The following is a 55,106-nucleotide window of genomic DNA, read 5'->3' on the forward strand; positions in this document are numbered from 1 at the left end:
GGGCCGAAACTGGAGTTCGATGCTCCGAAAATAGGCACAAAAAGCCGCATGTTGCCCGCCCGATTTTTTCGGCAGGAAAGTGCTTTAGTTAGCCGGTGCCTGGCTGGCTTCGGGGATGATGTGCGGGACTTCGTCGAGGCTGTAACCGAGCCCATGCGTCAGCCCGTAGAAAATGCCCATGACGACCGCCGTGACGATGGTGGTGCGGATCACGGCGCGCAGCATATGCGGCCCGCGCGGGGCGCTGGCAACCGTGCCCAGCGTCACGTCGTGATCGTCATCCTGCGTGTGCACCGAAAACGGCAGCACGATGAACAGCATCAGCCACCAGGTGATGAAGAACAGCGCGGCAAACGAAATCCAGCTCATGCCTGCTCCAGTTCGACCAGCGTGCCGAAGAAATCCTTGGGATGCAGGAACAGCACCGGCTTGCCGTGGGCGCCGGTTTTGGGATTGCCGTCGCCCAGCACGCGCGCGCCGCTCGCCTTGAGATGATCGCGCGCGGCAAGAATATCGTCGACCTCATAGCAGACATGATGCATGCCGCCCGAGGGGTTCTTCTCCAGAAAAGCCGCGATCGGCGAGCCCTCGCCCAGCGGCTCCAGCAGTTCGATCTTGGTGTTGCCGACATCGACGAACACCACCGTCACGCCGTGCTCCGGCAGCGCCTGCGGAGCGGTGACCTTCGCGCCAAGCGTGTCGCGATAGGCGGTAATCGCCGCTGCCAGATCCGGCACGGCAAGCGCGACATGGTTCAGGCGTCCCAGCATGAAACCTCCAGCTTCGATGTTTGGCGTCTTACGGCAAATCGGCCGACATCAATAGCCTTTGCCGAGGCGCGCAAGGTCGCACTTCCGTGAACCGTCGGCCTGTTCTAATCGATGTCTGCGAAGTACAAACGGCCATGCCCGATCTCCGCCCCCGCGTTTTCAGCTTCGATCTTGGCTCGTTCAGGGTTGCCGCCCTGCTCGACGCCGTCGATGCCAGAGACAATCTCGCGGCTGCCTTCGCCCCTGGACAATCGCCGGGCGCGGTGCGGGAACTTGCCATGTCGAACTTCATCGATCCCAACCGGTACGAGCATTGCTTCATCCCGACGCTGATCGACACCGGTGCCGAAAAGATCCTGTTCGACACCGGATTCGGCGACGAGGACAGTTCGCTGCTGCAATGCCTGCAGGACCTTGAGCTCCAGCCCGGCGACATCGATTTGGTGGTCATCACGCATGGCCACCCCGACCACATCGGGGGCCTCGTCCGCAACGGCGAAGCCATTTTCAGCCGGGCGCGCTATGTGTTCGGTGCGGCAGAATTCGTCTTCTGGACCGAGGCCGATACGGTGCGCGAAGCCAGGCTGAGCAACCGAGACCTGTTCCTGCGTGTCTGCGCCGGCCTTGCCGACCGCTCAACATTCGTAGCGCCCGGAGACGAAGTGGTGCCGGGCATCACCGCCATCGACGCCGCCGGCCATTCTCCAGGGCTGCTGGCGTTCCATATCGAAAGCGACGGGCACCAATTGCTCATCTGGTCGGACGCCTTCCTGCACTCTGTCGTATCGATCCAGCGGCCTGAGTGGCATGCCGATCTCGACGACGAGAAGGAGCAGGCCGTCGAGACCCGCAAGCGCCTGCTGAACATGGCCGCAGACCACCGGCTGCTGGTCGCCGGCTATCACATGCCGTTTCCAGGTCTCGGGCACGTCGAACGGTTGGACGGGACGTTTCGCTGGCGCTCCGCCACCAGTTGAATTCCAGCGAATGGCTTCGCCCTAGCGGGTGACGAACACCGTCACCAGCGGCTTCTTGCCCCAGGCTTCGTTGGCGGCGCCACGCACGGCGCGCCGCACCGCTTCCTGCACCAGATCGAGGTCCTTGCGGCGCTGGCGGGGAATGGAGTCCACCGCGCCGACGGCCGCGTCGAGCATCAGATCTTCCATGTTCTCGCCACGGGCATCCGCTTCGGCGACGCCGATGGCGACCAGGTCGGGATCGCCGGCCAGCTCATATTTGTCGTCGAGCACGACATTGACCGCGACATGGCCGGCAAAGGACAGCTTGCGCCGGTCGCGTATACCCATCGCCTGGTCGGTGCCGATCAGGCGGCCATCCTTGTAGATGCGGCCGAACGGCACCTGGTCGATGATGGTGGCCGGACCGGGCGCCAGCCGCAGCATGTCGCCGTCGCGCACCTGCGCCACCTGGCCGATGCCGGAGGTCGACATCAGCGATCCCTGCGCCACCAGATGCGCGGCCTCGCCATGCACGGGAACGCCGATCTGCGGGCGCACCCATTCGTACATCCTGCGCAGTTCGCTGCGGCGCGGATGGCCGGAGACATGCACCAGCGCGTCGCCGTCCTCGATGATCTTGATGCCGAGATCGATGAGCCGGTTCTTGATTTCGAGGATCGCCTTCTCGTTGCCGGGAATGGTGCGCGAGGAAAACACCACCGTGTCGCCGGCCGTCAGCGACACCGACTTCATCTCGTCACGCGACAGCTTCGCCAGCGCCGCCAGCGGCTCGCCCTGGCTGCCGGTGCAGATGATGACCAGGTTCTCGCGCGGGATGAAGCCGAAATCCTCTTCGGCGATGAATTCCGGCAGCCCATCCATGTAGCCAAGTTCACCGGCCACATCGATGACGCGCTTCAGCGAGCGGCCGAGCACCAGGCACTGCCGGCCGGCATCGCGCGCCGCCCTGGCGATCGAGACGATACGCCCGACATTGGAGGAGAAGGTGGTGACGGCAACGCGGCCGACAGCACTCTGGATGACGCCTCTCAGCCCCTCACCCACCGCCACTTCCGACGGCGATTCGCCTTCCCTGAGCGCATTGGTCGAATCGCAGATCAGCGCCAGCACGCCCTTGTCGCCATAGGCGCGGAAGCGCGCCTCGTCGGTCTTGGGTCCGATCGTCGGTTCGGGATCGATCTTCCAGTCGCCGGTGTGGATGACGGTCCCGGCCGGCGAGGTGATGGCCAGCGACATCGGCTCGGGGATCGAATGCGCCACCGGAATGGCCTCGATCTCGAACGGCCCGACGGTGAACTTTTCGCCCGCCCGGTAGATCGTCACCGGGATTTTTGGCGCGCCCTGTTCGCCCTGGCGCTTGGCGTCCAGCAGGCCGGCGCTGAAAGGCGTCATCCACACCGGCGCCTTCAATTTCGGCCAGGTGTCGAGCAGCGCGCCGTAGTGGTCTTCATGCGCATGGGTGATGATGATGCCGCGCAGATTGGCGAGGTTTTCCTCGATGAAGCGGGTATCGGGCAGGATCAGGTCGACGCCCGGATGCGCCGCGTCGGGAAAGGTCACGCCGACATCGACGACGATCCATTCGCGCGCAGTGGGCGGCCCGTAGCCGTAAAGGGCGAAGTTCATGCCGATCTCGCCGACGCCGCCGAGCGGCACGAAGACGAGTTCGGCGTTTTGCGCTTTCGCCATCAATTTTCCCTTCCCGGCCCTTGCGGCCAGCCCCTTAAGCAATTCCAGGAAAAGTGTGTAACGGTTTTCCCACAGGAATTGCGCACAACAATCAGACTCTTGCCGACGCGACCGCGCCGAAATGCACGTCGCCGGCGGCCACCGTCACAACCGACCCCTCATCATCGCGGATCACGAAACGGCAGTCCGCGTCAATGGTCTCGAAGGTACCGCGCACCACATTCCCGTCAATCCTGACAGCAACCTCGCCGCCGAGCCCCGCCGCGCGCGCCAGCCAGCGCCGCCGGATGGCATCGAGCCCGCGTCCTTCATCCCACAGCCGCGCATTGTCGGTCCACGCATCCGACAGCGCCAGAAACAGCGTTTCGGCATCGCACGTCGCGCCAAGCGCCTGCAGCGATGTCGCCGGATACGGCATATCAGTGGGATGTGCCACCACATTGACGCCGATGCCGACCGCCACCGCGAAACGGCCGCCGTCGAGAATAGCCGATTCCAGCAGAATGCCGGCCAGCTTGGCGCCGGAGGCCAGCACATCGTTCGGCCATTTCAGCTCGAAACGGTTTTGTCCCTGGCTGGCGCCATCGAGGCCGATGGCAATCTTGCCCTTCGGTACGACGGCATCGAGCGCATCGGCCAGCGACAGGCCAGCGACGAAGCCGAGCGTCGCGGCAAGACGAAGCTCACCGCCGGTGATCACGAGCAAGGTCGCTGCCAGATTGCCTTCGGGAGACACCCAGGCACGGCCACGCCGGCCGCGGCCGCTTTCCTGCTTTTTGGAAACGACCCACAATTTGCCGGGGTCGCCTGCCCTTGCATGGTCCAGCGCCACAGTGTTGGTGGAGCCGATACTGTCATGGGCCTCGAGCCGGAATCCTTCCGTCTCAGAGGTTGGAGCCAGCCGAAATGCCATCCGCTCAGAAAAATGTCTTGGCGGCGGCTTCGGCGTAGGTCGCGATCGGACCGCCGATCAGCACATAGAACAGCACGAAGGCGCCGGAGACGCCGAGCACGAGGCGCAGTTCGCTGGCCATCGGCACGAAGCCGCCGGCCGGTTCGTCGAACCACATGATCTTGATGATGCGCAGATAGTAATAGGCGCCCACGACCGAGGCCAGCACGCCGATGATCGCCAGCGCGTAGAGGTTGGCGTTGATGGCGGCGAGGAAGACGTACCACTTCCCCCAGAAGCCGGCGAGCGGCGGGATGCCGGCCAGCGAAAACATCAGGATGGTCAGGATCGTCGCCATGATCGGGTTGGTCGAGGAGAGACCGGCGAGATCGCTGATCTGCTCGACATTGCCTTCCTTGCGCCGCATGGCGAGGATGAAGGCGAAAGTGCCGAGCGTCATCACCAGATAGATCAGCATGTAGATAGCGACGCCGCGCACGCCGGCCTGGCTGTTGGCGGCAAGGCCGACCAGCGCATAGCCCATATGGCCGATCGAGGAGTACGCCATCAGCCGCTTGATGTTGGTCTGGCCTATTGCCGCGAAGGCGCCAAGCGCCATCGAAGCGATCGAAATGAAGACGATGATCTGCTGCCAGTCGGAAGCGATCGGCTTGAAGGCGCCCATGGTGACACGCACGATCAGCGCCATCGCCGCCATCTTGGGCGCTGCCGCCAGGAAGGCGGTGACCGGCGTCGGCGCGCCCTCGTAAACGTCAGGCGTCCACATATGGAACGGCACCGCAGAAATCTTGAAGGCAAGGCCGGCCAGCACGAAGACCAGGCCGACGACGAGGCCGAGCTGGCGCTCGCCACTACCCAAGGCCGAGGCAATTTCCTGGAAGCCGACATTGCCGGTGTAGCCGTAGACCAGACTGATGCCGTAGAGCAGCATGCCCGACGACAGCGCGCCCAGCACGAAGTACTTCAGGCCGGCTTCGGTCGAACGCAGATTGTCGCGGTTGATCGCGGCCAGCACGTAGATCGCCAGCGACTGCAGTTCGAGGCCGAGATAGAGGCCGATCATGCCGTTGGCCGAGATCATCAGCATCATGCCGAGCGTGCACAGCAGGATCAGCACCGGGTATTCGAACTTGTCGAAATGCTCCTGCTTGGCAAAGCGCATCGACATCACCAGCGTCACCGCCGAACCGATCAGCGACAGCACCTTCATGAAGCGGGAGAACGGATCCTGGATGAAGGCGTTGCCGTAGGCTGCGCCCTGCCCTGTGGAGGAGACCAGCCATAGGCCAGCGATCACCAGCACGGCGACGGCAAGGCCGGTCACCAGGTTGACGCTGTTGGCGCGCGAATAGGCGCCGACCATCAACAGCGCCAGCGCGCCGATGGCGAGGATCAGCTCCGGCGTAGAGAGCGAAAGGCTGGAATAAAGGTCCGGCGTCATGGTTCGCAAAACCTCTGGTCAGTTCGCCGCCGCGGTCTGCGCGGCGCCGATGGATGCGGTGACATTGGTGACGAGCGCCTTGACCGACTGGGCCGTGGCATCGAAGACGGGAGCGGGATAGACGCCGAAGAAGATGACCAGCACGACCAGCGGGTAGATGATCGCCTTCTCGCGCGTCGACAGATCAAGCAGGCCCTTCAGGCTTTCCTTGGTCAGCGCGCCGAAGATCACCCGGCGGTAGAGCCAGAGCGCGTAGGCCGCCGACAGGACGACGCCGGTGGCGGCAAAGAACGCCACCCAGGTGTTGACCTTGAACACGCCGAGCATGGTCAGGAATTCGCCCACGAAGCCTGAGGTGCCGGGCAGGCCGACATTGGCCATGGTGAAGACCATGAACACGGTGGCGTATTTCGGCATGTTGTTGACCAGGCCGCCATAGGCGTCGATCTCGCGCGTGTGCATGCGGTCATAGATGACGCCGACGCACAGGAACAGCGCGCCCGAGACCAGGCCGTGGCTGAGCATCTGGAAGATCGCGCCCTGAACGCCCTCCTGGTTCATGGCGAAGATGCCCATGGTGACGAAGCCCATATGGGCGACGGAGGAATAGGCGATCAGCTTCTTCATGTCCTCCTGCATCAGCGCCACCAGCGAAGTGTAGATGATGGCGACGACCGACAGCGTGAACACCAGCGGCGCGAACATCTCCGACGCCAGCGGGAACATCGGCAGCGAGAAACGCAGGAAGCCGTACCCGCCCATCTTCAGAAGGATGGCGGCCAGGATCACCGAGCCCGCCGTTGGCGCTTCGACGTGGGCATCCGGCAGCCAGGTGTGCACCGGCCACATCGGCATCTTCACCGCGAAGGAGGCGAAGAAGGCCAGCCATAGCCATGTCTGCATGCTGGCGGGGAAGTTGTGGGTCAACAGCGTCGGAATGTCGGTGGTGCCCGACTGGAAGAACATCGCCATGATGGCGAGCAGCATCAGCACCGACCCGGCCAGCGTATAGAGGAAGAACTTGAACGAGGCGTAGACGCGGCGCTTGCCGCCCCAGACGCCGATGATGATGAACATCGGGATCAGGCCGGCTTCGAAGAAGACGTAGAACAGCACGATATCGAGCGCACAGAACACGCCGATCATCAGCGTTTCCAGGAGCAGGAAGGCGATCATGTAGGCCTTGACGCGCTTGTCGATCGCTTCCCACGACGCCAGGATACAGAGCGGCATCAGGAACGTCGTCAGGATGACGAACAGCATCGAAATGCCGTCGACGCCCATGTGGTATGAGATGCCGGAATCCAGCCAGGCATATTTCTCGACGAACTGGAAGCCGGCCTGCGAATTGTCGAAGCCGGTCCAGATGGAGAGCGACACCAGGAAGGTGACCGCCGTCGTTGAGAACGCGATGGCGCGGACGTTGCGGCGCGCATTCGGGCTGTCATCCCTGATCGGCAGGATCAGCAGCACACCAACCAGCGGCAGGAAGGTGACCAGCGAGAGGATTGGCCAGGCGGTCATCAGAGCATCATCCAGGTGACGAGTGCCGCCACGCCGATCAGCATGGCGAAGGCATAGTGATAGAGGTAGCCGGTCTGCAACTTGACGACCCGGTTGGTGACGTCGACGACACGCGCCGAAATGCCGTCCGGACCGAGCCCGTCAATGATGGTGCCGTCGCCGGTCTTCCACAGGAACCGGCCGAGCGCCTTGGCCGGGCGCACGAACAGGACGTCGTAGAGCTCGTCGAAATACCATTTGTTGAGCAGGAAGGCATAGAGCAGGCGATGGTTGGCGGCGACACTCCGGGGCAGTTCCGGCGAGCGTATGTAGAACTTCCAGGCGACGGCAAAGCCGATGACCATGGCGACGAACGGTGCCAGTTCCACCCACAGCGGCAATTCGTGGATCTCGTGCAGGATGTGGTTGTCCGGCAGCGTGAACAGCGACGCCTTCCAGAACTCGGCGTAGCCTTCGCCGATGAATGCGCCGTGGAAGATGACGCCGGCAAACAGCGCGCCGGCGGCCAGGATGAACAGCGGCACCAGCATCACCGGCGGCGATTCATGGACATGGTGCATGACGTCGTGGCTCGCCCGCGGCTCGCCGTGGAAGGTCATGAAGATCAGCCGCCAGGAGTAGAAAGAGGTGAAGCAGGCGGCGATGACCAGCAGGATGAAGGCGAGGCCGGCGACCGAATTGTGCCCGGCAAAGGCAGCCTCGATGATGGCATCCTTGGAGAAGAAGCCGGCGGTGCCGATGACTGTCACCGGAATGCCGACGCCGGTCAGCGCCAGCGTGCCGATCACCATCATCCAGTAGGTCTTCGGAATGAGCTTCCGCAGGCCACCCATCTTGCGCATGTCCTGCTCGTCGGAGACAGCATGGATGACCGAGCCCGAACCGAGGAACAGGAGCGCCTTGAAGAAGGCGTGCGTGAACAGATGGAAGATGGCGGCGCCATAAGCACCGACGCCGAGCGCCACGAACATGTAGCCAAGCTGCGAGCAGGTCGAATAGGCGATGACGCGCTTGATGTCGTTCTGGACCAGGCCGACGGTCGCCGCGAAGAAGGCGGTGAAGGCGCCGATGAAGGTCACCACCGTCAGCGCCGAATGCGACAGCTCAAACAGCGGCGACAGGCGCGCCAGCATGAACACGCCGGCGGTGACCATGGTGGCGGCATGGATGAGCGCGGAGACCGGCGTCGGGCCTTCCATGGCGTCCGGCAGCCAGGTGTGCAGCGGCACCTGCGCCGACTTGCCCATGGCGCCCATGAACAGCAGCAGGCAGACGATGGTCATGGCTGCGTGTTTGTCGAGCGCATAGCCAAGGAAGGTGAGAACGGCAGCACCGTGCTCGGCGCCTTCGGCTGGAATGAACGTCGCGGCATTGGCGAAGATGGTGCCGAGATTGACCGAGCCGAACAGCACGAAGACGCCGAAAATGCCGAGTGCGAAGCCGAAATCGCCGACGCGGTTGACGACGAAGGCCTTGATGGCAGCGGCATTGGCCGACGGTTTTTTATACCAGAAGCCGATCAGCAGGTAGGAAGCGAGACCCACCCCTTCCCAGCCGAAGAACATCTGCACCAGATTGTCGGCCGTCACCAGCATCAGCATGGCGAAGGTGAACAGCGACAGATAGGCAAAGAAGCGCGGCCGGTTCGGATCGTGGTGCATGTAGCCGATCGAATAGATGTGAACCAGCGCCGACACGGTGTTGACCACGACCAGCATGACCACCGTCAGCGTGTCGATCCTGAGCGCCCAGGAGGCGTCGAGCCCGCCCGACTGGATCCAGCGCAGCACCGGCACAGTGAACACCTCGCCCTCGCCGAAACCGACGCTGAAGAAGGCGACCCAGGACAGCACGGCCGAAATCACCAGGAAGCCCGAGGTGATGTATTCCGATGCCTTGGCGCCGAGCGAATTGCCGAACAAGCCGACAATCAGGAAGCCGAGCAGCGGAAGGAAGACGATCGCTTGATACATGTTAGCCCCGTCAACCCTTCATCTGGTTCACGTCTTCGACCGCGATCGAGCCGCGGTTGCGGAAGAAGACGACGAGAATGGCAAGACCGATGGCCGCCTCGGCGGCGGCGACCGTCAGCACGAACAGCGCAAACACCTGTCCGACGAGATCGCCGAGCGCCGCCGAGAAGGCGACGAAATTGATGTTGACCGCCAAGAGGATCAGCTCGATCGACATCAGGATGACGATGATGTTGCGGCGGTTGAGGAAGATGCCGAACACGCCGAGCGTGAACAGGATCGCCGATACGGTCAAATAATGTGCGATGCCGACGATCATGGCCAGATCAAACCTTTCCCGGCATTTGTTGAATCATTGAACGTGCAGATACGATGGCGTCCAAAAGGCTGTCTATGGCAGCAGGCTCGAAGATAACTGTTGCATCATTCCGGCCTGCCCCCTGAACGTATGTGAAATCTTCGCTCTTGATGTTCAGCGTAAGATTCCCGTCGCGATTCCAGACGAATACCCAGGCCTTTTCAGTCGAATCAACCCGCCAAGAGGCAACCTGCTCTCCCCAGTATTTTTTCTTCAAACGACCGAACATCGTCAGAGCCCCTCGCCTGACTTGACCTTGCGGATTTCCATGCCCGTTGCCGGCGTGCGGCCGACCTGGGCAGCGATCGACTGCCGCTTGACCCCTTCCTTGTGGCGCAGCGTCAAGACGATGGCGCCGATCATGGCGACCAAAAGCACGAGGCCCGAAATCTGGAAGTAGTAGAGGTAGTCGGTATAGAGGATGTCGCCCAGCGCAGCGGTGTTGGTCCGCGCGGCGAGATCCGGGATGGGCTTCGACACCGTCGAGGCCAGCTGCGGCGCGAACGTATAGCCGCCGAGCACGATGATCAGTTCCGCCGCCAGGATCAGCCCGACCAGCGCGCCGATCGGTGCATATTGCAGGGCGCCTTCCTTCATCTCGGCGAAGTCGACATCGAGCATCATGACGACGAACAGGAACAGCACCATGACCGCGCCGACATAGACGACGAGCAGGATCATCGCCAGGAACTCGGCGCCCGTCAGCATGAACAGGCCGGCGGCGTTGAAGAAGGTCAGGATCAGGAACAGCACGGAATGCACGGGGTTACGCGACGAAATGACCATGAAGGCCGACGCCACCGCGACAAAGGCGAAGAGGTAGAAAAAGGCCGCCTCTAGTCCACTCAGCATTGGGGATCCCCCGGGTTCCTGTCCGAAACAGGACATCCGTCCTGTTCGATGTTTGCGACCGCCTCCGGCCGGCAAGTTGCGTGTTCCTTAGACGAGGCCCCTCGCCCCGTCCATGCGTCAAATGTCAGCGATAGGGCGAGTCCAGCGAGATGTTGCGCGCCAGTTCGCGCTCCCACCGGTCGCCATTCGCCAGCAGCCTGTCCTTGTCGTAGTAAAGCTCCTCGCGGGTCTCCGTCGCGAACTCGAAATTCGGCCCCTCGACGATGGCGTCGACCGGGCAGGCTTCCTGACAGAAGCCGCAATAGATGCACTTCACCATGTCGATGTCGTAGCGCACGGTGCGGCGTGTGCCGTCATTGCGGCGCGGGCCGGCCTCGATGGTGATCGCCTGCGCCGGGCAGATCGCTTCGCACAGCTTGCAGGCAATGCAGCGTTCTTCCCCATTGGGATAGCGGCGCAGCGCATGCTCGCCCCGGAAGCGCGGGCTGATCGGCCCCTTCTCGTGCGGATAGTTGATCGTCTCCTTCGGCGCGAAGAACTGGCGCATCGACAGGAAGAAGGCGCTGACGAAATCCTGCAGCAGCAGCGATTTGGCGGCTTGGCCGAGAGCGGACATCACGCAAACCCCGTGATCTTGAGGAAGGCAGCGACGATTACCACCATCGCCAGCGAGATCGGCAGGAAGACTTTCCAGCCAAGGCGCATCAGCTGGTCGTAGCGGTAGCGCGGCACGAAAGCCTTCACCATCGAGAACATGAAGAACATCAGGCAGATCTTGAGCACGAACCAGATCACGCCGGGCACCCAGGTGAAGGGCGCGAAGTCGAAGGGCGGCAGCCAACCGCCGAGGAACAGGATGGTGGCCAAAGCGCACATCATCACCACGGCGACATATTCACCGAGGAAGAACAAAAGGAACGGCGTCGACGAATATTCGACCATATGGCCGGCGACCAGTTCCGACTCGGCTTCCACCAGATCGAAGGGCGGGCGGTTCGTCTCGGCCAGCGCCGAGATGAAAAAGATGACGAACATCGGGAACAGCGCCAGCCAGTGCCAGTCGAGGAAGCTGTTGGGCAGGCCGAGCTTGGTGCCCAGCCCGTCCTGCTGCGACATCACGATGTCCGACAGGTTGAGCGAGCCGACGCAAAGCAGCACGGTGACGATGACGAAACCGATCGAGACTTCGTAGGACACCATCTGCGCCGCCGAGCGCAGCGCGCCGAGGAACGGGTATTTCGAATTGGAAGCCCAGCCGCCCATGATCACGCCATAGACCTCGAGCGAGGAGATGGCGAAGACATAGAGGATGCCGACATTGACGTTGGCGATCGCCCAGCCGGCATTGACGGGAATGACCGCCCAGGCGGAGATCGCGAGCACCGCGGACACCAGCGGCGCCAGCAGGAAGACGCCCTTGTTGGCGCCGGACGGAATGACCGGCTCCTTGAAGACGAATTTCAACAGATCGGCGAAAGCCTGCAGCGTGCCCCAGGGGCCGACGACGTTCGGGCCGCGGCGCAGCTGCACCGCCGCCCAGATCTTGCGATCGGCATAAAGCAGATAGGCGACCCCGATCAGCAAAACGACGATCAGCACGACCGACTTCAAAATGATGATCAGCGCCGGCAGCACGTAGAAGGAGAAGAAAGTGTCCATGTCTACTCTGCCGCCTGCCTGAAGCCGTTTTTCGCCAGCGCCGAGCATTCCCCCATGACGGCCGAGGCCCGTGCGATCGGGTTGGTCAGATAGAAATCCTGGACTGGCGAGGTGAAAGTGCCCTTGTTCAGCCGCCCGCCGAGCTTCGCCACCTTGGCGATATCCTCGGCATTGCCGGCCTCGACATGGTCGATGCGGGCGAGATGCGGGTATTCGCCATAGAGCTTGGCGCGCAGCTGCTGCAGCGAATCGAACGGCAACTTCTTGCCGAGCACATCCGACAGCGCCCGCAGGATCGCCCAGTCTTCGCGGGCATCGCCCGGCGCGAAGCCGGCGCGGTTGGTCTGCTGCACGCGTCCCTCGGTGTTGACGTAGGTGCCCGACTTCTCGGTGTAGGCAGCACCCGGCAGAATGACATTGGCGCGGTGCGCGCCGGCATCGCCATGGGTGCCGACATAGACGACGAAGGCGCCGCCGGTCTTGCCCATGTCGATCTCGTCGGCGCCGAGCAGGAACAGCACATCGCTCTCGCCGAGCATGCCGGCGACATTCTTGCCGCCCTCGCCCGGCACGAAGCCGACATCGAGGCCGCCGACACGGGCAGCTGCATTGTGCAGCACGGCAAAGCCGTTCCAGTCGGCGCGGGCGGCGTTCACAGCGCCGGCAAGCTTCGCTGCCTGGCCGAGGACCGCAGAGCCATCGGCGCGCGCGAGTGCGCCCTGGCCGACAATGATCAGCGGATGCGTCGCCTTCTTCAGCACCTGGAAGAACGTGCCGTTGCCGTCGGCCAAATCCTTCAGCGATTCCGGACCGGCACCGAGCTGTTCATACTCGTAGCGTGTGTCGCCGACCTCACCGATGACGCCGACCGGCAGGTTGCCGATGCGCCAGCGCTTGCGGATGCGGGCGTTGAGCACCGAGGCCTCGAAGCGCGGATTGGCGCCGATGATCAGCACTGCGTCGGCCTGCTCGATGCCTTCAATGGTCGGGTTGAAGATATAGCTGGCGCGACCGAGCGCCGGATTGAGTGCGGCGCCATCCTGACGGCAATCGGTGTTCTTCGAGCCCAGCGCAGCCATCAGCTGCTTGAGCGCATAGATCTCTTCGACAGCGGCCAGATCGCCGGCAATCGCGCCGATCTTCTCGGGCGAAGCCTTGGACACCGCATCCTTGATCGCGGCGAACGCCTCGGCCCAGCTGGCGGGCGCCAACTTGCCGTCCTTGCGCACATAGGGGCGGTCGAGGCGCTGCGTGCGCAACCCGTCCCAGATGAAGCGGGTCTTGTCGGAAATCCACTCCTCGTTCACCGCCTCGTTGACGCGCGGCAGGATGCGCATCACTTCGCGGCCTCTCGAGTCGACGCGGATCGCCGAGCCGACCGCGTCCATCACGTCGATGGATTCGGTCTTGGTCAGCTCCCACGGCCGCGCCTGGAAGGCGAACGGCTTCGAGGTCAGCGCACCGACCGGGCAAAGGTCAATGACATTGCCCTGCAGTTCCGAGGTCATAGCGCTTTCGAGATAGGTGGTGATCTCGGCATCCTCGCCGCGGCCGATCAGGCCAAGCTCGGAAATGCCGGCGACTTCCGTGGTGAAGCGGACGCAGCGCGTGCAATGGATGCAGCGGTTCATCACCGTCTTGACCAGCGGGCCGATATACTTGTCTTCGACCGCGCGCTTGTTCTCGTGATAGCGCGAGGAATCGACGCCGAAGGCCATCGCCTGGTCCTGCAGGTCGCATTCGCCGCCCTGGTCGCAGATCGGGCAATCCAGCGGATGGTTGATCAGCAGGAACTCCATCACGCCTTCCCGGGCCTTCTTGACCATCGGCGTGTTGGTGAAGATTTCCGGCGGCTCGCCGTTCGGGCCGGGGCGCAGGTCGCGCACGCCCATGGCGCAGGAAGCCTGCGGCTTGGGCGGCCCGCCCTTCACCTCGATCAGGCACATGCGGCAATTGCCGGCGATCGACAGCCGCTCATGGAAGCAGAAGCGCGGCACTTCCGCACCGGCGTCCTCGGCCGCCTGCAGCAGCGTGTAGTGGTCGGGTACAGTGATCTCTTTCCCGTCGACCTTGAGCTTTGCCATCAATTGCCCCCGGCGGTTTTCGCCGTCTCATATGCCTGAAACAGATCGCTCAACTTGATGCCATTGATCATCATGCCGGCGACTTCAGCGTTTTCTATCTTCACGTTGCTCATATTCACGTCGTTGAAAGATGCGTTCGAAAGATCCGCATCCTCCACCAGGGCCGCCGACAGGTTGACATTGCGAAACTGTGTGTTCGACAGGTTCACATCGTCAAATCTGGAGTTACTGACGATGGCATTGCGTACATCGAGAACTTCGCTCCTGTCGTGGACATCCATGCCTGCCCCCTACCTCTTCGCCTTGGCGGCCAGCGTCAGCGCCGCCGCCTGGCGGGTCCACTCGTCGCGGCCGATACGGCCCGTGAGCGACAGGTAATCCTCGACCCAGGCAATCTCTTCCGGCGTCCATGCGGCGATCTGGGCGTAGGTCCAGATGCCGAGGCCGTTCAGCACTTTTTCGAGCTTCGGCCCGATGCCCGTTATCGCCTTGAAATCCGACGGCTTGGACGGGCGCGCAATGGTCTTGGGCTGCCTGAAATCCTCCGGCATCAACCCGGTCGTTGCGTCTTCGGCGACCGGATCCGCCTTCTCCGGCTCGGCATCGACGGTGCGGGCGGCAATATCGGTCACGTCCTGCGCAAAGGTCTGCGCCTCGGCGATCAGGGTCTTGGTCGCCGCGCGTGCCTTGGTGGCGGGAGCGGTCTCCGAATAACGCTCGGCGCGCTGCTCGAAATCATCGATGATCGGCTGGAAAATCCGCTGTGATGTCTCGACGGCCCCCGACCATGCGCCGAGCCAGACGCCAAAGGCGTGGTTGGCGAGGCCGAAGCCAAGCGCCGACATGGCGGCGGCACCGGCGACAGGATGCGCGAGAAGGTTGACGGCGCTGGCCATCTCCCTCGGCATCATCCTGGTCAAATCCCGGTTCATTTTCTCAAGCTCATCCATTTTGGGCATCAAAGGGTTCGAATACGGCGCCATAGACATCTCCTGGTCGTTTCTTCGTCTGCCCCGCCCCGCATGTTCAGTCCCGGGCTTCACGCCCGTATTTCAAGTCGTCGTCTATTCCGCCGCCACCATCACCGGCTCGGCCCGGTGCGCGTTGCGCGAAAACTCGTCGATGCGCCGCTCCACCTCGCCGCGGAAATGCCGCATCAGGCCCTGGATCGGCCATGCCGCCGCGTCGCCCAGCGCGCAGATCGTATGGCCTTCCACCTGCTTGGTGACGTCGAGCAGCATATCGATCTCGCGCTTCTGCGCCTCGCCGCGCACCAGCCGCTCCATCACCCGCCACATCCAGCCGGTGCCTTCGCGGCACGGCGTGCACTGGCCGCAGCTTTCATGCTTGTAGAAATAGGAAAGCCTGGCGATCGCCTTCACGATATCGGTCGACTTGTCCATGACGATGACAGCCGCCGTGCCGAGGCCGGATTTGAGATCGCGCAGCGCGTCGAAATCCATCGGCGCATCGATGATCTGCTCGGCCGGCACCAGCGGCACTGAAGCGCCGCCCGGAATGACCGCGAGCAGATTGTCCCAGCCGCCGCGAATGCCGCCGCAATGCGTCTCGATCAGCTCGCGGAACGGGATCGACATCGCCTCTTCGACGGTGCACGGATTGTTGACGTGGCCGGAGATGCAAAACAGCTTGGTGCCGACATTGTTGGGCCTGCCGAAGGACGAGAACCAGGCAGCACCCCGGCGCAAAATGGTCGGCGCCACCGCGATCGACTCGACATTGTTCACGGTTGTCGGACAACCATACAAGCCGACATTGGCCGGGAATGGCGGCTTCAGCCGCGGCTGGCCCTTCTTGCCTTCGAGGCTTTCGAGCAGCGCTGTCTCCTCGCCGCAGATGTAGGCGCCGGCACCGTGATGCATGTAGATGTCGAAATCGTAGCCGGACGTGTTGTTCTTGCCGATCAGCTTGGCCTCATAGGCCTCGTCGATGGCGCGCTGCAGCGCCTCGCGCTCCCTGACGAACTCGCCGCGCACATAGATGTAGGCGGCGACCGCGCCCATGGCGAAGCCGGCAATGAACGAGCCCTCGACCAGCGTGTGCGGATCGTTGCGCAATATGTCGCGGTCCTTGCACGTGCCGGGCTCGGATTCGTCGGCATTAACAACGAGATAGCTCGGCCTTCCGTCGCTCTGCTTGGGCATGAACGACCATTTCAGCCCGGTCGGGAAGCCGGCGCCGCCACGGCCGCGCAGGCCCGACGCCTTCATTTCGTTGACGATCCATTCGCGCCCCTTGGCGATGATGCCAGGCGTGTTGTCCCAGGCGCCGCGCGCCATGGCGCCGGCCAGCGACTTGTCGAAGAGGCCGTAGATGTTGTTGAAGATGCGGTCTTGATCCTGAAGCATGTTTCGTCCCTCAGACCGGCTTCTTGCCGAAGACGCGGATGTATTCGGCGACGCCGCCCTTGGCGAGCGCCTTGGCTTGGCCGACCCAGTCGTCGCGGTCGATGCGGCCGTGGAAGGACAGATAGCCGTCCACCCACTCGCGCTCGGCCTTCTTCCAGGACGCCACCTGCGCGAAGGTGAAGATGCCCAGCGAATGCAGCGTGGTCTCGATCTTCGGGCCAACACCCGAGATCAGCTTGAGATCGTCGACCGCGGCCGGCCTGTCGATGCCGGCCGGACGGTTCTTGTCCTCGAGCGACGGTTTTGCCGGCTTAGCGGCAGCCTTGCTCGGCGCAGGCGTGGCCGCTGGAGCCTTGGCTTCCGGCGCCTTGAAGGCGGCTGCCGGCGCGGCCGTGGTCTTCGGGCCATTGCGCTGCTTGGCGACTTTCTCGACTTCAGGCGCCGCCGTGTTGGCGTTGGCGGCCGAATGCAGCGGCGCCGAGACGCTCGCCGCTTTTTCGGTCGCCGGTGCAACTTTTGCCGCCGAAGGCGACTTGAGCGCCGGACTGGTTTCCGGCGCATCGGTCTTCGGCTTGCCGGCATTGGATGGCGCAACCGGAGCGGCTGCCGGCGCAGCAGAGGCCGCAGGCGCTGCGGTAGCTGCCGGCGCAGCAGAGGCCGCAGGCGCTGCGGTAGCTGCCGGGGCGGCGGAGGCTGCCTGGGCAGCCTTGGTCGCCGCTTTGGCTTCCTTGTCGCGCGTCGCCTTGAGGATCGCCTTTTCGCTCTTCAGCGTCGTCAGGCCGGGGGCCGGCTCCGAGCCGGTGCGGCCGTTCTGCGGTCCCGTGGGCACCGAGGCACCCTTGCCCGCATCGTAGAGATCGATGATTTCCGCCAGCCGCTCCGGCGTCAGATCCTCGAACGTATCCTTGAACACCATGACCATCGGCGCGTTGACGCAGGCGCCGAGGCATTCGACCTCTTCCCACGACAGCGTGCCCTTGTCGTTGGTGTGGAACTGGTCGTGGTGGATTTTCGAGCGGCACACATCCATCAGCGCTTCCGAGCCGCGCAGCATGCAGGGCGTGGTGCCGCAGACCTGGATATGCGCGCGCGTGCCAACCGGGTTGAGCTGGTACTGCGTGTAGAAGGTCGCGACCTCAAGCCCGCGAATGCGCGGCATGCCGAGCATGTCCGAAATGGTCTCGATCGCCGCCTTGGTGACCCAGCCTTCCTGCTCCTGCGCAATCATCAGCAAGGGAATGATCGCCGACTGTTCGCGGCCCTTCGGATATTTCTTGATCCATTGCTTGGCCACCGCCGCATTCGCCCGGTTGAAGGCGAAGGAGGCTGGCTGGACGCTGGCTTCTGCGAGACGGCGGACTGACATTTAGCGATCGACCTCACCAAACACGATGTCGAGGGAGCCGAGAACGGCGGTGACGTCGGCCAACATGTGGCCGCGGCAAAGGAAATCCATGGCCTGCAGATGCGCGAAGCCGGGGGCGCGCAGCTTGCAGCGGTACGGCTTGTTGGTGCCGTCGGAGACGAGATAGACGCCGAACTCGCCCTTAGGCGCCTCGACGGCGGCATAGACCTCGCCGGCCGGCACGCGGTAGCCTTCGGTGTAGAGCTTGAAATGATGGATCAGCGCTTCCATCGAGCGCTTCATCGCCTGACGCTTGGGCGGCACCACCTTGCCGTCGAGGTTCGACACCGGTCCGACGCTTTCCTTGCCGAGCAGCAGATCGACGCACTGGCGCATGATCTTGGCCGACTGGCGCATCTCTTCCATGCGCACGAGGTAGCGGTCGTAGCAGTCGCCGTTCTTGCCGATCGGGATGTCGAAATCCATCTCGGAATAGCATTCATAGGGCTGCGACTTGCGCAGGTCCCAGGCAGCGCCCGAGCCGCGCACCATGACGCCGGAGAAACCCCAGGCCCAGGCATCGGCCAGCGACACCGTGCCGATATCGACATTGCGCTGCTTGAAGATGCGGTTGCCGGTCAGCAGTCTGTCAAGATCGTCGAGCGACTTCAGGAACGGATCGATCCACTTGCCGATGTCTTCGACCAGTTTTTGCGGCAGGTCCTGGTGCACGCCGCCCGGACGGAAATAGGCCGCATGCATGCGCGAACCCGAGGCGCGCTCATAGAACACCATCAGCTTTTCGCGTTCGACGAAGCCCCACAGCGGCGGCGTCAGCGCGCCAATGTCGAGCGCCTGCGTCGTCACATTGAGGATGTGCGACATGATGCGGCCGATCTCGCAATAGAGCACGCGGATCAGCTGGCCGCGCTTCGGCACCTCGATACCGAGCAGCCGCTCGGCAGCGAGCGCGAAGGCATGCTCCTGGTTCATCGGCGCGCAATAGTCGAGCCGGTCGAGATAGGGCACCGCCTGCAGGTAGGTCTTGTGCTCGATCAGCTTTTCGGTGCCGCGGTGGAGCAAGCCGATATGCGGATCGACGCGATCCACGACCTCTCCGTCCAACTCAAGCACCAGGCGCAAAACACCATGCGCTGCAGGGTGTTGAGGTCCGAAGTTGATGTTAAAATTGCGGACGGAGGTTTCGGCCATTCTGGCGCCTCAATTCGTCTTGGCTTTTTCGTCCCCAGGCAGCACGTAGTCGGTGCCTTCCCACGGGGAAAGAAAATCGAAATTGCGGAATTCCTGCTTCAATTCCACCGGCTCGTAGATGACGCGCTTGGCTTCGTCGTCGTAGCGGACTTCGACGAAACCGGTCAGCGGGAAATCCTTGCGCAGCGGGTGGCCCTCAAAGCCGTAATCCGTGAGGATGCGGCGCAGATCCGGATGGCCCGAGAACAAGACGCCATAGAGATCGTAGGTCTCGCGCTCGAACCAGTCGGCGCCGGGATAAACTGATGTCAGCGACGGCACCAGCGTCTCTTCGTCGGCCTGGACCTTGATGCGGATGCGCAAATTCTGCTTCGGCGACAGCAAGTGGTAGACGACGTCGAAGCGCTTGATCCGCGACGGATAGTCGGCGCCGCAGACATCGATGATCGAGATGAACTGGCAACCTGCATCGTTGCGCAGGAAGGTTGTCACGTCGATCAGGTCGCCGGGCTCGACCGAGATCGTCAGTTCGCCATAGGCCAGCACCGCGTCATGGACGCGGCCCGGCAGCTTTTCGCCGAGATAGGTCGACAGTTCGCTAAGGGATGCGGCCATGGATTTACCGTTCGATCGTGCCGGTGCGGCGGATTTTCTTCTGCAGCAGAAGAATGCCGTAGAGCAGCGCTTCGGCGCTCGGCGGGCAGCCGGGCACATAGATGTCGACCGGCACGATGCGGTCGCAGCCGCGCACCACCGAATAGGAATAGTGGTAGTAGCCGCCACCATTGGCGCAAGAGCCCATCGAGATGACGTAGCGCGGCTCCGGCATCTGGTCGTAGACCTTGCGCAGCGCCGGCGCCATCTTGTTGGTCAGCGTTCCGGCGACGATCATGATGTCGGACTGGCGCGGCGACGCGCGCGGCGCAACACCAAAGCGCTCCGAATCGTAGCGCGGCATCGAGGTGTGGATCATCTCGACGGCGCAGCACGCCAGACCGAACGTCATGAACATCAGCGAGCCGCTGCGCGCCCAGGTGATCAGCGCCTCGGTCGAGGTGACCAGAAACCCCTTGTCGGCGAGTTCATTGTTGATCTCGAGGAAGAACGGATCGTCAGAACCGACCGGACGTCCGGTATTGGGGTCGATCAGGCCCTTGGGCTTCGGCGCGACGAGTGTGCCGGAACTGTCGTTCAATCCCATTCCAGCGCTCCTTTTTTCCATTCATAGGCGAAGCCGATGGTCAGCACCGCCAAAAACACCATCATCGACCAGAAACCGAGCATGCCGATCTTCGAGAACGACACCGCCCACGGGAACAGGAAGGCCACTTCCAGATCGAAGATGATGAACAGGATCGACACCAGGTAGAAGCGGATGTCGAACTTCATGCGGGCATCGTCGAAGGAGTTGAAGCCGCATTCATAGGCGGAAAGCTTTTCCGGGTCGGGACTGCGGTAGGCCACCAGGAACGGCGCAATGATAAGCGCCAAGCCGACGACTGCCGCCACGGCGATGAAGAGGACGATGGGCAGGTACGAACTGAGCAATGCGTTCATGCTGCGGCTTTCCGTTGGCGGCCAATCCACTTTGATTACAGCAACCAACCCTAATGCGGAAGCGTGACAGTTTAACCGCTGAACCGTTTTAGGTGCCTATGCTGCAACGCGGCGAGGGTTAGCGCAGGGCTTTGAGCGAAGCAAGTCAAACCTTGTTCAAAACGCAGTGCTGGACGGCAGGTCGGGAAAAACTGGTCCGATCTCCTCCTGTTTGATTTCCTTCATTTTTTACTCCACTTTTGTCTCCTGACATGTCTCCCGCCACAAGCCTGCTAGCATCGCCGGAATCACCGGCTAGAAATATGAGAACAGGACCAGGCAAAGGCATCTTGATGAAGGACAAAATATCGCTCGCCATGGCCAGGCGGATCGCGCTCGCCGCGCAGGGTTTTACCGATCCGCGTCCGGGCGGCACACCCGACCGCCGCCACCTCGCCCGCGTACTCTCGCGCACCGGCCTGCTGCAGATCGATTCCGTCAGCGCCGTAGTTCGCGCCCACTATATGCCGCTCTATTCGCGCCTTGGCCCCTACCCGCTGGCCTTGCTCGACAATGCCGCCGTCACCCGCAAGCGCACCGTGTTCGAATACTGGGCGCATGAGGCCTCCTTCCTGCCGGTCGAGACCTGGCCACTGATGCGCTGGCGCATGCAGCGCGCCGAGAGCGGCGACGAAATGTATCTGGGGCTGGCCAAATGGGGCCGCGAGCACGCCGCCTATATCGAAGAGATCTACCGCGCGGTCGCCGAGCGCGGCCCGATCGCCGCTTCGGCGCTCGAAGGCCAAAAGGGTTCGGGCGGCTGGTGGGGCTGGAGCCACGCCAAGCACGCCTTCGAATGGCTGTTCTGGGCCGGCCGCATCACCACGGCCCACCGGCGCGGCTTCGAGCGCTTCTACGACCTGCCCGAGCGCGTGCTGCCGCAGGCGATCCTCGATCTGCCGGTGCCGGCGGCCGAGGACGCGCACCGCGAATTGCTGCGCATTTCCGCCCGCGCCCATGGCATCGCCACCTCAGGCGACCTGCGCGACTATTTCCGCCTGTCGCCGGCCGATATGAAGGGTCGGCTTGAGGAACTGGTCGAGTTGGGCGAATTGCTGCCGGTGCGCGTCGAAGGCTGGGACAAGCCGGCTTACCTCCACAAGGACGCTCGCCTGCCGCGCCGGATCGAGGCCCGCGCTCTGCTGGCGCCGTTCGATCCCGTCGTCTTCGAGCGGTCGCGCAGCGAGCGGCTGTTCGATTTCCACTACCGCATTGAGATCTACACCCCTGCCGACAAGCGCCAATACGGCTATTACGTCCTGCCCTTCCTGCTTGGCGAGCGGATCGTGGGCCGAGTCGACCTCAAGGCCGACCGTCCGGCCAGCGTGCTGCGCGTCCATGCTGCCTATTCGGAGCCCGGCGCACCGCCCGAAACAGCCGCGCAACTCTTCGAGGAACTGAAGCAGATGCAGGGCTGGCTTGGGCTTGAGCGCATCGAAGTGACGCCTGCCGGCGATCTTGGGCAGCCCCTGGCCGACATCGCCATGTCGTAGCCGTGCGTTGACACCGCTGCCTGCAAAAGCCTAAATCCGCTGCAGACGGTCCCCTGCCCGCAACGGCTGGGGCTAAGAGGGAATGCGGTGCGGGATGAAATCCCAAATCCGCGGCTGTCCCCGCAACTGTAAGCGACGAGCCAAGGCCGAATGCCACTGGGTAACACCGGGAAGGCGGCTAACCAAGGCGACGACTCGCGAGCCAGGAGACCTGCCGTCTGCGACAGAAGAATCCGATCGCCTGGCGGGTTTCCGGGCAAGGAGCCCGGTTTTTGGACCAGAACAGCAGTTTTTCGGCTGGCACAGCGGATGTTTCGTCCGCCGATGGCGATGCCTTGGCCGGCGTGACCGTCATCGTCTGCGCCTCCTGCCGCGACGAGACCGGCTCCGACGCGCATCCTCGCGCCGGCGCAGTGCTGGCCGAAGACACGCGCCGCGCAGCTGCGGCTGACAATATCCGTGTCCGCACAGTCGAATGCCTCGGCAACTGCAAGCGTCGGCTCAGCGCCGCCATCCTGCGTGACGGCTGCTGGAGCTATGTCTTCGGTGACCTGACCGCGGCCAGCGGCGCCGACCTCGTCACCGGCGCCAAACTCTTCGCCACCTCGACCGACGGCCTCATCCCCTGGCGCGGCCGGCCCGATAGCCTCAAGCGCGGCCTCGTTGCCCGCATCCCGCCCCTCGATATGCTGAAGGACTGACCATGAACGCTCCAAATCCGGCCGGCAATCTCTCCCGTGTTCCCTGCACGGTCGTCACCGGCTTCCTCGGTGCCGGCAAGACGACGCTGGTCCGCCATCTCCTGGAAAACGCCGGCGGCAAGCGCATCGCCATCATCGTCAACGAGTTCGGCGACATCGGCATTGACGGCGAGATTTTGAAAGGCTGCGGCATCGACACCTGCCCCGAGGAAAACATCGTCGAACTGGCCAATGGCTGCATCTGCTGCACCGTTGCCGACGATTTCGTGCCCGCGCTCGACAAAATCCTCGCGCTGACGCCGAAGGTCGACCATATCCTGATCGAGACCTCGGGCCTGGCGCTGCCCAAGCCGCTGGTCCAGGCCTTCCAGTGGCCGAGCGTGAAAAGCCGCGTCACGGTCGATGGCGTCATCGCCGTGGTCGACGGTCCGGCGCTGGCTGAGGGACGCGTTGCCAACGACATGGACGCCTTGCAGGCGCAGCGTGTCCAGGACGAGACGCTCGACCATGACGATCCGGTCGAAGAGGTGTTCGAGGACCAGATCGCCTGCGCCGACCTGATCATCCTGTCGAAGAGCGATTTGATGGACGCCGCCGGTTCGGCCCGTGCCAACGCCATCATCGGCGAACATTCCGCCCGCGCCGTGAAGATTGTGGCGACGGCGCACGGCAAGGTCGATCCCTCTGTCCTGCTCGGCCTCGGCCTCGCCGTCGAGGACGACATCGAGAACCGCAAGTCGCATCATGATGGCGCGTTCGATCACGAGCATGATGATTTCGACACATTCATTGTCGACATTCCCTCCATCGCCAATCCGGATGAACTGGCCAGGCGCGTCGCCACCGTCGCCGAGGAAGAGAATGTGTTGCGCGTCAAAGGCTTCGTCGATGTCGGCGGCAAGCCGATGCGGCTTTTGCTGCAGGCCGTCGGCCCGCGCGTCAATCATTACTATGACCGCGCCTGGACAGCCGACGACGACCGCCGCTCGCGTCTGGTCGTCATTGGCCTGAAGGGGCTGAACCGCCCGGCGATCGAGCGTATACTCGCCGGCTGACCCAGCAGCAATTCCAGGAAAAGTGTGAAACGGTTTTCCGTCCGGAATTGCGTAAAAACAAGGAGATAGAGCGGTTCGCCGTTTCCGTGAAACGGTGAAACGCGATAGGCCGCAATGCACATACTCACCACGACTTCCGCCTCGCTCGACGATCTCGCCGAGCCAGTTGATCTCAGGCAGACGCCGGCGGATATCGTGGCGCTGTCCTTCACCGACAGCGACCTCGCCGGACTGGCGGCGGCTTGGAAGGCCGATGCCGGCCGCCTGCCCTCGATGCGGCTGGCGGCGCTCCGCGACCTGCGCCATCCCATGTCCGTCGACCTCTGGGTCGACAGCGTCGCCCGCCACGCCAAGGTGATTTTGGTGCGCATCCTCGGCGGCTACGACTGGTGGCGCTACGGCTGCGACCAGCTCGCCGCGACCGCCCGCGCCCACGGCATCAAACTGGCGCTGCTGCCCGGCGAAAGCCACGACGAGGACCTGCGCCTGATCGAAGCCTCGACGCTGCCGCGCCAAGAGCTGGACGGCCTGCTGGGTTATTTCCGCGAGGGCGGCCCGGCGAATATGAGCGCGCTGATGCAGAAGTTGGCGGGGTTGGCTGGGGCCGATGTGGCGGCAGTTGGGCCGGTCGCGGTACCGAAAGCCGGCTACTACGAACCAGGCCGCGGCGTGGTCCCCCTTCCCCTTGAGGGGAGGGTCCGGCCGCAGGCCGGGGGTGGGGTCGCCGGTGAAGTGCGCCGACGCTTTGAGGCGCCGCAAGACAAAGCGTCGAATCCAGTCGAACCGACCCCACCCGGCCCTGCGGGCCACCCTCCCCTCAAGGGGGAGGGAAAGGTCATGCCGATCCTCTTCTACCGCTCGATGCTGCTGGCTGCCGATGTCGCGCCCATCGACGCGCTTGTCGAAGCACTCCGCCGGCGCGGCATCGCCCCTGCCCCCATCTTCGTCTCCAGCCTGAAAGACCCGACGTCCCTCGCCTTCGTCGAAACCGCGCTGGCCTCGCTGAACCCCACCGCCATCATCACCGCCACCGCCTTCGCTTCCGGCGCCGAACCGGGCGTCGAGACCCTGTTCGACCGTGCCGGTGTGCCCGTCTTCCAGGTCATCGTCGCCACCACACGCCGCGACGTCTGGGACAAGAACCAACGCGGCCTGGCACCTGCCGACCTTGCCATGCACGTCGTGCTGCCCGAGCTCGACGGCCGCATCCTTGCCGGCGCGATTTCCTTCAAGGGCGAAAGCGAGACCGACCCTGCGCTCGGCCACCGCGCCTTCGCCAACCGGCCGGAACCGGATCGCGTGGCACAGGTGGCGGATAGGGTAGCGGCCTTCATTCGCCTGCAGGAGACACCGCGTGCGACGCGCAAGCTGGCGATCTTGATTCCCGACTATCCGAGTGCCCCCGGCCGCACCGGCTATGCGGTTGGCCTCGACGTACCGTCCAGCGTGCTGGCTATGCTGCATGACCTGAAGGAGCAGGGCTATGCGGTTGAAGGGATTCCGCAATCGCCGCGCGAGTTGCTGGATACGTTGAAGAGGAGTGGTGATGGGCTGGGGTTGAAGGAGTATCTCCACTTCTCGAAGGGTCTGCCGGTTGGGGCAATGACTGCTGTCGAGGCAGCATGGGGAAAGGCGGAAAAGACAGGTTTGTCCGAGGCACCCCCCTCTGTCCTGCCGGACATCTCCCCCTCGAGGGGGGAGATTAGCGGTTCCTCCGACGACGCCATTCCTGCAGCGCTGGTGATTGGCGAAGGCCGAGGCGAAGGAATAATCTCCCCCCTTGAGGGGGAGATGTCCGGCAGGGCAGAGGGGGGTGTTCAAGCGCCGACCTCGCCGCACTTCCCCTTCCGCGCCGCCACCTTCGGCAACGTTACCGTGGCGCTAGCCCCCGACCGTGGCCGCTCGGCCGACCGCCGCGCCGATTACCACGACCCGACGCTCCCTCCGCGCCACGACCTCATCGCCTTCGGCCTGTGGCTGCGCAAATCCCTCGGTATCCAGGCCCTCATCCATGTCGGCGCCCACGGCACGCTGGAGTGGCTGCCCGGCAAGACCGTCGCGCTGTCGCGAGCCTGTTTTCCCGAGATCGTCACCGGCCCGCTGCCCGTCATTTACCCCTTCATTGTTTCCAACCCCGGCGAAGCCGCACAGGCGAAGCGCCGCATCGCCGCCGTCACGCTCGGCCATTTGCCGCCGCCGCTGGCCGGCGCGGGACTGGACGAGGAGCAGCACAAGCTCGAGCGACTGGTCGACGAATACGCCCAGGCCGACGGCCTCGACCGCCGCCGCCGCGATCGTCTGGCCAAGCTGATCGTCGACACCGCGCAAAAGACCGGCCTTGCGTCCGAAGCGGGCGTCGCCAGAACCGACGCGCCCGACGAAGCGCTGCGCCGCATCGACGCCTGGCTCTGCGACCTCAAGGATTTCGCCATCAAGGACGGGCTGCACATCTATGGCCGCGCACCGGATGGTGAGCCCGACCCGATCCGCCGCCAAAGCGCCGACGCCGAGAAGGCGGCGTTGCTTGCTGCGCTCGACGGCCGCCATATCAAGGCTGGCCCGGCTGGCGCACCGGCGCGCGGACGCTCCGACGTGCTTCCCACCGGCCGCAACCTCTTCACCTCGGACCCGCGCACCATGCCGACACCAACCGCCTATGATCTGGGCCGAGCGGCTGCGGAAGAGGTCGTGCGCGGCTATATGCAGGCACATGGCGACTGGCCGCGCTCGCTGGTCATCGATCTCTGGGGCTCGGCCTCGCTGCGCACCGGCGGCGAGGAGATCGCGCAAGGCCTGGCGCTGATGGGCTGCCGGCCGCAATGGGATACTGCCACCGGCCGCATCACCGGCATAGAGGTGCTGCCCCCGGCCACCCTCGGCCGCCCGCGCGTCGACGTCACCTGGCGCATATCGGGCCTGTTCCGCGACATGTTCCCGACCCAGATCGCGCTGATCGACGCCGCCGCCAACGCCGTTGCCGCCCGCGACGAGGAGGATTCGGAAAACCCGCTCGCGGCCCGGACCCGCGCCGATGGCAAGATCAGCCCGCGCATCTTCGGCACTTCGCCCGGCACCTACGGCGCCGGCGTCGAGGACCTTTTGTCCAGCGGCGACTGGGGCGCACGCGAAGAGATCGGCCGTGCCTATCTCGATGCGACATCGCATGCCTATGGCGGCGCCGAGGGCGAAGGCATCGCCTCCCCCGGCGCTTTCGAGACCCGCATCGCCGAGGCCGATCTTCTCGTCCACACCGGCGACGACCCCGGCCGCGACATTCTCGAAGGCTCCGCCGACGTCGCCTTCATCGGCGGTTTTTCGGCCGCACTCGCGGCGCTCGGACGAAATGCCGATGTCATCGTGCTCGACACCACCGATCCGCAAAAGCCAAAACCGCGATCGGTCAGCGAGGCCGTCTCGCGGGTGGTGCGCGCGCGCGCCGTCAATTCCCGTTTCATCGCCGGCCAGATGCGGCACGGCCCGCGCGGCGCTTCCGAATTCGCCGAGACGGTCGACCGCCTCATCGGCTTTGCCGAAACCACGCACGCCATATCGGGCGCGCTGATCGAAGCCGTGCACGACGCCTATGTCGGCGATCCCCTGGTTCGCGCCTTCATCCTGCGCGAAAACCCGGCCGCAGCCAAAGTCATCGCCGAACGCTTCCTGTCGGCGCGTAGGCGTGGCCTCTGGCATCCCTTGCGCAACTCGATCGACGACGATCTTGCAGCACTCATCGCCGAGGCCGAGGCGCTCGGGGTCGCGGCATGAACGCCTTCTCAAGGCGTGGCGCCTGCCCGGCTCTGTCGGCGCCGATGCAGACAGGCGACGGCCTGCTGGTGCGGTTGAACCCGGTTGCCGGAGGATTGGCGCCGAAGCTGTTGATCGGACTCTGCGAAACCGCCTTGCGCCACGGCAACGGCATCATGGAAGTCACCGCACGCGGTAGCCTGCAGATCCGCGGCCTGACAGTGGAGAGCGCACGGCTTCTGGCTGGGGAGGTCGATGCGCTGGGCATTGCGGTGCGCACCGGCGTGCCAGTCGAGACCGGGCCGCTGGCGGGTATCGATCCGCGGGAGATCGCCGATCCCCAGCCGCTGGCTGAGCGGATCAGGGCGGCGGTTGAGGACGCCGGGCTGACGGCGAGGCTGGGACCGAAGGTTTCGGTGGTTGTCGACGGTGGCGGGCAGCTGGCGATGGATGCGGTTACGGCCGATGTGCGGCTAAGGGCGGTGCGGGCCGGTGCTGGCGTCGTTTGGAACGTGTCGCTTAGCGGCGACGGTCGAAGCGCGACGCCGCTCGCGACGACCGACGAGGATGCGGCGAGGGATATCGCGGTGGCTGCGCTCAGGATGGTCGCGGAGAAAGGGCGCGAAGCGCACGCTCGGGATTTATCGGAGAGACAACTAGCTTCTCTCGCAGCTTGGCATTCCGTCACACCCCCCTCTGTCCTGCCGGACATCTCCCCCTCAAGGGGGGAGATTGAGCTCTCATCTCGGCTTTTGCCAATCGCCAACGTTGAAGGTGAAGCGCCAGCGCCCAAACTGCCAATCTCCCCCCTTGAGGGGGAGATGTCCGGCAGGACAGAGAGGGGTGTGCAGGATCGCCGGCCTATCGGTCTTTTCCTCTTGTCAAACAACACCTCTGCCCTCGGCATAGCCTTGCCCTACGGCAGCATGCCCGCCGACAAACTCATCGCCCTCGCCGAAACCGCCCTCACCCTCGGCGCCACCGAAATCCGCCTCGCCCCCGGCCGCGCCTTGCTCTTCCTCGGCCAGCCACCAGTCGCCCACCAGCCCCTCCAGGCCACCGCCGCCGCCCTCGGCTTCGTCACCTCCGCCACCGACCCGCGCACCCGCATCGCTGCTTGCCCCGGCACCCCCGCCTGCGCCTCCGGTCAGATCGCCACCCGCGACATCGCCGAGACCATCGCCGCCGAAAACCCCGACATCCTCGACTTCACCCTGCATATTTCCGGCTGCGCCAAGGGCTGCGCACATCCCGGTCCGGCGGCGCTAACTCTCGTCGGCGGCGAAAACGGAGCCGGACTTGTCGTGAACGCGACGGCAAAGGGCCTTTCTGCGGGCTACAGGCCGGGCTATGACGCCGCGCGCGGCGTCAGTCGCGTCGCAGCAATGGTCCGCAGCGCACGATTTCAGGGCGAGACCGCCGCCGCCTGCCTGGCAAGGCTCGGGCCGGCGGCAATCGCCAAGACCTACCGACAGGAATAAGCATGGCCGCCTACGACTACATCCATGACGGCAACGCAATCTACGAGCGCTCCTTCGCCATCATCCGCGCCGAAGCCGACCTGTCGCGCTTCTCGGAAGCCGAGGCCGATGTCGCCATCCGCATGATCCATGCCTGCGGCCAGGTCGAGGCCGCCAGCCATTTTGTCTTCTCACCTGATTTCGTTTCCGCCGCGCGCGCTGCTTTGGCGGCCGGCGCGCCGATCTTCTGCGATGCCGAAATGGTCTCGCATGGCGTCACCCGCGCCCGCCTGCCGGCCGGCAACGAGGTGATCTGCACCTTGCGCGACCCGCGCACGCACGACATCGCCAAGGATATCGGCAACACCCGCTCGGCCGCCGCGATCGACCTGTGGGGTGAGCGCATGGCCGGTTCGGTCGTGGCCATCGGCAATGCGCCGACGGCCCTGTTTTATCTGCTGGAAAAACTGCGCGACGGTGCGCCGAAGCCGGCAGCGATCATCGGCATGCCGGTCGGTTTCGTCGGTGCGGCCGAATCCAAGGACGCGCTGGCCGAGAATTCCTATGGCGTGCCCTATGCCATTGTGCGCGGCCGGCTGGGCGGCAGCGCCATGACCGCCGCCGCGCTGAATTCGCTGGCGAGGCCCGGCCTGTGAACGCGCTTCTAAAAGGCCGCCTATTCGGCGTCGGCACCGGTCCCGGCGACCCCGAACTGCTGACGCTGAAAGCCGCGCGCATCCTGGCCGAGGCCGATGTCGTCGCCTACTTCGCCAAGCGCGGCAACAACAGCAATGCGCGCGCCATCGTCGAGGCGCGCTTCCGTCCGGACATGCTGGAACTGCCGCTGCTCTATCCCGTCACCACAGAGATCGACAAGGATCACGACGACTACCGCTCGCAGATCACCGATTTCTACGAGCAATCGGCCGAGCAAGTCGCCGAACACCTCGAAGCCGGCCGCATGGTGGCCGTGCTCTCCGAAGGCGATCCGCTGTTCTACGGCTCCTACATGCATCTGCATGTGCGCCTTGCCCATCGCTTCCCGACAGAAGTCATCCCCGGCGTCACCGCCATGTCCGGCTGCTGGTCGCAGACCGGTGTGCCGATCGTCCAGGGCGACGATGTGCTGACGGTTCTGCCCGGCACGATGAGCGAGTTCGACTTGACCCGCCGGCTGGCCGACACCGATGCCGCCGTCATCATGAAGGTTGGCCGTAACCTGCCCAAGATCAGGCGGGCGCTGGAGGCGACCGGCAAACTCGCCCGCGCCGTCTATGTCGAGCGCGGCACCATGGCCGGCAGCGTCTCGATGCGGCTCGCCGACAAGCCGGACGACAAGGCACCCTATTTCGCCATCGTGCTGGTCGCCGGCTGGTCCGGCCGGCCTGGTGTCATGGGAATGGGAGCCAAGCCATGAGCGGCCGTCTCACCGTCATCGGGCTTGGGCCCGGTAATGCCGATCAGGTGACGCCGCAAGCCAGTCGGGCCGTGGCCGAGGCAAAATTCTTTTATGGCTACAAGCCCTATCTCGACCGGCTGGACCTGCGCCCCGACCAGACGCGGGTCGCCTCGGACAATCGCGAGGAACTCGCCCGCTCCAAGGACGCGCTGGTAAAGGCCTCCGAGGGCCATGACGTCGCCGTCGTCTCTGGCGGCGATCCCGGCGTGTTCGCCATGGCGGCCGCCGTCTGCGAGGCGATCGAGGCCGGCCCCGCCGAATGGCGCACCGTCGATGTCGCTGTCGTGCCCGGCGTCACCGCGATGCTGGCTGTCGCCGCCCGCATCGGCGCACCGCTCGGCCATGATTTCTGCGCCATCTCGCTGTCCGACAATCTGAAACCATGGGATCTGATCGAACTGCGCCTGCTTGCAGCGGCAGGCGCCGGCTTCGTCATTGCGCTCTACAACCCGATCAGTAAGGCCCGCCCCTGGCAGCTTGGCCGCGCCTTCGAATGCCTGCGCGCCATCCTGCCCGGCACCACGCCGGTCATCTTCGGCCGCGCCGCCGGCCGCCCGGACGAGCGCATCGAGGTGTTTCTGCTGGCCGAGGTCGAGGCGGAAAAGGCCGATATGGCGACCTGCATCATCATCGGCTCGCCGGAAACAAGGATCATCAAGCGCGGCGACAAGACAGCGCTGGTCTACACGCCGCGTTCCGCGACAGGGTCGAGCAAATGATCGACCTGCGCGGCAAGCTCATCGACGCTTTTGGCGGAAGGCACGTCCGGCAGGACGGGCCTGCGCACCATCACCAACCCGATGCCAAGCACCCGCGCTGCCGCGATCTTGCCGTAGGTCGCCTCCCCGCCGCTGTTTTTGGAGACAACGACATCGATGCGGTGCTCCAGGAGCAGCGCGCGTTCATCCGCCTCGCGGAACGGACCGCGCGCCAGAAGGTAAGTCGCATCCGGCACCGCCAGTTTCGGTATGACCGGATCGACGCTGCGGATGAGATAATGGTGCTGGGGTGCTGCCTCGAAAGCCGCGACCTCTTGCCGGCCGAGTGCCAGGAAAGCCCGACGCGGCACCGCTCCAAGCGCTTGCACGGCATCGCCAACCGTATCCACCAGCGTCCAGCGATCGCCTTCGACAGGCACCCAGCCGGGGCGGCGCAGCGCCAGGATCGGCACGCCGGTCAGGCGCGCTGCCTGCGCGGCATTGGACGAGATTTGCGCGGCATAGGGATGCGTCGCGTCGACCAGCAGATCGGTGCCCGTCTCTCTGAGATAGGCGACCAACCCTTCCGCGCCGCCAAAGCCGCCGCTGCGCACCGGCACGCCTTGCGCGACCGGGCTTTCCGTGCGGCCGGCCAGCGACAGCATAAGCGACAGATCGGCACGCGCGGCCAGCTTTCCCGCCAGGTGCCGGGCTTCGCTGGTGCCGCCGAGGATCAGAATGCGGTGGGTCATCATGCCTGCTAAGGGTCCGCGCGACGCCAAATGGCTCACCATCGTCGGCATCGGCGAGGACGGTTTAGCGGGTCTCGGCGACGAGGCCAAGCGGCTGATCGCTGAGGCGGAAATCGTGTTCGGCGGCAAGCGGCATCTGGCCCTGGTGGCTTCGCTTACCAAAGGCGAGCAGCGCCCCTGGCCGGTTCCCTTCGATGCCGGCATGGCCGATGTCCTGGCGCTTGCCGGCCGGCGCGTCTGTGTGCTCGCCTCCGGCGATCCGTTCTTCCACGGCGTCGGAATCACCCTTGCCCGCAAGATCAAGCCTGAGAGGATGCATGTCATCCCCGCGCCCTCGGCGATTTCGCTGGCGGCTGCGCGGCTTGGCTGGGCGCTGCAGGATATCGAGATCATCTCGCTGCATGGCCGACCGCTCGAGCTGATCAGGCCCTTGCTGCAGCCGAAGGCGCGCGTCCTGGCACTGACGTCGGATGCCGAAGCACCGGCGGCAATCGCGCGCCTGCTCACGGAGCTCGATTTCGGCGCTTCGCGGCTGACCGTTCTGGAAGCGCTGGGCGGGCCGAACGAGAAGCAGCGCTCGGCCCGCGCCGATGCTTTCGATCTCGGAGACATCAATCCGCTCAACGTGCTGGCGCTCGAACTTGAATCGACGCCCGAGGCCCGCATCCTGCCGCTGACCGTTGGCCGCGCCGATCATCTGTTCGAGCATGACGGCCAGATCACCAAGCACGATATCCGCGCCATGACACTTGCAGCGCTCGCGCCCTGTCGCGGTGAACTGTTGTGGGATATCGGCGCCGGCTCCGGCTCGATCGGCATCGAATGGATGTTGGCGCACCCCTCGATGCGCGCCATCGCCATCGAAGCCAATAGTGACCGCGTGGCCCGCATCGCCCGCAACGCCGCGCATTGCGGCGTACCCGGCCTTGTCGTGGTGGAAGGCAAAGCACCCAAGGCGCTCAACGGCCTTGCAACGCCGGATGCGATCTTCATCGGCGGTGGCGGTAGCGATACAGGCGTGCTGAATGCCGCCATCAAGGCGCTGCCATCCGGCGGCCGTCTGGTCGCCAATGCAGTAACGCTGGAGATGGAAACGCTGCTGCTTGCGGAGCACACCAGGCGCGGCGGCGACCTCACCCGCATCGCCATCTCCCGGGTTTCCCCGGTCGGCTCGATGCAGGCCTGGCGGCCGGCCATGCCGGTCACCCAATGGAGCTGGGCAAAACCATGATGGTCGCGGGCATCGGCAGCCGGAAGGGCGTGAGCGTCGAAGACGTGCTGGCGGCGATCGAAACGGCGCTCGAAGCGCACGGGCTGGCGATGACGGCGATTTCGGCACTGGCGACCGCCACGCTCAAGAAGGATGAGGAAGCGATCGCTGCCGCTGGCCGCGCGCTGAACCTTCCGGTCATCATCGTCGATGACTCGGCGCTTCAGGCCGCCTCGCCGGGGACACTCAGTCACTCCGGCCTCTCACAGGATCTGGCCGGCACGCCATCGGTCTCCGAAGCATCAGCCCTTGCCGTCGCCGGCGCCGGCGCAACACTGCTCGGCCCCCGCACAGTGCTCGGCCCGGTCACCTGCGCCATCGCAATCAGCGGAGAGGCGCTATGACCGTTCATTTCATCGGCGCCGGTCCCGGTGCCGCCGACCTCATCACGCTGCGCGGCGCCAAGCTGCTCGCAAGCTGCCCGGTCTGCCTGCATGCCGGCTCGATCGTCGCGCCCGAATTGCTGCAGCACTGCGCGCCGGGGACAAAACTTATCGACACGGCACCGATGTCGCTTGACGAGATCGAAGCTGAATATGTGGCAGCGCATAAGGCCGGCCACGATGTCGCGCGCCTGCATTCGGGCGACCTGTCTGTGTGGAGCGCGGTGGCCGAACAGATCCGCCGGCTGGAAAAGCACGGCATCCCCTACACGCTGACGCCGGGCGTCCCCTCCTTCGCCGCGGCCGCTGCCGCGCTTCGCCGCGAACTGACCATTCCCGAGGTGGCGCAAAGCCTGGTGCTGACCCGCATCTCCGGCCGCGCCTCCAAAATGCCGCCCGGCGAAACGCTGGCCGGCTTCGGCCGCACCGGTGCTACGCTCGCCATTCATCTCGCCATCCACGCCATCGACCGCGTCGTCGCCGAGCTGACGCCGCACTATGGCGGCGATTGCCCGGTGGCGATCGTCTTTCGCGCTTCCTGGCCGGACGAGCGCGTGCTGACCGGCACGCTCTCCACCATCGAGGCGCTGCTCGCCGCCGATCCGATGGAGCGCACGGCGATCATCTTCGTCGGCTCGTCGCTGGCGGCGGAAGGCTTTGGCGAGAGTTCATTATACGACGCCCATTACCAGCGGCGTTTTCGCGGACGGGACGGATTGTGAGCGGCAAAAGCGAAAACACCACGCTCGAAAAGGCGCTTGCCCGGCTGAATTTCAAGCCGCGTGCGCTGGAGCCGGGCCATGTCTGGTTGGCCGGCGCCGGCCCCGGCGACCCCGGCTGTCTGACGCTGGAAGTGCTGGCGGCCTTGGCCGAGGCCGATGCTGTGGTCTACGACGCGCTGGTTTCGCCTGACGTTGTCGCCGTCGCGGAAAATGCCGAGCTGTTCTTTGCGGGGAAACGCGGCGGCAAACCGTCGATGAAGCAGGACGACATCACCGCGCTGCTGGTGCGGCTGGCTCGCGACGGCCGCCGCGTCGTCCGGCTGAAAGGCGGCGACCCCTATATTTTCGGCCGTGGCGGCGAAGAAGCGCTCGCCTTGGCGCGCGAGGGCATTCCGTTCCGTGTTCTGCCTGGCCTGACATCGGGCCTCAGCGCGCTGGCCGCCACCAGTATTCCCGCCACCATGCGCGGCATCAACAAGGCGGTGATCCTGGCGACCGGCCACGCCGCCGGCACCGATGACGATCTCGACTGGGCGGCAATCGCCCGCACCGGCCAGCCTGTCGTCATCTATATGGGCATGGCCAACCTGCCCACCATCGCCGCGTCCCTGCTCGACGCCGGGCTGGCGCCATCGACACCGGCGGCGGTCATCGTTTCGGCAACGACACCGCAGGAGCGCACCGTCGTCGCCACCCTCGCCACCATCGCCGAGGCGGCTGCGGCTGCCGGGCTCGCCTCGCCGGCGCTCATTGTCGTCGGCGGCATTGTCGCCATGCGCGCGGCACTGGCGGGTGGCGCATGACCCGCGCCATCATCATCGGCGCGCCGCGCTCCGGCTCCGGCAAGACCAGCGTCACCATCGGCATTTTGCGCGCGCTCGCCCGGCGCGGCATCAAGGTGCGCGGCGCCAAATCCGGCCCTGACTATATCGACCCCGGTTTCCACACCGCCGCGACCGGCCTCTCCGGCGTCAATCTCGACAGCTGGGCGATGTCGCCCGATCTGCTCAATGCGCTGGCCGGCAACGCCACCGAGGATGCCGACTTCATCTTCCTCGAAAGCGCCATGGGCCTGTTCGACGGCATCCCAGCCGGACAAGGCCGCACCGGTTCGGCCGCCGATCTGGCGCGGCTCTATCATCTGCCGGTGCTGCTGGTGCTCGATGTCTCCGGACAGTCGACGACGGCGGCTGCCGTCGCCAAAGGCTTTGCCACCTACGACCCGGACGTGCGCATGGCCGGCGTCGTGCTCAACCGTCTCGGCAGCGAGCGTCACCGCAAGCTGTGCAGCGAGGCCATCGAAGCGCTCGGCCTGCCGGTGGTCGGCGCAATCCTGCGCGATCCCTCGCTCAACCTGCCGGAGCGCCATCTCGGCCTCGTCCAGGCTGGCGAATATGCCGACCTGATGGCGCATCTGGACCGCTTGGCAGATATGGTCGAGAAATCGCTCGACCTCGACGCCATCATGGCGCTGGCCGCACCCTTTTCGCCGGCATCAGGCAGTTTCGAAAATGCCCTGCAGCCGCCCGGCCAGCGCATTGCGCTCGCCGAAGACGCCGCCTTCACCTTCCTCTATCCGCATGTCGCCGCTTACTGGCGCAAGGCGGGCGCGCAGATCGTGCCGTTCTCGCCGCTCGCCGATGAAGCGCCGGCGCAGGATTGCGATGTCTGCTGGCTGCCAGGCGGCTATCCCGAACTTCATGCCGGCCGCCTGGCGGCGGCGACCAATTTCCGCACTGGGATGGCGCGCTTCGCCGAGGCAAAGTCCATCCATGGCGAGTGCGGCGGCTTCATGGTGCTGGGCGAGGCGCTGGAGGACGCGGCCGGCGACACGCACGCCATGCTCGGCCTGCTCGGCCATTCCACCAGCTTCGCCAAGCGCAAGATGAACCTCGGTTATCGCGAGGCGCGGCTGCGCGCCGCCTGTCCGCTGGGCGCGCAAGGCGCGCTGGTCCGCGGCCACGAATTCCACTATGCGCAGATGGTGGCGCCCGGCAATGACGCGCCGCTGGCCGACCTCGCCGACGGCCAGGGCAATCCGCTCGGCGCCTCCGGCTATCGGCGTGGCCATGTCAGCGGCACCTTCTTCCATGCCATTGCGAGGGGCGCATGACTGCCGTTCCATCGCCCCGACAGGCCCTCGACGACATCGCGCTCTGCCTCGTTTTCTTCACAAGGCTGCCGCTGCCGGTCTTCGACTTTCGCGGCCGCAGCCTCGCCGATGCGATCTGGGCTGCACCCATCGCCGGCCTTGTGGTGGCGCTGGTCGGCGCCGTCGTCTACGCCATCGGCGTAAAGCTTGGCCTTGCCGCCGGTCCGGCGGCGGCACTTACCCTTGCCGCAACGCTGCTTGCCACCGGCTGCCTGCATGAGGACGGGCTGTCGGATGTCGCCGACGGTTTTGGCGGCGGCAAGACGCGCGACAAAAAACTGGAGATCATGCGCGACAGCCGCATCGGCGCCTATGGCGCTTCGGCGCTTGGCCTGTCGCTGCTCATCCGCTGGAGCGCCTTGTCGCAACTGGCCGATCCGACAAGCGTTCTCTTCGCCCTGATCGCCGCCCATGCTGCTTCGCGCGGCCTGCTCGGCGCCTTCATGCATCTGGCGCCGCCCGCGCGCAACGATGGCTTATCAGCCGGCGCCGGCACCGTCTCGGCGCAAACCGCGGTTCTCGGCGCGGTGCTCGGCGCCGCAGCACTTCTGGCGCTGGGGCTGGGCGGCGGCTTTGCCGCGCTGATCCTGCTCGCGCTCGTGTTCAGCGCCTTGCGCGCGCTCTGCCTCAACCAGATCGGCGGCCAGACCGGCGACACGATCGGCGCCCTGCAGCAAATTGGCGAGATCACTGGCCTGCTCGTCGCTTCCGTTTCCCTCACCTGAATCACTTCCGGAGATCGTTCCCCCATGCCCTTCAAATCGTTCGATGAACTGCGCGCCGCCTGCCTCGATTTGCCGACCGGCAGCGATGCTTCGGCCAATGCCGTCGCCCGCCGCCAGGACACGCTGACCAAACCGCAGGGCAGCCTTGGCCGGCTGGAGACCATCGCCGCCTGGCTGGCGCGCTGGCAGGGCCGCGACATGCCGAAGCTCGACCGCGTCAAAGTCTTCGTCTTCGCCGGCAACCACGGCGTGACCGCGCAAGGCGTGTCGGCCTTCCCGTCTGAGGTCACCGTGCAGATGGTTGCCAATTTCGCCGGTGGCGGTGCGGCCATCAACCAGCTGGCCCGCATCGCCGGCGCGGAACTCGACGTCATCCCGCTCGACCTCGAACACCCGACCGGTGATTTCACACAAACGCCGGCGATGGACGAAAAGGCCTTCCTCGCTGCCGTCTCGGCCGGCTATGACGCGGTGACGAAAGACCTCGACCTCGTCTGCTTCGGCGAGATGGGCATCGGCAACACCACCCCGGCCGCCGCCATTTCGACCGCTTTGTTCGGCGGCGGCGCGGAAAAATGGACCGGGCGCGGCACCGGCGTCGACGATGCCGGCCTGAAGCGCAAGGTGACGGCCATCGAAGCCGGCCTCAAGCGCCATGCCGATGCGCTGTCCGATCCCCTGAAGATCGCCGCCGCCCTTGGCGGGCGCGAACTCGCCGCCATCTTCGGCGCCACGCTCGCCGCCCGTCGCAACAATGTGCCCGTGCTGCTCGACGGCTTCGTCTGCACCGCTGCCGCCGCACCTTTGGCGCGGCTGCACCCCTCCGGCCTCGCCCACACCATCGCCGCCCATGTCTCGGCCGAATCCGGCCACCGCCGCCTGCTCGAAGCGCTCGGCCTGCCGCCGCTGCTCGACCTCGGCATGCGGCTCGGCGAAGGCTCCGGCGCCTGCCTCGCCGTCAACATCGTCCGCTCGGCGCTGGAGTGCCACGCCAGGATGGCGAGCTTTGCCGAGGCTGGTGTTTCGGAGAAGTAGCGAGATAAGAATTGCGATGAACGAAACGCCACATACTTTCGGCGACCCGAAAGAAGGTATTCGCGAGACCTATGCGCGGATTGTCAGAGATTTTGACCGCAAGACCGGGGCCTTTGCCGGGCTGAACTACAATTCGCCGTGGATGCTGGCCACCAAGGACTGGGCGGAACGATCGGGCCACACAGTCGAGGAACTGCGTGACATGATTTCTCAGCAGCGGATTTCGTACTTTTCAAAGGAACCGGTTGATCCAAGGGTCACCCGGACTTTCGAAGATCTTCGCAGCGCCGCGGAACAGTGGAGAGCAGAGACCGGCTACAGTGATCCGGCCATCCACCTACCTCCTGAAATGACAAAATTCCCTAATCGCAAGGAACTGAAAGCCCATACCCTTGAGACATGGGGCGCTCTGGGGTTGGCGAGGCAATGGCATAGCTACGATGCCAGAGACCTTAGATTTGGCGGAGTTTTTGACGACAGATTTGGTCACGGTGTTACGGTCACCATGACCTTCAAGCTTGGATATGGTGGGCCAATTCGGCTCAATTTTCTCTTTCCTTACTATGCAGACGATGAACCCACGTCATTTGGACTGGGCGGTCTCTCGGGCGAGGCGCTATTCCATGCACTTCGACTGCCCAAGCATCCTGAGCTCGAGTGGATCGCCGGCAAAAGCAAGACAGACTTTGAAGCAGTCGATGGCGTCGTCGCCATAACACGGGCGATCCTCACCTATCTGCGGCCAACTATCCAATAGCAGTCGAATGAACGCTGCCGCCGGCCAGCGTCAACGCGTCTCGCTTCAAAGGTCTTCCACCAATTTTTTGAAAAATTTGGTGGGTGCGCACAGGATTGAACTGTGGACCCGCTGATTAAGAGTCAGCTGCTCTACCAACTGAGCTACGCACCCACTCGACCGGTAAAACCGGTGTTGGCGGGCATATAGCCGCCGATACCGGTCCTGTCCAGCCCTGCCGGAATCATTTCCCGACAAATCGCTCCGGGCTTCGCTTTCGGCCACTTCGCACGGCGAAACCTTACCTTCTCCTGGCGGGACAGCACCCCCCTCTGCCCTGCCGGGCATCTCCCCCTCAAGGGGGGAGATTGCACGCATCGTCGTCTCGCCTTCCTTTCCACGTTAGAGGTTGGCGAAACCCGAGCCACAGCCAATCTCCCCCCTTGAGGGGGAGATGTCCGGCAGGACAGAGGGGGGTGGGAAGGAACGCCAACAGCGAGGGTCTTCCCCGAAGCCAGTCACACGTACAGTCTGCCTTCCGCCACCTTGATGGCATGGCCGCCAATGTGGGCAGGTGCGGTTTCAGTCGGCCACTTCGATCAGAATACGGAAGATGGCATTCGCGCTTATCCAGCCGTTGATGCCGCCTCGATTGTTGCCGATCTGGAACTGACCGTTTCTCATGGCCTTCACCAGATGCAGATATTGAGCCCCGCCGACGCGGCACAGGACGATGTCACCAACGCCAAGCAGGTTCGCATCCTCTATCGGCTTGACCGTGCAGAGCTGCCCGCTCTCGATCTTGCCTTTCATCGAATGGCCGCGCGGACGAAACTGGACCGTTTCTCCTGCCTGCAGGCGCCCAATATAGCCTGTCGCCCAACCCATCTGTCTCCCCTCCGCCCGAACGCGCCGGCTCCCGCAGATCAATGCGCGCGTTCAGACGAACAGCTTGCCTTCCGCCACCTTGATGGCATGGCCGCCAATGCGGGCGGAGGCCAGTTTTCCAGCCTCGACAGTCAGTTCGAGGCGGATGCGCGAGGGACGGCCCATCTCCAGCCCCTGCTCGATCCACAGCTGTGAAATGCCGTCGGTGGGGGCGTCGAAATGCATGATCGCGCCGGCAAAGGCCGCTGCCGCCGACCCGGTCGCCGGATCCTCGTACGACGGCGTGCCCGGCACGATCATGCGGACGTGGAAGGCGCTGTCGTGGTTCACCGTCTGGCGGCAATAGACATACGGGCTGGCGAAAGCCCATTCGCTCTTGCGCGGCGCCAGTTCCGACCAGGCCTGGTTGTCGAGCTTGATGCGGCCGGCCGCCTCCAGATTGGCGACCGGAATGGTGACGTAAGGCACGCCTGCCGACCAGAACGACACCTGGTGATTCTCGAAGCCGATCTCGTGCGGCGCCAGGCCCAGGGCGGCGCCGACCGCGTGCGGATCGGCCTCGAGCTCCAACGGTTCCGGCAGCTTGGCCAAGTCGAACTCGGCAAAGGTGGCGCCATCGTGCCGGCTGACGGCGCAGCGCACCGGGCCGATATTCTCCTCCAGCACGAAGATGCCGGCGTCTCCCTCGCCTGCCAGTTCGGCCAGCGCGATGGCTGAGCCGACCGTCGGGTGGCCGGCGAACGGCATTTCATAGTCAGGGGTGAAAATGCGGATGCGGTTGCGGTGCTTTGGATTGTCCGGCGGCAGCACGAAGACCGATTCGGACAGGTTGAACTCGCGCGCAATGGCCTGCATGGCCGCCGTATCCAGCCCCTTGCTGTCGAGCACGACAGCCAGCGGATTGCCGGCCAATCGGTCGGTCGTAAACACATCGTAAAGCAAGTAGTTGCGCGTCTGCATCTTGGAAAACCTTCCGCCTCAATCCGAACATGGCCGAAATTTAATTTGATATTCGAACCAGTAAGCCTGATCTGTCCACCTATAGGGACATTACGCTTTCATAGGGGTCCAGCGTGGACCAGCTTGTCAATCTGCCAAAGACGGAATCGGATTCCGCCATCGAGGCGGCACTGGGACTCGACCAGAACGGCGTGCGCAAGAAGCGCCGTCGCGGCTGGCTCTACGCGCTGCTGGCGCTGATTGCCGTAGCCGGCAGCCTCGCCGCCTACCAATGGTATGCCGGCTCTCCCGCCAAGATCGACTACACCACCACGCCGGCGACCGTTGCCGACCTCACCGTCGCGGTGTCGGCGACCGGCACGCTGCAGCCCCTCACCCAGGTCGACATTTCAAGCGAACTGTCCGGCATCATCCGTTCGGTCTCGGCCGAGGAGAACCAGCAGGTCAAGAAGGGCGACGTGCTGGCGACGCTCGACACAGTGAAACTCGAGGTCCAGATCGAGCGCGCCGAGGCCTCGGCCAAGGCGGCAGCCGCCAATGTCGAGGACGCCACGGTCACGCTGGCCGAGAACGAGAAGGCGCTGATACGCGCCGCCGAACTGACCAAGCGAGGCATGGCGACGGATCAGTCGCTCGAGGCCGCAACCGCCACACGCGACCGCTCCAAGGCAGCGCTCGATAGTGCAGAGGCCAATCTCGCCATCGCCCAGGCCGACCTCAAGGCGCAGCAGACCGACCTTGCCAAGAGCACCATCTACGCGCCGATCGACGGCATCGTGCTGACGCGTTCGGTCGACCCCGGCCAGACGGTCGCCTCCTCGTTGCAGGCGCCGGTGCTGTTCATCATCGCCGCCGATCTCAGGAACATGGAACTGGTAGCGGCGGTCGACGAGGCCGATATCGGCGCGGTCAAGACGGGACAGCATGCCCGCTTCACCGTCGACGCCTTTCCCGAGCGGCCGTTCGATGCCGAGATCCGCGACATCTCCTACGCCTCGGTCACCACCGACGGTGTCGTCACCTACAATGCGCGGCTCGAGGTCAACAACAACGAGCTGCTGCTGCGGCCCGGCATGACCGCCACCGTTTCGGTCGTCACCCGGCAGGCCAAGGGCGTGCTCACCGTGCCGTCAACCGCCTTCCGCTACCGCCCGGCGCAACAGGCGGCCCGCGCGTGGAGCCTGAGCGACCTGTTCACCGGCCGCATGGGGCGTCCGGGCGGCAACCGCCGCCAGCAGGTGGCGGCCCCCACCGATGGCTCGCGCACGCTCTACGTGCTGGAAAACGGTCGGCCGCATCCGGTCAACGTCAAGATCGGCTCCACCGATGGCGAACTGACCGAGATCACGTCAGGCCTCGACGAAGGCGCTCAGGTTATCACCGCCTCGCAGCTGCGGAGCTGACGCGGTGGCCGCGGGCGCGACCCTCATCGGCTTCGACACGGTCTGGAAGAGCTATGGCCAGGGCGAAGCCAAGGTGCATGCGCTGGCGGGCGTCGACCTTGCCATCCAGCGCGGCGAATTTGTCGCCATCATGGGTCCTTCGGGCTCGGGCAAGTCGACGGCGATGAACATCATCGGCTGCCTCGACACGCCGACCGCCGGCACCTATTCCTTCATGGGCATCGATGCCGGCCGGCTCGACCGCAACCGCCGCGCTTTGCTGCGCAATCTCTATATCGGCTTCGTCTTCCAGGGCTACAATCTGCTGCCGCGCACCACGGCGGCGGAGAATGTCGAGCTGCCGCTGATCTATCGCGGCGCCCCGGCCCGCGAGCGCCGCGAACTCGCCATGCAGGCGCTGGCGGAGGTCGGCCTTGTCGGGCGCGAGCATCACACGCCGGCCGAGCTCTCCGGCGGCCAGCAGCAGCGCGTGGCGATCGCCCGCGCCATCGTCACCCGACCGACACTGCTCGTCGCCGACGAGCCGACCGGCAATCTCGACACCGCCCGCACGCATGAGATCATGGAGCTGTTGACGCGGCTGAACCGCGAGCTTGGCCTGACCATCGCCATGGTCACCCACGAGGCCGACGTCGCCGACTATGCCGAGCGCACCATCCGCTTCCTCGACGGTCACGTCGCTTCCGATTCCTCGAAACTGGAAGTGGCGTAGTCATGATCTGGGAAACCGTCCGCCTGTCGCTGCGCTCCATCCGCCGCAATGTGCTGCGCTCGTTCCTGACGCTGCTCGGCATCGTCATCGGCGTCGCCGCCGTCATCGCCATGCTGACCATCGGCTCCGGCACCACGGCCAAGGTCAAGTCCGACATCGCCAAGCTCGGCTCCAACCTGCTCGTCGTCCGCTCCGGCCGCCCGGCAGGGACTGGCGGACCGGGCGGGCTCGACCAGGCGGTGCGGCCGCTGGCCGACAAGGATGTTGCAGCCCTTGTCGCGCACCTGACCGGGGCACGCGCCATTTCGCCGGCCTCGCAAAAACAGGTGCGCGTCATCTTCGGCACAGAGAGCCTGACCTCGGGCGTTACCGGCACCGACAGCGCCTATCTCGACGCCCGCGATTGGAAGCTGGTGTCGGGCCGGCCTTTCTCGGATTCGGAGACACGCTCCGGCACCGGCGTGTGCCTGATCGGCGAGACGGTGCGCCAGCAATTCTTCGGCGCCGGCGAGCCCGAGGGCGAGATCATCCGCGTCAATCGCACCTCATGCAAGATCATCGGCCTGCTCGAGCCCAAGGGCTATACCGGCTTCGGCCAGGACCAGGACAATGTCGTCTTGATGCCGCTCGCCGCCTATCAGCGCCGCATCGCCGGCAACCGCGACATCGACAACATCTACGTCGCCGCCGACGACCGCACGCCGACCACGGAATTGCAGCCGCGCGTCGAGGACATTTTGCGCGATACGCGCCGCATCACGCCGGACCGCGAAGACGATTTCTCGATCCGCGACATGACCCAGATCGCCGACGCCATGGCCAGCGCCACCACCACCATGACCGGCATGCTGGGCGCCGTCGCCGGCGTCAGCCTGCTGGTCGGCGGCATCGGCATCATGAACATCATGCTGGTCTCGGTCACCGAACGCACCCGCGAGATCGGCATCAGGCTCGCCATCGGCGCGCATGAAAAGCACATCCTTATCCAGTTCCTGGTCGAGGCGACGGTCCTGTCGCTGCTCGGCGGCATTATCGGCATCCTGATCGGCCTGGCGCTGGCCGGCCTGGCCTCGGCGACGCTGGCCATACCGTTTGCGCCGAGCCCGGCGGTCATCCTGCTGGCCGTCGGATTTTCGGCGCTGATCGGCATGGTGTTCGGCTTCTTCCCGGCGTTGCGCGGCGCCAGGCTCGACCCGATCGACGCGCTGCGGCACGAATAGTTAGCTATCCACAACTTGGGTGCTTGCCGACGCCGGCAACGCTGTCATCGTCCGGCCTGCGATGCTAGGGCAATGCATCTCTGGTCGAGGAATGGGCAATGAGCAAGAAGGCGCGAGTGATCCTGGCGATGGTGATCATCGAAGGCGCCCTTGCCGGCATCTGGTGGTATCTCGCCGGCTACGGCATGGCCAACCCCGACCGCGTTACCGGCGATTTCCAGGCGGTCGTCGGCCAGACGATGGGGACCGCGATGGGCGGGTTGCTGGGTCTCGGCTTCATCCTGTTTGTCGCCGCAGCCCGCAGCGACCGCAAGGCGGCGCAGCAAAAGACGCAACGCTGACCTGCGCTTGAAGCCTGTCAGAACGGCAGCCTTGCGTTCTCCTTGACCTCTTTCATGACGAAGAAGGTCCTTGTTTGCCGAACGCCTGGCAGCGCGATCAGTTTCTGCCCATGCAGCTTGTTGAAATCCGCCATGTCGCGGACCCTGATCTTCAGGAGATAGTCGAAGTCGCCGGCAACAAGATTGCAGTCCAGCACCTCCTTGAGCTCGAGCACGGCCTCTTCGAAAGCGGCGAAGCTTTCCGGTGTCGAGCGGTCGAGCACGACGCCGACCATGACCAGTGCGCCAAGGCCGACCGCAACCGGGGCGATCTCCGCCCTCACCCCGGTGATAAAACCCTCCTCGAACAGGCGCTGCGTGCGCCGGTGGCAAGTGGCGGCGCTGACATTGACACGGGCCGCCAGCTCCGCATTGGTCAGCCTCCCTTCGGCTTGAAGGACGCGCAGGATTTTCACGTCGATGCGGTCAAGAGCTTGTGTGGAAGATTCTTCCATTTTGATAAGCCTTTATGGATGATCTGGGGCAATCATATCGCTCATCTGTGAAGTATGCAAAAATCATCGGTGCAAGTTCGAGAGCACCTTCCGCACAATTGCGCCTATCTTCAGCCTATCGAAAACGACCATGGCGGAGGCAGATCGATGTCACTTCTCGCAAAATTCGAACGTTACCCGCTGACCTTCGGCACGACGCCGATCGAGCATTTGCCGCGGCTGAGCGCGGCGCTGGGCGGCAAAGTGCAGGTCTACGCCAAGCGCGACGACTGCAATTCCGGGCTCGCCATGGGCGGCAACAAATTGCGCAAGCTCGAATACATTGTGCCGGACGCCATTGCCTCCGGCGCCGACACGCTGGTGTCGATCGGCGGCGTCCAGTCAAACCACACCCGCATGGTCGCCGCCACCGCCGCCAAGATCGGTATGAAGTGCGTGGTCATCCAGGAGAAATGGGTGCCGCACTATGACGCCGTCTACGACCGGGTCGGCAACATCCTGCTGACGCGGCTGATGGGCGCCGACAGCCGGCTGGTCGATGACGGTTTCGACATCGGCATCCGCAAGAGCTGGGAAGACGCCATCCAGTCGGTGAAGGACGCCGGCGGCAAGCCCTATCCGATCCCGGCCGGCGCCTCGGTGCACAAATTCGGCGGGCTGGGCTATGTCGGCTTTGCCGAAGAGGTGGCGAGCCAGGAGGCCGAGCTCGGCTTCAAATTCGACTACATCATTGTCTGCGTGGTCACCGGGTCGACTCAGGCCGGCATGATCGTCGGCTTTGCCGCGCAAGGTCGCGCCGACCGCGTGATCGGCATCGACGCCTCCGGGACACTCGACCAGACCCGCGCCCAGGTCCGCCGCATCGTCGATGACACCGCTGCCCTCGTCGGGCTCGGCCGCACGGTCCGCGATGACGAGATCGTCATCAACCCCGACTATGCCTATCCGGCCTACGGTGTTCCCTCTGACGAGACCAATGATGCGATCCGGCTGGCGGCCCGCACCGAGGCCATGATCACCGATCCGGTCTATGAGGGAAAGTCGATGCAGGGCCTGATCGACCTGACCCGCAAAGGCTTCTTTCCCGAGGGCTCGAAAATTCTCTACGCCCATCTCGGCGGCGCGCCGGCGATCAACGGCTACAGCTACTACTACAAGGATGATGGCGCCACGACCCGGCCGCAACCGGCAGCAAGTTCAGAACCTCGCGAAGGCACTGCGCCGGAGACGCTGCCGCCGATGTTTCCCTGACAGATCAGGGGTCCTCGCCGCCGTTGGCAAAATGCCACTCGACCAGCGGCTTCATATGCGGCGCCAGCCCTTCCGGCAGGTCTGCGGCATGGCGGATGATCACCGGTCCCTCGATCTCCGGCTCGGTCTCGGTGGCGACGAAGGCATTGATGCGTCGCGCAATCTCATCGGCCGGTTCGTCGACATGGTAGCGGCGGAACAGGACCGTGCCGGTCGTGGTCGACAGCGCGTGGTAGCGTTTGCCGCGCGCAGCGCCCGTCAGGTCGAGCCCGGTCTCCTCGCGCACTTCGCGGATCATGTTGAAATCAACATCGACGCGGCCGTCGCGAAAATCGATCGGCTCGAACGAGCCGGCGGCGAAGTAGACGCGACCGGCCATGACCGTGTGTGGCCCCATGCGGATCGCCACCAGCGCATTGTCGCCGGCGACCAGCATGGCGTGGCCGTAAGCATGCTCGGCGCCTGTCCCCTGCCGGTTCTTTCGCCACAGCATGAAGGCCGAGTACTTCACAGCATGGCAGCGCCCGACCAGCCGGTTGTCGCGCCAGGCGAGCGCCGACAAAAGCACCACGGTGCCGTCGAACAGCGCCGGTTTGGCTTCGATCTCACGCCGCCAGTTCTCAGTGATGGCGTGCGCGTTGTCGCGCTCGAACGGATGCGGTCCCGGGTCGAGCCGCACGTCGATCTCGTCGACCGGCAGGATGACGTTGCGCGGCAGGTCGAAACTCACGCTCAAGCCCCCACTCAGGCCATGTCCAAAGTAATTGCCACAGGACAATGGTCCGAGGCCTTCGGCCGGTCCCAGCCGGCGCGCGGAAAACGCTCCACCGCCTGACCGGCCGGAAATATGGTGCGCCAGGGCTGGCCGTTGCGGATGATGTCGGGAACGGCGGTCGCATTCTTCGCCGCCAGCCCCTTGGACAGCAGGATGTAGTCGAGCTGGCACAGATGCCGCTCCTGCGGCCCGCGCGTGTGGTAGAAACTCCAGCGGTCCATCTCCGGACGGCGCTCGACGACATTCTCGCAAAAGCCGCCGGCGGTCAGCACATTGAGGCAGGACTGGCTCTCGTCGATCACCTGGAAGCGGTAGCCATCGAAGGCGTCGCCCTCGATCTTCACCCGCTGCCGGTAGTCGTTCATGTCGCCGCAGATCGCCCAGCGCTTGTCAGCTGCATGGTCCTTGCTGAAGCGCTCCTCGATGATGCGGCGCACTGCCTGCGCCTCGGCGACGCGCAGCGGCATCGTCGCCTCGCGCCCGTCGAGCCCGTTGCGCGGCGAACCCATCGATTTGAAATGCACGAGATAGAGCGTCAACGGCACGCCACCGACCTTGACGTCGACCTCCAGGCAGTCGCGCCGGAAGATGCGCTCATTGGCCTGATGCCCGAGTTCGGCCAGTTCGGGCGTAAACAGGCCGAACTGCTCGAAGGTGGCATAGGCATGGCTGGTCATGCGCACGAATTCGATCGGCTGTCCCTGCGCGGTCTCGTTGCGCATCATCACGGCAACGTCGATGCCGCGCGAATCATTGCCGGCGGTGGTGTATTTCTGCCGGTAGCCCTCACCCACCATCTTGAAGAGATAGCCATATTCGAAGGCCTTCAGCGCCTCGATATTGTCGACCTCCTGCATGCAGATGATGTCCGCGCGGGTGGCAGCGATGGCGAGCGCCGTTAGCTGGCGCGTATCGTCGGACTGCGCAATCGCGCGCGCCTGCTCCAGCATCTTGTATTCGGCCTCGCTCTGGATGTCGAAAAGCGCCAGTGTGCGGTCTTCGTTGAGCTGGTTGCGGTAGCCGGAGAAATCGAACCTGTTCATCAGGTTTTCGACATTGAAAGTGGCGAGGCGCAGCGACATGGCCGTGACCTTTGCCTGCAAGCGGTGTCGAAAACAAGGGCCTCGCCCTTGCTCGCCAGGGTTGATGGAACCTTTCCGTTCATCCTCCGTTCAGATGAAAAGTCCCATCATCAGGCTTCTTCCCTGGGGTATTCTGGGCGTGGGGCCTGTATCGCTTGGAGAGTGCAATGAACTCGCTCTTTTCTTCCACCGTCAAATCCGGGCTGATAGCGCTCGGTCTCGTCTCGGGTCTCACGGCGCCGTCCGCCGCCGGCCCGATCCTGCAGCCAAACCTGTCGGTGCCGACAAGCACTGGTGCCCCGACGATCACGCCGGTCCGAGACGAATGGGCGGGCGGAAATGACCGCCGATCATTCAACGATTGGCAGTGGCGTCGCCATGACGGGCGTCGCTTTGCCCGGTCGGGCAACTGGAACAACGACAACTGGAATGGCAACGGCAACTGGAATGGCGGCAACTGGAACGGCGGCGACAACTGGCGCTGGCGCCATCATCGCCATCGTCACGGCCGCGATTTTGATACCGGCGCCGCCGCAGTTCTTGGCCTCGGCCTCGGTCTCGGCCTCGGCAGCATCTACAACAACGGCTATTATAACAACTACAATGACGGCTACTACGTGCAGCCGGCGCCTCGCCGCTACTACCGCACGCAGCGTCTTTCCAGCGCCCATGTCCAGTGGTGCTACGACCGCTACCGGTCTTACCGGTCCTGGGACAACACGTTCCAGCCCTACAATGGCCCGCGCCAGCAATGCTGGTCGCCCTATAGCTGACCTATAAGCGATAATGCATGACGGCGCCGCCTGTCGCGGCGCCGTTTCCATTTGGGAGACAGGGCTGGAGACGGCCGCCGCTAACCATCTGTTTATCGGCTGCGTCTATCCATGATACGGTGCCCCCCATCTGACGATCGCGCCCGGTCCGGTCGCGAAGGACGTGCCGTCATGGCCGACGACGAATTGAGAAACAAGCATCGGCAGCGCGTGTTGAAAGGCGCGACGATCCTGCTCGGCCTCACCAATTCCGAGGTCAAGTGCACGGTGCGCAACATGCATGCCGGCGGCGCCGAGCTGAAAGTGCCGATCGACGCGCGCGTGCCGGACGAATTCCTGCTTTATGTGCCGATCGACGGCATCGGCTACAAGGCCATCGTGCGCTGGCGCCGTGACGACCGCATCGGCGTCGAGTTCACCGGCACCGAGCCGAAGCCCCACTGGCACTACGGCTGACATCTGTACCAGCTGACCGAAAAACCAGCATGAAAAAGCCGGCGGATCGCTCCGCCGGCCTTTCCTACTCAACAAGGAGGCCGAACATTAATTCTTCGCCTTGTCGACCAGCTTGTTCTTCGAGATCCACGGCATCATCGCGCGCAGCTTGGCGCCGACTTCCTCGATCTGGTGGCTGTCATTGTTGCGGCGGATGCCCTTGAAGCGCGACATGCCGGCGCGGTATTCCTGCATCCATTCCGAGGTGAATTTGCCGGTCTGGATATCCTTCAGCACGCGCTTCATCTCGGCCTTGGTCTCGGCGGTGATGATGCGCGGACCCGAGACATATTCACCCCATTCGGCGGTGTTCGAGATCGAGTAGTTCATGTTGGCGATGCCGCCTTCATAGATCAGGTCGACGATCAGCTTGACCTCGTGCAGGCACTCGAAATAGGCCATTTCGGGGGCGTAGCCGGCTTCCACCAGCGTCTCGAAACCGGCGCGGATCAGCTCGACCAGGCCGCCGCAGAGAACCACCTGCTCGCCGAACAGATCGGTCTCGCATTCCTCGCGGAAATTGGTCTCGATGATGCCCGAACGGCCGCCGCCGACGCCGCAGGCGTACGACAGAGCGAGATCAAGCGCATTGCCCGAAGCGTCCTGGTTGACGGCGACCAAGCACGGCACGCCGCCGCCCTTCTGGTATTCGCCGCGCACCGTGTGGCCGGGGCCTTTCGGCGCGATCATGACGACGTCGACCGAGGCCTTTGGCTCGATCAGGCCGAAATGCACGTTGAGGCCGTGCGCGAAGGCGATCGCCGCACCGTCACGGATGTTGGGGGCAATTTCGTTCTTGTAGATGTCGGCCTGCAATTCGTCGGGCGTGGCCATCATCATCAGGTCGGCCCATTTGGCGGCGTCCGCCACGCTCATCACCTTGAGACCGTCGGCCTCGACCTTCTTGGCGGTCGCCGAGCCGGCCTTGAGGCCGATGGCGATTTCCTTGGCGCCGGAATCCTTGAGGTTGAGCGCATGCGCCCGGCCCTGGCTGCCATAGCCGATGATGGCGACCTTCTTGCCCTTGATCAGGTTGAGATCGGCATCACGATCGTAATAGACACGCATTTTGGTCTTCCTTCCCGTTTGAAGCTAGAGCATGATGCCGAAAAGTGTGAAGCGGTTTTCGGACAACATCATGCTCTATCTCTTTGATTTAGAACCGGATTCAGATTTCAGGTCTATTTGACCTGAAATCATCCGGTTCTAGGGGCCCTGAGGCCCGGTTTTTGCTCCGAAAAGAGCGAGAAACTGTTGCGTTGCCCGGACGGCATCGCCGCCGATCGTCGCTTCAGTCAATTCCAGCCGGTCGCCGAGCAGGAGACGGATCTGCACGTCGCGGGCGACCAGCCCGAAAAAGCTGCGGAACGCCGTTTCGGCATCCGTAAAATCGAGCAGCCCGGCCTGCTTGCCGGCCAGCAGCACCGGCTTCAGCCGTCTGGCCAGCGCAAAGCGGCCATTCTCCAGCACAATGGCGCCGAGGTCGTCCTTGCCGGAACCGGCATGGCCGACCGCTACGCGGTTCAGCGCGATCGACGTGTCGCTCGAAATCACCTTCAGCCAGTCCGAAGCGAAGCCTTCAAGGCTAGCCGTCAGCGAGGCAAGATCGAGTTTTTCGCCGTCGACCGGCACCACGCGCACTTTCGAGGCCTGCCATTGCACGGTCGCCGTCAGCAGCCCATCGCGGTCGCCGAACCATTTGTAGAGCGTTTCCTTGGAACAGCTGGCGCGGCGCGCAACTGCCGTCATGGTAAGATTATCGCCCTCCTCGACCAGCAGCCGCAAGGCAGCGTCCAGAACGGCCTTCTGCCGCTCCGTCAGCGTCGCGCTGGTATCGATGTCGGGTACGATGTGCAACACGCTCTTCCCTCGGCCGGCAGGCAAGCCAGCAAATGCGGCGTGCCGTACCGTACGTTACGGTTCGCCGCTTCTATGACGTATTGCTCTCAGCCTTGCAAGCCCTATTTCTGTTCAAACGGTTCACTTCACCGATGTCGCGGGGAACGACGATGCTGGCCGGATTGCTTGCCTTGACGGTCGCCGCCGTGTTCTCCGGCGCCGCCATCTATGTCAGCGTCGCCGAACAGCCGGCGCGGCTTGACCTCGACGACAAGGCGCTACTCAGGGAATGGCAGCCTTCCTACAAGCGCGGCGCGGCCATGCAGGCATCCATCGCCATTGTCGCCTTCCTTCTCGGCCTGACCGCCTGGTGGCAGACCGCTGGCTTCGCCTTTCTGCTCGGCGCTGTGTTGATCATCCTGCCCTGGCCGTGGACGCTGATGATCATGATGCCGACCAACAAGCTGCTGGGGGCGATGGACGCCAGCACCGACAATCCGCAAGCCAGGGCCTTGATCGTCAAATGGGGCAATCTGCACCTGGCGCGCGCCGGACTGGGCGTGCTGGCGACGCTGGCCTTCCTCCGGGGCAGCCATCTGGCCTGACGGCTGGCCGCGGTCGCCTCAGTCCGAAGCCGGCGGCAGGCGCAGACGGCCGAGCAATGCCGACACCGTGCTCAGTTCGCCTGCGGAAAGTTTTTCGCCGACCAGTTCCGCGATTGAGCGCCCATAGACCGCCCACATCCGTCGGCGCGTCTCACACCCATTGGCAGTGACGCGGATGGTCTGGCCGCGGCCGTCATCGGCGACCTTCAGCTTCTCGACCAGCCCGTCCGCTTCGAGCCGGGCCAGCAGCCGCGAGATGTTGTACTGCGCAAACAGGGTGCGCTCGATCAGCTGGAACGGCCGCAGCCCACCCTCACCCGCCTCGGCAAGCTCGTGCAGCACGTCATACCAGTCGAGCGGCGGCAAGCCACTGTCCTTCAAAGCCTGTTCGGCCTGTTCGATAAGCTGGCGCGAAACCCGCATCAGACGAGCCCAGGCCTTGATGGCGTCGGGCGAAGGCGTGGCTGTTGTGGTCATGGTTCATCCTAGATGATAGATGCAATTGCATCAAGCTTGACGATTAATGCATCTGCATCTATATACATGCAACCGCATCAATCACCCGAGGAATCCCATGAAACACGAAATCTGCAAAGTCGCCGACGTCCCGCAGACGGGCAGCCTGATCGCGCCGTTCTTCGGCCGCGAGGTCCATGTCTGGCGCAGCGGCGCGCGCATCCGCGCTGCCGCCAATGTCTGTCTGCATTTCGGCGGACCGCTCGACTGCAAGGACGGCCGGCTGGTCTGCCAATGGCATGGCGCCGCCTTCGACATGGCATCAGGCGATCGGCTCAAAGGCCCGGCGCCAAAAGCGTCCCGCTTGCTGTTCCTGTCGACGCGCGTCGAGGACGGCGCGCTGAACTATGTCTGGGGAGAGTGACATGCCAGAGAAGAATGAAATGACTGGCAAGCTCATTCTCGTCAGCCATCATCTGTGCCCCTATGTCCAGCGCGCGGCGATCTCGCTGGCCGAGAAGCGCGTGCCATTCGAGCGCGTGACCATCGACCTCGCCGACAAGCCGGACTGGTTCAAGGCGATCTCGCCGCTCGGCAAGGTGCCGCTGCTCATCGTCCAGTCCAATGGCGCGGAGACGGTGATCTTCGAATCCGCCGTCATCCTCGAATTCCTCGAGGAGACGCAAGGCAATCCGCTGCACCCCGCGGACGCTCATGACCGCGCCCGGCATCGCGCCTGGATCGAGTTCGGCTCGGCGACGCTGAACGCCATCGGCCGCTTCTACTCGGCGTCGACGGAGGCCGCCTTCCTGACGGAATCCTCGGCACTGTCGGCCATGTTCGATCGCATCGAGGACGAATTGGCAGACCAGGCCGGACCATGGTTCAACGGCGAGCGCTTCAGCCTCGTCGATGCCGTCTACGGCCCGGTCTTCCGCTATCTCGATGCCTTCGACCGGATCGGCAATTTCGGCATTCTGGACGGCAAGCCGCTGGTTCGGGCCTGGCGCAAGGCGTTGAGCGAACGCGCCTCGATCAGGGCCGCGGTGGCGCCGGACTATCCGCAACGCCTGCGTCAATTCCTGCTGGCGAAAGGATCGTTTCTGTCGACCCTGATCCCGCCGGATGATCTCGCCAGTACGCCTCCTCTAGCCCGATCCGCCTGAACGGATCGATCAGCGTTCCCGCCACCATCGAGGCGAGCACGCTTGGCACTGGCGGGATTTTTGCGATGGTCGCCACCAGCCTGTCGCGGAAGAATGGCAACATCACGCCATCCGACTGGTAGAACGGCGTCAACGCCAGCGACAGCAACTGGAAGATCCGGACATGCCATCGCCGCGCCTTGGCATAGGTCTCCAGCGCCGTGTCGATACCACCCGCTTGTGCCAAGGCATGGCTGAGTGCTGCCGCGTCGAGCAGCGCCATGTTGGCGCCCTGCCCGAGCTGCGGGCTGGTCGAATGCGCGGCATCGCCGATCACCGCCAGCCTGCGGCCGGCCGGCAGCTTCATCGTGTGGTGGCCGTAGCGGGCCAGCGACAGCTGATCGAAACTGTCGATCTGGCTGGTGAACGCCTCGCACTCAGGCCACAGCGCAACCAGCCTCGCCTTCCAGGCATCGAGGCCCGCTGCCCGGACCTGTTCAACGTCGGCCGGCTTCAGGCTCCAGAAGAACGCCGCCATCTTGTCAGCGCCCGGCTGCGGCCGGCCGATCGGCAGCACGCCGATCATCACGCTGGCCTTGTCGTAGCGCTGCAGCAGCGCATTCTCATCGAACCCGTCGCGCCAGCCGAGCGACGCCCAGAACGCGCCATAGGTGAGTGGCCGCGGCTCGGCCAGGTCGTTGAGGCTCCGGCGCAGTTTCGAGCGCGAGCCGCTGGCGTCGACGACAAGGTCGAACGGCCCTGCCCTTCGGCCCCCGCCCCTTCGGCTCTTGTCGAAGACCAGGCTCGCCCGCTGGCCGACCTCCAGCGTCTCGATCTCGACACCGGTTTCGATGGCAATGCCTTGGCGCTGCGCGGCGCGGAACAGCACATTGAACAGTGCCGCCCGATGCACCGCCAGCCCGAAGCGACCGCCGGGCTGCGCATCGTAGCGGACGGCGAGCACGGTGCGGCCGGTGCTCGCGTCCGCGCCATGCAAACGCTCGATGCGGCTGCCCAGCGCCAGTATGTCGTCGAGCAGGCCGAGATCGGAAAGCACCGTCAACCCGGTCGGCTGCAGGATCAAGCCGGAGCCGACGGGCTTGGGTTCCTCGAAGCGTTCGAAGATGGTGACGTTATGCCCGGCGCGCTTGAGATAGAGCGCCGTGGCGAGACCCGCCGGGCCGGCGCCGGCAATCGCAATGTCGAGAGATTTTTCCATTGCCCGCCCAACCAATGGCCGAACAATCCTTTAGCGACCTTGCCAAATCAAGCCATTGCGGCATGCGTCAAAAAATCAACCACCGGCGTCGAACGCAGCCCGCGCGTCGCGCACCGCATCGTGGTTGAGTTCGGCCCACAGGATCAATTGATGCATGGCGCCGAACATCGAGCGTCCGAGATCGGTCAGGCTGTATTCGACGCTCGGCGGCTTGGTCGGGAACACTTCGCGATGCACATAGCCGTCGCGCTGCAGCTCGAGCAGCGTCTGGGTCAGCATGCGCTGCGAGATATCAGGC

Annotated in this window: 58 protein-coding genes, 1 tRNA gene, 1 pseudogene and 1 riboswitch (1 of these 61 running past the window's edge); of the genes and pseudogenes, 27 read left to right on the top strand and 33 right to left on the bottom strand. The window is 64.5% G+C overall.

Annotated features, from left to right (window positions below; genetic code table 11):
- Positions 1–84: 84 nt before the first annotated feature.
- On the bottom strand, positions 85–369 hold the full coding sequence (locus AC1DYC_RS09620; RefSeq protein ID WP_454577556.1) for a DUF1467 family protein: 285 nt from the start codon (positions 367–369) through the stop codon (positions 85–87).
- Entirely contained in the window at positions 366–770 is a 405-nt protein-coding gene (gene mce, locus AC1DYC_RS09625; RefSeq protein WP_477280641.1) for a methylmalonyl-CoA epimerase, read from the bottom strand. The genes AC1DYC_RS09620 and mce overlap by 4 nt, the downstream gene beginning before the upstream one ends.
- 134 nt (positions 771–904) lie before the next feature.
- Here mce and AC1DYC_RS09630 point away from each other — a divergent pair, with 134 nt between their 5' ends.
- The gene (locus AC1DYC_RS09630; protein WP_477405750.1) at positions 905–1,747 is read left to right on the top strand and encodes an MBL fold metallo-hydrolase; all 843 of its coding nucleotides are present in this window, start codon (positions 905–907) and stop codon (positions 1,745–1,747) included.
- A 21-nt stretch (positions 1,748–1,768) separates the two neighbouring features.
- Here AC1DYC_RS09630 and AC1DYC_RS09635 read toward each other — a convergent pair whose 3' ends face one another.
- The 19 genes from AC1DYC_RS09635 to AC1DYC_RS09725 form a co-directional block, all read right to left on the bottom strand.
- Positions 1,769–3,439: a ribonuclease J gene (locus AC1DYC_RS09635; protein ID WP_477405752.1), complete on the bottom strand. Its 1,671-nt coding sequence runs from the start codon at positions 3,437–3,439 to the stop codon at positions 1,769–1,771.
- Positions 3,440–3,530: 91 nt separating this feature from the next.
- Complete coding sequence (locus tag AC1DYC_RS09640; RefSeq protein ID WP_477405754.1) at positions 3,531–4,352, bottom strand: biotin--[acetyl-CoA-carboxylase] ligase; 822 nt, start codon at positions 4,350–4,352, stop codon at positions 3,531–3,533.
- Between the two features lie 4 nt (positions 4,353–4,356).
- Complete coding sequence (gene nuoN / locus AC1DYC_RS09645) at positions 4,357–5,793, bottom strand: NADH-quinone oxidoreductase subunit NuoN (protein WP_477405756.1); 1,437 nt, start codon at positions 5,791–5,793, stop codon at positions 4,357–4,359.
- An 18-nt stretch (positions 5,794–5,811) separates the two neighbouring features.
- Positions 5,812–7,317 carry an NADH-quinone oxidoreductase subunit M gene (locus tag AC1DYC_RS09650; protein WP_477405758.1) on the bottom strand — a complete coding sequence of 502 codons (1,506 nt, stop codon included), beginning with the start codon at positions 7,315–7,317 and terminating at the stop codon, positions 5,812–5,814.
- Positions 7,317–9,290 (bottom strand): NADH-quinone oxidoreductase subunit L, encoded by a 1,974-nt coding sequence (gene nuoL, locus AC1DYC_RS09655; RefSeq protein ID WP_477405760.1) that lies wholly within the window; start codon positions 9,288–9,290, stop codon positions 7,317–7,319. Before nuoL ends, AC1DYC_RS09650 begins: the two co-directional genes overlap by 1 nt.
- A 10-nt stretch (positions 9,291–9,300) precedes the next feature.
- A complete protein-coding gene (gene nuoK, locus AC1DYC_RS09660; protein WP_477405762.1) occupies positions 9,301–9,609 on the bottom strand; it encodes an NADH-quinone oxidoreductase subunit NuoK in 309 nt (102 codons plus the stop codon).
- 7 nt (positions 9,610–9,616) lie between these two features.
- A complete protein-coding gene (locus tag AC1DYC_RS09665) occupies positions 9,617–9,877 on the bottom strand; it encodes a hypothetical protein (protein ID WP_477405764.1) in 261 nt (86 codons plus the stop codon).
- 2 nt (positions 9,878–9,879) lie between these two features.
- Entirely contained in the window at positions 9,880–10,500 is a 621-nt protein-coding gene (locus AC1DYC_RS09670) for an NADH-quinone oxidoreductase subunit J (RefSeq protein ID WP_477280626.1), read from the bottom strand.
- A gap of 124 nt (positions 10,501–10,624) precedes the next feature.
- Positions 10,625–11,116, bottom strand: coding sequence for an NADH-quinone oxidoreductase subunit NuoI (gene nuoI / locus AC1DYC_RS09675; RefSeq protein ID WP_023815530.1), 492 nt, complete (start codon positions 11,114–11,116; stop codon positions 10,625–10,627).
- The gene (gene nuoH, locus AC1DYC_RS09680) at positions 11,116–12,159 is read right to left on the bottom strand and encodes an NADH-quinone oxidoreductase subunit NuoH (RefSeq protein WP_477309541.1); all 1,044 of its coding nucleotides are present in this window, start codon (positions 12,157–12,159) and stop codon (positions 11,116–11,118) included. Before nuoH ends, nuoI begins: the two co-directional genes overlap by 1 nt.
- A gap of 2 nt (positions 12,160–12,161) precedes the next feature.
- Complete coding sequence (gene nuoG / locus AC1DYC_RS09685) at positions 12,162–14,243, bottom strand: NADH-quinone oxidoreductase subunit NuoG (RefSeq protein WP_477405766.1); 2,082 nt, start codon at positions 14,241–14,243, stop codon at positions 12,162–12,164.
- Positions 14,243–14,524, bottom strand: a complete 282-nt coding sequence (locus AC1DYC_RS09690; protein WP_477405768.1) for a pentapeptide repeat-containing protein — start codon at positions 14,522–14,524, stop codon at positions 14,243–14,245. The genes nuoG and AC1DYC_RS09690 overlap by 1 nt, the downstream gene beginning before the upstream one ends.
- 9 nt (positions 14,525–14,533) lie before the next feature.
- Entirely contained in the window at positions 14,534–15,226 is a 693-nt protein-coding gene (locus AC1DYC_RS09695; RefSeq protein ID WP_477405770.1) for an NADH-ubiquinone dehydrogenase, read from the bottom strand.
- An 81-nt stretch (positions 15,227–15,307) separates the two neighbouring features.
- Positions 15,308–16,612, bottom strand: a complete 1,305-nt coding sequence (gene nuoF / locus AC1DYC_RS09700) for an NADH-quinone oxidoreductase subunit NuoF (protein WP_112565109.1) — start codon at positions 16,610–16,612, stop codon at positions 15,308–15,310.
- A gap of 10 nt (positions 16,613–16,622) precedes the next feature.
- Positions 16,623–17,978 carry an NADH-quinone oxidoreductase subunit E gene (locus tag AC1DYC_RS09705; protein ID WP_477405772.1) on the bottom strand — a complete coding sequence of 452 codons (1,356 nt, stop codon included), beginning with the start codon at positions 17,976–17,978 and terminating at the stop codon, positions 16,623–16,625.
- On the bottom strand, positions 17,979–19,169 hold the full coding sequence (locus AC1DYC_RS09710) for an NADH-quinone oxidoreductase subunit D (protein WP_477311061.1): 1,191 nt from the start codon (positions 19,167–19,169) through the stop codon (positions 17,979–17,981).
- Between the two features lie 9 nt (positions 19,170–19,178).
- The gene (locus AC1DYC_RS09715) at positions 19,179–19,784 is read right to left on the bottom strand and encodes an NADH-quinone oxidoreductase subunit C (RefSeq protein WP_477405774.1); all 606 of its coding nucleotides are present in this window, start codon (positions 19,782–19,784) and stop codon (positions 19,179–19,181) included.
- 4 nt (positions 19,785–19,788) lie between these two features.
- Entirely contained in the window at positions 19,789–20,370 is a 582-nt protein-coding gene (locus AC1DYC_RS09720; RefSeq protein ID WP_023670824.1) for a NuoB/complex I 20 kDa subunit family protein, read from the bottom strand.
- Positions 20,361–20,726, bottom strand: a complete 366-nt coding sequence (locus AC1DYC_RS09725; protein WP_112565102.1) for an NADH-quinone oxidoreductase subunit A — start codon at positions 20,724–20,726, stop codon at positions 20,361–20,363. The genes AC1DYC_RS09720 and AC1DYC_RS09725 overlap by 10 nt, the downstream gene beginning before the upstream one ends.
- Before the next feature lie 332 nt (positions 20,727–21,058).
- Here AC1DYC_RS09725 and AC1DYC_RS09730 point away from each other — a divergent pair, with 332 nt between their 5' ends.
- The 8 genes from AC1DYC_RS09730 to AC1DYC_RS09765 all read left to right on the top strand — a co-directional run bounded on the left by AC1DYC_RS09730 (position 21,059) and on the right by AC1DYC_RS09765 (position 31,396).
- The gene (locus tag AC1DYC_RS09730; protein WP_477405776.1) at positions 21,059–22,258 is read left to right on the top strand and encodes a winged helix-turn-helix domain-containing protein; all 1,200 of its coding nucleotides are present in this window, start codon (positions 21,059–21,061) and stop codon (positions 22,256–22,258) included.
- A gap of 29 nt (positions 22,259–22,287) precedes the next feature.
- Positions 22,288–22,491, top strand: a riboswitch (cobalamin riboswitch).
- A gap of 39 nt (positions 22,492–22,530) precedes the next feature.
- The gene (locus AC1DYC_RS09735) at positions 22,531–22,959 is read left to right on the top strand and encodes a DUF1636 family protein (RefSeq protein ID WP_477405778.1); all 429 of its coding nucleotides are present in this window, start codon (positions 22,531–22,533) and stop codon (positions 22,957–22,959) included.
- 2 nt (positions 22,960–22,961) lie between these two features.
- Positions 22,962–24,014 carry a cobalamin biosynthesis protein CobW gene (gene cobW / locus AC1DYC_RS09740; RefSeq protein WP_477405779.1) on the top strand — a complete coding sequence of 351 codons (1,053 nt, stop codon included), beginning with the start codon at positions 22,962–22,964 and terminating at the stop codon, positions 24,012–24,014.
- A gap of 114 nt (positions 24,015–24,128) precedes the next feature.
- A complete protein-coding gene (locus AC1DYC_RS09745; protein ID WP_477405781.1) occupies positions 24,129–27,779 on the top strand; it encodes a cobaltochelatase subunit CobN in 3,651 nt (1,216 codons plus the stop codon).
- Positions 27,776–29,239 carry a precorrin-3B synthase gene (cobG, locus tag AC1DYC_RS09750; RefSeq protein WP_477405783.1) on the top strand — a complete coding sequence of 488 codons (1,464 nt, stop codon included), beginning with the start codon at positions 27,776–27,778 and terminating at the stop codon, positions 29,237–29,239. Before AC1DYC_RS09745 ends, cobG begins: the two co-directional genes overlap by 4 nt.
- 2 nt (positions 29,240–29,241) lie before the next feature.
- Positions 29,242–29,874 (top strand): precorrin-8X methylmutase, encoded by a 633-nt coding sequence (locus AC1DYC_RS09755; RefSeq protein WP_477405785.1) that lies wholly within the window; start codon positions 29,242–29,244, stop codon positions 29,872–29,874.
- Entirely contained in the window at positions 29,871–30,635 is a 765-nt protein-coding gene (locus tag AC1DYC_RS09760) for a precorrin-2 C(20)-methyltransferase (RefSeq protein ID WP_477405787.1), read from the top strand. The genes AC1DYC_RS09755 and AC1DYC_RS09760 overlap by 4 nt, the downstream gene beginning before the upstream one ends.
- Complete coding sequence (locus AC1DYC_RS09765) at positions 30,632–31,396, top strand: precorrin-3B C(17)-methyltransferase (RefSeq protein ID WP_477405789.1); 765 nt, start codon at positions 30,632–30,634, stop codon at positions 31,394–31,396. Before AC1DYC_RS09760 ends, AC1DYC_RS09765 begins: the two co-directional genes overlap by 4 nt.
- Here AC1DYC_RS09765 and AC1DYC_RS09770 read toward each other — a convergent pair.
- Positions 31,360–32,127, bottom strand: a complete 768-nt coding sequence (locus AC1DYC_RS09770) for a cobalt-precorrin-6A reductase (RefSeq protein ID WP_477405791.1) — start codon at positions 32,125–32,127, stop codon at positions 31,360–31,362. The genes AC1DYC_RS09765 and AC1DYC_RS09770 overlap by 37 nt on opposite strands.
- Position 32,128: 1 nt before the next feature.
- Here AC1DYC_RS09770 and cbiE point away from each other — a divergent pair, with 1 nt between their 5' ends.
- From cbiE to AC1DYC_RS09810, 8 genes are read left to right on the top strand one after another with little or no spacing between them, the layout of a single operon-like run.
- Positions 32,129–33,358: a precorrin-6y C5,15-methyltransferase (decarboxylating) subunit CbiE gene (gene cbiE / locus AC1DYC_RS09775; RefSeq protein ID WP_477405793.1), complete on the top strand. Its 1,230-nt coding sequence runs from the start codon at positions 32,129–32,131 to the stop codon at positions 33,356–33,358.
- Positions 33,355–33,741: a cobalamin biosynthesis protein gene (locus AC1DYC_RS09780; protein ID WP_477405795.1), complete on the top strand. Its 387-nt coding sequence runs from the start codon at positions 33,355–33,357 to the stop codon at positions 33,739–33,741. Before cbiE ends, AC1DYC_RS09780 begins: the two co-directional genes overlap by 4 nt.
- Entirely contained in the window at positions 33,738–34,502 is a 765-nt protein-coding gene (gene cobM, locus AC1DYC_RS09785; protein ID WP_477405797.1) for a precorrin-4 C(11)-methyltransferase, read from the top strand. Before AC1DYC_RS09780 ends, cobM begins: the two co-directional genes overlap by 4 nt.
- Positions 34,499–35,305: a uroporphyrinogen-III C-methyltransferase gene (cobA, locus tag AC1DYC_RS09790; RefSeq protein ID WP_477405799.1), complete on the top strand. Its 807-nt coding sequence runs from the start codon at positions 34,499–34,501 to the stop codon at positions 35,303–35,305. Before cobM ends, cobA begins: the two co-directional genes overlap by 4 nt.
- Positions 35,302–36,615, top strand: coding sequence for a cobyrinate a,c-diamide synthase (locus AC1DYC_RS09795; protein ID WP_477405801.1), 1,314 nt, complete (start codon positions 35,302–35,304; stop codon positions 36,613–36,615). Before cobA ends, AC1DYC_RS09795 begins: the two co-directional genes overlap by 4 nt.
- Positions 36,612–37,379: an adenosylcobinamide-GDP ribazoletransferase gene (gene cobS / locus AC1DYC_RS09800; protein WP_477405803.1), complete on the top strand. Its 768-nt coding sequence runs from the start codon at positions 36,612–36,614 to the stop codon at positions 37,377–37,379. Before AC1DYC_RS09795 ends, cobS begins: the two co-directional genes overlap by 4 nt.
- 24 nt (positions 37,380–37,403) lie before the next feature.
- On the top strand, positions 37,404–38,414 hold the full coding sequence (gene cobT, locus AC1DYC_RS09805) for a nicotinate-nucleotide--dimethylbenzimidazole phosphoribosyltransferase (protein ID WP_477405805.1): 1,011 nt from the start codon (positions 37,404–37,406) through the stop codon (positions 38,412–38,414).
- Between the two features lie 16 nt (positions 38,415–38,430).
- Entirely contained in the window at positions 38,431–39,171 is a 741-nt protein-coding gene (locus AC1DYC_RS09810; protein ID WP_477405806.1) for a hypothetical protein, read from the top strand.
- A gap of 77 nt (positions 39,172–39,248) precedes the next feature.
- Here AC1DYC_RS09810 and AC1DYC_RS09815 read toward each other — a convergent pair.
- The 3 genes from AC1DYC_RS09815 to AC1DYC_RS09825 all read right to left on the bottom strand — a co-directional run bounded on the left by AC1DYC_RS09815 (position 39,249) and on the right by AC1DYC_RS09825 (position 40,998).
- Positions 39,249–39,324 (bottom strand) — tRNA-Lys (locus AC1DYC_RS09815).
- A gap of 408 nt (positions 39,325–39,732) precedes the next feature.
- A complete protein-coding gene (locus AC1DYC_RS09820; protein ID WP_477405808.1) occupies positions 39,733–40,038 on the bottom strand; it encodes a hypothetical protein in 306 nt (101 codons plus the stop codon).
- A gap of 51 nt (positions 40,039–40,089) precedes the next feature.
- A complete protein-coding gene (locus AC1DYC_RS09825) occupies positions 40,090–40,998 on the bottom strand; it encodes a PhzF family phenazine biosynthesis protein (protein WP_477405810.1) in 909 nt (302 codons plus the stop codon).
- Positions 40,999–41,111: 113 nt separating this feature from the next.
- Between AC1DYC_RS09825 and AC1DYC_RS09830 the strand changes: the two genes are divergently transcribed.
- The 4 genes from AC1DYC_RS09830 to AC1DYC_RS09845 all read left to right on the top strand — a co-directional run bounded on the left by AC1DYC_RS09830 (position 41,112) and on the right by AC1DYC_RS09845 (position 44,674).
- Positions 41,112–42,401 (top strand): efflux RND transporter periplasmic adaptor subunit, encoded by a 1,290-nt coding sequence (locus AC1DYC_RS09830; RefSeq protein WP_477405812.1) that lies wholly within the window; start codon positions 41,112–41,114, stop codon positions 42,399–42,401.
- Positions 42,402–42,405: 4 nt separating this feature from the next.
- A complete protein-coding gene (locus AC1DYC_RS09835; protein WP_477405814.1) occupies positions 42,406–43,113 on the top strand; it encodes an ABC transporter ATP-binding protein in 708 nt (235 codons plus the stop codon).
- A 2-nt stretch (positions 43,114–43,115) separates the two neighbouring features.
- Positions 43,116–44,333, top strand: a complete 1,218-nt coding sequence (locus tag AC1DYC_RS09840) for an ABC transporter permease (RefSeq protein WP_477280583.1) — start codon at positions 43,116–43,118, stop codon at positions 44,331–44,333.
- A gap of 98 nt (positions 44,334–44,431) precedes the next feature.
- Positions 44,432–44,674 (top strand): hypothetical protein, encoded by a 243-nt coding sequence (locus AC1DYC_RS09845; protein ID WP_477405816.1) that lies wholly within the window; start codon positions 44,432–44,434, stop codon positions 44,672–44,674.
- 17 nt (positions 44,675–44,691) lie between these two features.
- On the opposite strand, the gene AC1DYC_RS09850 is transcribed toward AC1DYC_RS09845, so the two are convergent.
- Positions 44,692–45,168, bottom strand: coding sequence for an Lrp/AsnC family transcriptional regulator (locus AC1DYC_RS09850; protein ID WP_477405818.1), 477 nt, complete (start codon positions 45,166–45,168; stop codon positions 44,692–44,694).
- A gap of 147 nt (positions 45,169–45,315) precedes the next feature.
- Between AC1DYC_RS09850 and AC1DYC_RS09855 the strand changes: the two genes are divergently transcribed.
- On the top strand, positions 45,316–46,419 hold the full coding sequence (locus AC1DYC_RS09855; RefSeq protein ID WP_477405819.1) for a 1-aminocyclopropane-1-carboxylate deaminase: 1,104 nt from the start codon (positions 45,316–45,318) through the stop codon (positions 46,417–46,419).
- A gap of 4 nt (positions 46,420–46,423) precedes the next feature.
- Here AC1DYC_RS09855 and AC1DYC_RS09860 read toward each other — a convergent pair whose 3' ends face one another.
- Complete coding sequence (locus AC1DYC_RS09860) at positions 46,424–47,149, bottom strand: NUDIX hydrolase (RefSeq protein ID WP_477405821.1); 726 nt, start codon at positions 47,147–47,149, stop codon at positions 46,424–46,426.
- A 14-nt stretch (positions 47,150–47,163) separates the two neighbouring features.
- Positions 47,164–48,276, bottom strand: a complete 1,113-nt coding sequence (locus AC1DYC_RS09865) for an endonuclease/exonuclease/phosphatase family protein (RefSeq protein WP_477405823.1) — start codon at positions 48,274–48,276, stop codon at positions 47,164–47,166.
- Positions 48,277–48,443: 167 nt separating this feature from the next.
- Between AC1DYC_RS09865 and AC1DYC_RS09870 the strand changes: the two genes are divergently transcribed.
- Together AC1DYC_RS09870 and AC1DYC_RS09875 are read left to right on the top strand one after the other, a co-directional pair.
- Positions 48,444–49,049 carry a BA14K family protein gene (locus AC1DYC_RS09870; protein ID WP_477405825.1) on the top strand — a complete coding sequence of 202 codons (606 nt, stop codon included), beginning with the start codon at positions 48,444–48,446 and terminating at the stop codon, positions 49,047–49,049.
- Between the two features lie 171 nt (positions 49,050–49,220).
- Positions 49,221–49,505 (top strand): PilZ domain-containing protein, encoded by a 285-nt coding sequence (locus tag AC1DYC_RS09875; RefSeq protein ID WP_477301406.1) that lies wholly within the window; start codon positions 49,221–49,223, stop codon positions 49,503–49,505.
- 87 nt (positions 49,506–49,592) lie between these two features.
- Here AC1DYC_RS09875 and ilvC read toward each other — a convergent pair whose 3' ends face one another.
- Together ilvC and AC1DYC_RS09885 are read right to left on the bottom strand one after the other, a co-directional pair.
- Positions 49,593–50,612, bottom strand: coding sequence for a ketol-acid reductoisomerase (ilvC, locus tag AC1DYC_RS09880; RefSeq protein ID WP_112394672.1), 1,020 nt, complete (start codon positions 50,610–50,612; stop codon positions 49,593–49,595).
- Positions 50,613–50,750: 138 nt separating this feature from the next.
- A complete protein-coding gene (locus tag AC1DYC_RS09885) occupies positions 50,751–51,404 on the bottom strand; it encodes a TetR/AcrR family transcriptional regulator (RefSeq protein WP_477405827.1) in 654 nt (217 codons plus the stop codon).
- A 152-nt stretch (positions 51,405–51,556) separates the two neighbouring features.
- On the opposite strand from AC1DYC_RS09885, the gene AC1DYC_RS09890 reads away from it, so the two are divergent.
- Positions 51,557–51,988, top strand: a complete 432-nt coding sequence (locus tag AC1DYC_RS09890) for an anthrone oxygenase family protein (protein ID WP_477408235.1) — start codon at positions 51,557–51,559, stop codon at positions 51,986–51,988.
- Positions 51,989–52,006: 18 nt separating this feature from the next.
- Here AC1DYC_RS09890 and AC1DYC_RS09895 read toward each other — a convergent pair whose 3' ends face one another.
- Positions 52,007–52,465, bottom strand: coding sequence for a MarR family winged helix-turn-helix transcriptional regulator (locus AC1DYC_RS09895; protein ID WP_477405829.1), 459 nt, complete (start codon positions 52,463–52,465; stop codon positions 52,007–52,009).
- Between the two features lie 97 nt (positions 52,466–52,562).
- On the opposite strand from AC1DYC_RS09895, the gene AC1DYC_RS09900 reads away from it, so the two are divergent.
- Complete coding sequence (locus AC1DYC_RS09900) at positions 52,563–52,868, top strand: Rieske (2Fe-2S) protein (RefSeq protein ID WP_477405831.1); 306 nt, start codon at positions 52,563–52,565, stop codon at positions 52,866–52,868.
- Position 52,869: 1 nt separating this feature from the next.
- Positions 52,870–53,583, top strand: a pseudogene (locus AC1DYC_RS09905) (glutathione S-transferase family protein); the annotation flags it as partial.
- Here AC1DYC_RS09905 and AC1DYC_RS09910 read toward each other — a convergent pair.
- Both AC1DYC_RS09910 and AC1DYC_RS09915 read right to left on the bottom strand, forming a co-directional pair.
- Positions 53,480–54,808, bottom strand: a complete 1,329-nt coding sequence (locus AC1DYC_RS09910; protein WP_477405833.1) for an FAD-dependent oxidoreductase — start codon at positions 54,806–54,808, stop codon at positions 53,480–53,482. The pseudogene AC1DYC_RS09905 and the gene AC1DYC_RS09910 sit on opposite strands and share 104 nt — an antisense overlap.
- 75 nt (positions 54,809–54,883) lie before the next feature.
- Positions 54,884–55,106: the 3' portion of a winged helix-turn-helix transcriptional regulator gene (locus AC1DYC_RS09915; protein WP_352584038.1), read on the bottom strand. It continues 185 nt past the right edge of the window; 223 of the gene's 408 nt are visible here — the last part of the coding sequence; its start codon lies off the right edge, out of view — the gene reads right to left on this strand; its stop codon occupies positions 54,884–54,886.

This window comes from Mesorhizobium sp. P2_E7 (genome assembly GCF_056403855.1).

Coding starts and splice junctions, on each gene's coding strand:
- AC1DYC_RS09670 (WP_477280626.1), bottom strand. CDS start 10,500: ATGCTGAGTGGACTAGAGGCGGCCTTTTTCTACCTCTTCGCCTTTGTC.
- AC1DYC_RS09780 (WP_477405795.1), top strand. CDS start 33,355: ATGATGGTCGCGGGCATCGGCAGCCGGAAGGGCGTGAGCGTCGAAGAC.
- AC1DYC_RS09855 (WP_477405819.1), top strand. CDS start 45,316: ATGTCACTTCTCGCAAAATTCGAACGTTACCCGCTGACCTTCGGCACG.
- AC1DYC_RS09765 (WP_477405789.1), top strand. CDS start 30,632: ATGAGCGGCCGTCTCACCGTCATCGGGCTTGGGCCCGGTAATGCCGAT.
- cbiE (WP_477405793.1), top strand. CDS start 32,129: ATGCCTGCTAAGGGTCCGCGCGACGCCAAATGGCTCACCATCGTCGGC.
- AC1DYC_RS09770 (WP_477405791.1), bottom strand. CDS start 32,127: ATGACCCACCGCATTCTGATCCTCGGCGGCACCAGCGAAGCCCGGCAC.
- AC1DYC_RS09635 (WP_477405752.1), bottom strand. CDS start 3,439: ATGGCGAAAGCGCAAAACGCCGAACTCGTCTTCGTGCCGCTCGGCGGC.
- AC1DYC_RS09620 (WP_454577556.1), bottom strand. CDS start 369: ATGAGCTGGATTTCGTTTGCCGCGCTGTTCTTCATCACCTGGTGGCTG.
- nuoI (WP_023815530.1), bottom strand. CDS start 11,116: ATGTCCGCTCTCGGCCAAGCCGCCAAATCGCTGCTGCTGCAGGATTTC.
- AC1DYC_RS09710 (WP_477311061.1), bottom strand. CDS start 19,169: ATGGCCGAAACCTCCGTCCGCAATTTTAACATCAACTTCGGACCTCAA.
- nuoH (WP_477309541.1), bottom strand. CDS start 12,159: ATGGACACTTTCTTCTCCTTCTACGTGCTGCCGGCGCTGATCATCATT.
- cobW (WP_477405779.1), top strand. CDS start 22,962: ATGAACGCTCCAAATCCGGCCGGCAATCTCTCCCGTGTTCCCTGCACG.
- nuoK (WP_477405762.1), bottom strand. CDS start 9,609: ATGATCGTCGGCATCGCACATTATTTGACCGTATCGGCGATCCTGTTC.
- cobT (WP_477405805.1), top strand. CDS start 37,404: ATGCCCTTCAAATCGTTCGATGAACTGCGCGCCGCCTGCCTCGATTTG.
- cobM (WP_477405797.1), top strand. CDS start 33,738: ATGACCGTTCATTTCATCGGCGCCGGTCCCGGTGCCGCCGACCTCATC.
- AC1DYC_RS09715 (WP_477405774.1), bottom strand. CDS start 19,784: ATGGCCGCATCCCTTAGCGAACTGTCGACCTATCTCGGCGAAAAGCTG.
- AC1DYC_RS09630 (WP_477405750.1), top strand. CDS start 905: ATGCCCGATCTCCGCCCCCGCGTTTTCAGCTTCGATCTTGGCTCGTTC.
- cobG (WP_477405783.1), top strand. CDS start 27,776: ATGAACGCCTTCTCAAGGCGTGGCGCCTGCCCGGCTCTGTCGGCGCCG.
- AC1DYC_RS09695 (WP_477405770.1), bottom strand. CDS start 15,226: ATGGCGCCGTATTCGAACCCTTTGATGCCCAAAATGGATGAGCTTGAG.
- AC1DYC_RS09875 (WP_477301406.1), top strand. CDS start 49,221: ATGGCCGACGACGAATTGAGAAACAAGCATCGGCAGCGCGTGTTGAAA.
- AC1DYC_RS09895 (WP_477405829.1), bottom strand. CDS start 52,465: ATGACCACAACAGCCACGCCTTCGCCCGACGCCATCAAGGCCTGGGCT.
- ilvC (WP_112394672.1), bottom strand. CDS start 50,612: ATGCGTGTCTATTACGATCGTGATGCCGATCTCAACCTGATCAAGGGC.
- AC1DYC_RS09640 (WP_477405754.1), bottom strand. CDS start 4,352: ATGGCATTTCGGCTGGCTCCAACCTCTGAGACGGAAGGATTCCGGCTC.
- nuoN (WP_477405756.1), bottom strand. CDS start 5,793: ATGACGCCGGACCTTTATTCCAGCCTTTCGCTCTCTACGCCGGAGCTG.
- AC1DYC_RS09845 (WP_477405816.1), top strand. CDS start 44,432: ATGAGCAAGAAGGCGCGAGTGATCCTGGCGATGGTGATCATCGAAGGC.
- AC1DYC_RS09850 (WP_477405818.1), bottom strand. CDS start 45,168: ATGGAAGAATCTTCCACACAAGCTCTTGACCGCATCGACGTGAAAATC.
- AC1DYC_RS09900 (WP_477405831.1), top strand. CDS start 52,563: ATGAAACACGAAATCTGCAAAGTCGCCGACGTCCCGCAGACGGGCAGC.
- AC1DYC_RS09870 (WP_477405825.1), top strand. CDS start 48,444: ATGAACTCGCTCTTTTCTTCCACCGTCAAATCCGGGCTGATAGCGCTC.
- AC1DYC_RS09745 (WP_477405781.1), top strand. CDS start 24,129: ATGCACATACTCACCACGACTTCCGCCTCGCTCGACGATCTCGCCGAG.
- nuoL (WP_477405760.1), bottom strand. CDS start 9,290: ATGTATCAAGCGATCGTCTTCCTTCCGCTGCTCGGCTTCCTGATTGTC.
- AC1DYC_RS09825 (WP_477405810.1), bottom strand. CDS start 40,998: ATGCAGACGCGCAACTACTTGCTTTACGATGTGTTTACGACCGACCGA.
- AC1DYC_RS09810 (WP_477405806.1), top strand. CDS start 38,431: ATGAACGAAACGCCACATACTTTCGGCGACCCGAAAGAAGGTATTCGC.
- nuoF (WP_112565109.1), bottom strand. CDS start 16,612: ATGCTTCAGGATCAAGACCGCATCTTCAACAACATCTACGGCCTCTTC.
- AC1DYC_RS09910 (WP_477405833.1), bottom strand. CDS start 54,808: ATGGAAAAATCTCTCGACATTGCGATTGCCGGCGCCGGCCCGGCGGGT.
- AC1DYC_RS09665 (WP_477405764.1), bottom strand. CDS start 9,877: ATGTTCGGTCGTTTGAAGAAAAAATACTGGGGAGAGCAGGTTGCCTCT.
- AC1DYC_RS09705 (WP_477405772.1), bottom strand. CDS start 17,978: ATGTCAGTCCGCCGTCTCGCAGAAGCCAGCGTCCAGCCAGCCTCCTTC.
- AC1DYC_RS09690 (WP_477405768.1), bottom strand. CDS start 14,524: ATGGATGTCCACGACAGGAGCGAAGTTCTCGATGTACGCAATGCCATC.
- AC1DYC_RS09650 (WP_477405758.1), bottom strand. CDS start 7,317: ATGACCGCCTGGCCAATCCTCTCGCTGGTCACCTTCCTGCCGCTGGTT.
- AC1DYC_RS09725 (WP_112565102.1), bottom strand. CDS start 20,726: ATGAACGCATTGCTCAGTTCGTACCTGCCCATCGTCCTCTTCATCGCC.
- nuoG (WP_477405766.1), bottom strand. CDS start 14,243: ATGGCAAAGCTCAAGGTCGACGGGAAAGAGATCACTGTACCCGACCAC.
- AC1DYC_RS09840 (WP_477280583.1), top strand. CDS start 43,116: ATGATCTGGGAAACCGTCCGCCTGTCGCTGCGCTCCATCCGCCGCAAT.
- AC1DYC_RS09820 (WP_477405808.1), bottom strand. CDS start 40,038: ATGGGTTGGGCGACAGGCTATATTGGGCGCCTGCAGGCAGGAGAAACG.
- mce (WP_477280641.1), bottom strand. CDS start 770: ATGCTGGGACGCCTGAACCATGTCGCGCTTGCCGTGCCGGATCTGGCA.
- AC1DYC_RS09795 (WP_477405801.1), top strand. CDS start 35,302: ATGACCCGCGCCATCATCATCGGCGCGCCGCGCTCCGGCTCCGGCAAG.
- AC1DYC_RS09730 (WP_477405776.1), top strand. CDS start 21,059: ATGAAGGACAAAATATCGCTCGCCATGGCCAGGCGGATCGCGCTCGCC.
- AC1DYC_RS09720 (WP_023670824.1), bottom strand. CDS start 20,370: ATGGGATTGAACGACAGTTCCGGCACACTCGTCGCGCCGAAGCCCAAG.
- AC1DYC_RS09755 (WP_477405785.1), top strand. CDS start 29,242: ATGGCCGCCTACGACTACATCCATGACGGCAACGCAATCTACGAGCGC.
- AC1DYC_RS09865 (WP_477405823.1), bottom strand. CDS start 48,276: ATGTCGCTGCGCCTCGCCACTTTCAATGTCGAAAACCTGATGAACAGG.
- cobS (WP_477405803.1), top strand. CDS start 36,612: ATGACTGCCGTTCCATCGCCCCGACAGGCCCTCGACGACATCGCGCTC.